Raw genomic sequence first — 57,671 nt, forward strand, 5'->3', positions numbered from 1 at the left:
TTATTTTTCCCAGTTAGGTAGAGTTAGAAGCGCGTATAAGCAAATATACATTGCCTGAAAAAAAGGGGGTAGCACATGTCCCGGACAATAAAAGGCTTGATAACGGCTATTATGGCAACAGCATCGTTGCTGACCAATACTGCGGCTGCAGCCCAGAATGATAACCATGTCTACGCCGGGTTGGGCTGGACGGTAAAGCATGGCTGGATACCCTCAGCCATTGTCGGGGTTCGCAGCATTGATGTAGATGGTATTAAGGATGTAACCGGTGTTGATCTTTCCCTCTCTTATCACTTCACCGATGGCTTTGATAAGTTCCTGCTGAAAGGTGTTCGGGGTGAGATTGACTGGCAGGCGGAGTTAGGCGCTGGCTATGATTTTCAGGGGCAGTCTCTGCTGGTTATCGGTGGTGTTCAGGGGCGTCTGGTTAATTATTCCATGGATGTCTCTCTGAATGGTGATATTGATGCTGGCCTGACAATCAATAGCATTGATAAATATGACTGGGAGCCATAGTTATTAAATTGACCATGAAATCCTCAATGGCAGTTGACGGCGTTGGGAAAATAGGGATAATACGCCTCCACTGGCTCAGCGCAACATCGGTTGCAGTAGCGGTGAGTTAACGGGGTATAGCGCAGTCTGGTAGCGCGCCTGCTTTGGGAGCAGGATGTCGGGAGTTCGAATCTCTCTACCCCGACCATATCAGGTAAAGCCCATGCTCTTGAGTATGGGCTTTTTTGTTGCCTGAAGTATATTCCGCAACCAATTTGCGGAAATCACCACTGTAAAAAGATTGGTGGTTTGCTAAAGTATCAACCGTTCCGGTATGGCGGTGTTTCAAGAAGTATCACTGTTCATGATGTCCGGAACACTGTTTTTATTCATAACCTGGTTATGAATTTCGGGGTATAGCGCAGTCTGGTAGCGCGCCTGCTTTGGGAGCAGGATGTCGGGAGTTCGAATCTCTCTACCCCGACCAGATTTGTTTTTTATTGGCCAGCATCATGCTGGCTTTTTTTTATTTTCAGAGATGTCGCCTGAGTTTTAAGTCATCAGTTGCTCTATCACATTCACTTCATCATCCGTCAGTGGCGTCTGCAAACAATTCAGATCCTGTTGCATGTGTTTTGCATCACTGGTGCCTGTTAAGACAATCATTCCCATTTTTAATGCAGCCTGAAAAATGACCTGTGGTCCGGTTAATCCTGTCCTCTTCATAATGGTCTGAAATTCAGGCATTTCCAACAGTTGGGTGTTGGCCGTCAGTAACGAAAACCCCTGGTAAAGAATATTATGTCGATGGCATAGCGCACGTATATTGGCGTCCCATCCGGTTCTGGCAAAGCAGCGGTTCTGCACCAGCATGGGCTTGATCGCTGCATGGTGGCTCAGGAGCTCCAGCTGTTGGTGATTTACATTGCTGACCCCCAGAAGTTTGATTTGGCCGGACCGGTGGAAGCCTTCCATTGCTTCCCAGACAGCAAAGTCCCGGTCACTGAGTCCATGCGACCGGGATGGACCATGCAGCAGATAAGCATCAAGGTAATCCGTGTTCAAGTGCTCCAATGATGAGAGGAGGGACTGCTCAACCTGAGTTTTGGTATCGGCTTCAGGATTGTAGGGCAGACGGTTGTCTTGCCCTTCAGCGTAGGTAAATTTTGTTTGCAGGAAGAGGTCTTCACGGCACTTGCCACTGGTTTGGTAGAAGTTTTGCAGTGCTTCACCAACCCCGTGTTCAAAATAATGTTTGCGCTGGTTGGCAGTGTCTATGGCTGTGAAACCGTTGTTCAGGGCTTTCAGTGTCAGCTCGGAGGTGGCCTGCTCTTTCCAGGCCGTGCCGTAGATAAAACGGGGAACACGGGTATCGTGCAGCGTAAACGGATTGGTTTCCGGTTGTTCGGTCATCTCCTTGTCTCCCCTGGAAATTATTGACGATATTATGACTTGTCTGGATTCGGTTGAGATTTACTTTAGCCCAGAGCGGGGCTCATGACATAATGTCGGCTTGGGCAGAAACTTTCCGAGGGTATTCCAGGGGGCTGCTTCAGGTTTTTTGCAGGTAACGTTGCTTTTCAGAGGTGGTGCTTTCAATCAATGAACATGTTTACGACAGAGCTTTTTAAAAGCAAACCCTATCGGTTAGGCCTCACCCTGTCCGGTGGCGGGGCAAAATGCATGGCTCAGATTGGGTTGCTGCAGTACCTGAACGAGCATGGAATCGAGCCGGATATTATTTCCGGTGCCAGCGGTGGTGCGGTGGTCGGTGCTCTGCACAGTGCCGGATATGCACCGGCAGAGATTCTGGACTTCTTTGTCTCGACCCGAATGTTCAGCTTTCGAAACCTGTCGTTTAATGCGCTCGGATTGATTGACTCAGAGAAGATCGCGAAAAATTTTCAGGCTTATTTCCCGGAAGATAGTTTTGAAGCATTGAAAAAACCTCTGTATGTGGTTGCTACTGATTTGAACAGAGCGCAGCAGACGGTATTTAACAGTGGTCCACTGATTAATGCTTTAACGGCATCGTCCGCTTATCCTGGCATGTTCACCCCGGTTAAATGGCAGGGGACCGTTTATGCGGATGGCGGGATTATCAATAATTATCCTTCAGACCTGATTCACGACCAGTGTCGCCATCATATCGGGATGTACCTTGCCCCAATGATGTCCAGGCCCTGTGAGCATTTCGCCAACACCTTTGATGTGCTGGACAGGGTATTTCAGATTTACAGTTCTGCCCGGCAGTTGTCCAATATCAACTTGCCAGAGGTGTCATTAGCACCGGAAGGTATCGAGGACTGCAGCGCTTTTATGGTGAAGCCGGATCAGCTACGGTCTATCTATGACATGGGCTACCATTCCAGCAGAAAATACTTCGAGAACGAAGGAGCCCAATGGCTTAAGACCATGAAAGGAGGTGCGCAAAAGCGTTCCTCATGGTTTAAATTGCCGATAGGCTCTGATACTCCGTAAGTACGAAGTGGTCAGTCATGCCGCCCACATAGTCCAGAATCAGTCTCGTCCGGAAATACCATTCAAGATCGTTCTGTTCAGCGGAAGAGTGCTGTTCCTGACGCATTTGGTGCACTGCTCGAAAATAGGCCGCTTTATACTTCCGGGACAGGCGGTGATTGAGTCGATGCTCGATAAAGTGCTCGCTATCATCCAGGTTATCGAGGTTTGAGAATGCGGTGCCGGGGAGTTCCAGAATTGGGCGATAGATATCCAGTAAGCCCATCAGGGCCGCATATCCCCGAAGTTCCGGTGTTTCTTTTTCCTGACTACTGAACACATGTCGTATGGCGACGGTTTTCAGTGTTTTCAGCGCCAGGTGCTGGTCTGAGCCGCCATCAATTAATGGTTCATCCAGCGTCCCGTGAAAAACTTCCGTATGCTTCTGCAGGTATCGGTTCGCAGCATAGCTGACCAGATCCCGGACCAGCTGTGAGCGTAGATGGCGAATAAAGTTCTGTGGGTTATCTTTGGCAACATTTTCTGCGGTTTTAATGATATCCGGCAGGTATTGGCTCTTTTCGCCGGTGAACTCCTGCCACACTTCCTTCAGCCAGAAGCTCAGGCCCCTGAATGACAGAATGCCCTTATCAACAGCATCTTCCAGATCGGCAATGCAGTATGAGATATCGTCTGCTGCCTCCATGATGTAGACCAGTGGAAAGCGACAGTTCTCCTGTATCTCAAGATGTTTCCAGATGTCCTGGATAAGGTGCTGTTCTGAGTAGTAGAAGCCAGGTTTTTTCTGGCGGTAAGCAAATCCGCTTGTCAGGTTCTGATAAGGTGCCCGGGTGTATTTGATGGTGGCGGCCAGCTGTGACCAGGTCAGGTTAAGTCTCTGCAGGCTGTGAATGATGCGCAGCCCCTGGGCGTTGCCTTCAAAGACTGACAAATCCGGTAACAGTACCTGGTAGAAAAGTTCTGAGTGACCGGTTTGGCCATTGACGGCGGATTGTCTGGCCATTGCCTTGTCATGGCAGGCTTTGCCATGATCCTGAACCCAGCGGCTGAACGCGGCTTCACCAAAATGGCCAAAAGGTGGGTTACCTACGTCGTGTAGCAGGCAGGACATTTCTACCAGATTGGTAAAGGCTGTTTCGATACCTTTCAGACCGAGCTTTGCCAGTTCCCCATGTTGTTTTAGTTGATCCAGAATGGTTTTGGCCAGATAGCGGCCCGTTTGCTGAACTTCCAGTGAGTGGGTAAGACGACTGCGGACGGCTGCATTGGTTTCCAGTGGGTAGACCTGGGTTTTCTGCTGAAGCCTTCGCAGGGCCGCTGACTGAATAATACGACCCCGGTTACTCTCGGTCTCGGTAATCAGGTCCTCTGGCCGGGCGCAGGTTACCGGCTCAGGGCGATCGCAGGTCAGTTTCTTGAGGTAATCCAGAGGAGCCATAGGCTTGGTAACCGGGAGTTTGGAAGTGTTCAGATTACCATATCTTTCGGCTGATCGGTGAGTAGCATGATTTGCCACGTTGATCAGTGACCGGGCATGAATATCCGGATGCAAACCTGCTAATTGGTTTTGAGTTTCATTATGGCCGGGTCAGTTATTCCAGGTGATTTCAAGCCACTACTGAAGCTACGTACTTTTTTGTTTTCAATTTTATCTTGGCGGCTAATTGCTTTGCTATAACTACAGCTCCCTGATAAGTCTTTATTTGAACCTGAAGTTAAATTGTGGAAGAGAAACTAATGATAATGTTCTTTGTGTTTCTTCTTTTCTTACTCTTTCCGGGTGAAAAAGCTGAAGCCTATGATTTCTATTCTTATATTCCTTTTCTCTACAAAGTTCCGGAGGGGAGTGTGGGTGTATTCAGGAATGGAAACCAATTTTATGATGATGTCTATCCTGCGGGTGTTTATCCAATCTGGCCTTCTGATGAAGGGTTTGTTACCAGCATTGTGCCGGAGAAGGCGGCTGTTACGGACATCCTCTGTATTACTGCCGATGGGATAATCATTACCTTTCCCCAAATTACCGTTCATTACCAGGTACATGAACAACATATATTGAGCCTGGTTAAAGGCTATGGACTTGATTTTGTTAACCCCGTTATAAAAGACCCTGTGAAACCGGGGGTTGCTCATTTGTGCAGGGCGCTGAACGCTGAAGCGGTTTACTTTGATGAATTTGCACCATTTAAGGCGATTCTGGGCCGTTATCTGGCAGAGGGGCAGAGGGATAAAGGCACCGGAATATCGATTTGTCATCTTGACATCGAATACCCCCGGGTGCCGGATGTCATTATTGAAAATCATGCTGGCCATAATCCAGATCACAAGCCCCAACCCCCGATAACTTGTGAACCGCCTTATGAGATTTTCTACACACTGGAAAATGAGCAAGAAGCCATCAATCGCCTCTGTGGCTCTGTCAGGCAACCTGATGATGAACCTTACCCGGAACCTGTTTCGGAAGAGGATTCAGTAATTTCAGACGGGCATTCAACCATGGTTCTGGAACCTGCTGTTTCAGTTGCTGAAGACGAGGTTGCCGGTGTACTCAGCCCGGCAGAGGAAGTAAACACGGATGATAACGGGCGGAGAGATTATGAGGTACCTCAGGAAGATCTGTCATTTTCGTGGGCTGAGGAGCCATTTATTAATGGTCAGGACTCTGATGGTGAAGATGCCGGGCCTTCAGAACACAGTCGGGATTCCAGTTCAGAACCTATGGCGGAGTTGAGTGTTAATACCGTGCCAGTGGACAGTTCTGATGTTGTGACAGAGGTGAACCGGAATCTACCATCAGGATTGGTTGATCAGGTGTCTGATCAGGAAAGGAGTAAGGAAAAGCTGTATCAGCAGATGCAAGACTCGAAACACCTTTGGAAAAATAACAATAGCCGACTCTACCTGGGCTGGTAAGAAAACGGATGAATGCTCGCCAAATGATGAATTATGCTGTATAAAAAAACAGTATTTTAGTCATTATCAGCCGGATTGTTTTTGAATGCGGTTATTTATTGCCGAAAAGCCCAGTCTTGGGCGAGCCATTGCCGATGTTTTGAAAAAGCCCCTGAAAAAACAGGAAGGCTATATCGAGTCTGCTTCAGGAGATGTGGTGACCTGGTGCATAGGCCACCTGCTTGAGCAGGAGGAGCCGGATGCCTATGATCCGGCCTACAAAACATGGAAGCTTGAGCACCTGCCTATTGTTCCCATGCAATGGAAGCTGAGGCCCCGAAAGGGCGGGCGTGGGCAGTTATCAGTGATCAATAAGCTGCTCAAACGGGCTGATATTATTGTCAATGCCGGTGACCCTGATCGTGAAGGCCAGTTGCTGGTGGATGAAGTGCTGGATTATCTGAAGCTCTCTGCCCAGCGTAAAAAAGATGTTCGTCGTTTATTAATCAGCGATCTGAACCCTTCTGCCGTTTCCCAGGCCCTTGGGCGGATGCGATCCAACCAGGAGTTTGTACCGCTGGCGGTTTCTGCCCTGGCTCGTTCCCGGGCAGACTGGCTTTACGGTATTAACCTGACCCGCGCCTGCACATTACTTGGCCGGAAGGTCGGCTTTAATGGGCTGCTCTCCATCGGCCGGGTGCAGACACCGATTCTGGGTCTTGTCGCCCGACGTGATGCAGAAATTGAACACTTTCAGCCTAAGCCTTACTTTGAGGTTTTTGCTACGTTGTTAACGGCAAAAGAGGAAACCTTCAAAGCCAAATGGCTACCCAGCGAAGCCTGCCAGAACTGGATGGATGAGGAAGGGCGAGTGCTGGATCGGCGTCTGGCGCAGAATGTGGTGGACCGTATTACCGGCAAGCAGGGGACAGTAAAACGCGTCGAAGATAAGCGTGGCAAAGAACCCCCGCCATTACCCTACTCGTTGTCGGCACTGCAGATAGATGCTGCCAGGCAGTTGCGTATGGATGCCAAGACGGTGCTTGATAGCTGTCAGCGTCTTTATGAGCAGAAACTGATTACTTACCCCCGTTCAGACTGTCGCTATCTGCCCGAAGAGCACTTATCCCAGGCACCGGAAGTGTTGGCAACTATACGCCACAATGTATCTTCACTGGGGAAGGCGGTAGACCAGGCATTGCCGGAAAGGAAAACCAGTGCCTGGAATGATAAAAAAGTTGGGGCACATCACGGGATTATTCCTACCTCCCTGAGAACGGACCTTGAACGATTGTCTGAACTGGATCGCAAGTTGTATGGATTAATTGCCAGACAATATGTTGCGCAGTTTTATCCTGATCATACCTTCAGAAAAAGAGTCGTCGATATCGACATAGAAAAAGGCCTTTTCCGAGCGGGGAGCCGCCAGACTGTGGAGGAAGGGTGGAAGGTTCTGATGAATTCGGGCAAAAGTCATCAGCGTTCCGCCGGTGATGAAAATGGTGAAAATAATGAAGAGAGCACTTTTTTACCCGAGCTGGCCAAAGGTGATGTGCTTGATTGTCCTGAAGCCGAGCTGAAGGAAAAAATGACACAGCCCCCCAAACCATTTAATGATGCAACACTCCTTTCGGCCATGACGGGCATAGCCCGATTTGTTCAGGATAAAGACATTCGCAAGATTCTCCGTGAGACCGATGGCCTGGGAACAGAGGCAACCCGGGCCAGTATCATTGAGCTCCTGTTCAAGCGGCAGTTCCTGGAGCGCAAAGGCCGTAGTATTCATGCAACAGCTACCGGCAGAGCCCTGGTCAACGCATTACCGGAAAGAGTAACCACGCCTGACATGACCGCACGCTGGGAAGCCTCGCTGAATGACATTGTTGAGCGTAAAGGCAGCTACGGGGCGTTTATGGGCGGGCTTGATCAGGAGCTGAGAGCGTTATTAATGCAGACCATGAACGATGGCTTGCCTTCTGTTGCCGGATTGCCTGCCCCTTCGAACCAGCCGTTTAAAAGAAAAGGCAAAGCAAAGAGTGCTGGAAGTCGTCGGAAGAAACGGAGTCCAGCCCGGAGTTAGTTCCGAATGTAATAATCAGAAAAAGAGTTTCACAAAAAACTGGGTGGTGTACTGGTCAGAATTGCCGCGATAATTCAGGCCAAATCCCCACTCATTATCCACTTGATATTCTGCTCCTGCAGTGAAGAAGCCGGTATGGTCATCTTCATCCCGGTCATAGTATTGCTGAATATAGCCGGAATTCAGCCAGAGGCCGCGTTCCAGGTGATAACGGGCACTGACCGACGCTGTGTAGGCTGTCACTTTATCCTTTACCTCATCCGCATCGACAGACAGGCCATTTCTGAGTCGGCCACTGGTGACCGATGGAATGACATGGAATCTGTCCGTTGGCTTCAATAACAGGCTGGCTCCGGCAAAGTATGAGCTGCCATCGATCTCGACATTACTGGCAACATCGTCTTTATCAATACGGCCGTAGGCGTATCCTGCGTTCAGGATGACGGGTATGGAAGGAACTTTATAGGCACCATTGACGAACCAGGTCGTTCCGTCGAAGTTTTGCGTGCCCTGATTCTGATTATTGTAACCAAAGCCGGTATTAATAAATGTATAGTTATAGTCATTACCTGCGAACGCCATAGCTGGAGTGGAAAACAGTAATGAAATTAATAATATGCGAAGAGTCATCGGTTTAATCCCTGGTTTGCCGGGAGAGTAGTCAGTTAATAGGAGAGAAGTGGTAACAGATATACCTGCCACTATGGTCTTTTTGAGTGTTATTTTTTCAAAAAGTTCATCGAGCTGAGTCGATTCGATCTTCTTCAGGATGCATCATCTCAAGCAGTGTCGTAATAAATGCCTTCCTTTTGATCTGGTAGCCATTAACCTGCGGAGCTGTTGATAGCCAGCCGTTAACCCTTTGCTCAAAATCATGACGGCAAACATGGCAGGTCAATTTTATTTGCAGATGCTCAGTCAGTGCATGCAGGCGTTGTTGTTCAAGCTCGGTGGTCGAACCGTCATTTTCCCCGGATTTGCCTTCAGAGTGCAGAGCGATAAACTGCCTGGCTTTATTCAGGGTAAGCAGGCAGCGTATAAGCAAGCCATAAATACGTTCATCGGTATTTTTGGGGCTATTAAAAAGAAGGGTGCGGGGGACGTCAAATACCGGCCCGTTTTGCAATTGCTCTGTCAGCGGATCAAGGTTCTCAGCGAGGTGTTCCAGCGTACCATTGAGCAATCTGGTTTCCTCGGCAAACGACAAACACCATACCGGCCTGGCAACGCCGGGAACCTCAATGGCCAATCCTGTTGCATTTTGGGCTACCCTGGCGTCAACACTGACCTGAAACCCCAATGCCCTGGTCGCCAGATCACCATCTTCAAGGTCAATTTTGTAGGCGCTTGGCAGTTGAATCGCCGGACATCCCGGGACTGGTGAGATGATGATGCTTTTGGGGATGTCTGAATCCCTGTCGGTGTTAAGCGTCTGCAGCTTGGCAAGGAGTGTTCTGGCTGATTTTTCTGTCGTGCAGATAATGTCAATATCATTAAATGCTGAGCAGAGGTTCTGTAAAAAACGGGCGTAAGAACCGGTAATCAAAATGGCTGGATCGCTATAAGAACCATTGATTTCCTGAATAATTTCCAGTGTTTTCAGCGTTAGCGGAGTTAACTGTTGGGTCCACTTGTCCGGAACATCCGATCCGCCTGTTGTTGACAATGGTTCCAGAGTTTGAGCTGCACTGGCAGTCACTGCCCGGGTGACGCAGGTTTTTTCTGTTTCATCCCGGTATTCCCTGACCTGATAAGGGCGTTGGCATTCCTTCCCGGGACTGGCAACGGATACCTCTACCGTGTTTGTTCGTTTAAACAATAAATTATCCATTATATTGGCTTCAGGACTGTATTGTTCAAACCAGCGTCCTAAAGCATGCTGCCAGTTGCTTCTTTCAGGAAAACTCCGGAGGCATTCCAGAACCTGATCCCTATGGATTTGTCGTCCATCAACAGGCTGGCTCCTGACATAGCAGTACGCCAGGAAGAAAAAATGCAGGCGTGAGTTTTGAAATGAGCGCTTCAGTGCTTTGATGGATTGCAATACCTGTTGTGCTGACACCCTCTGATGATCAATGGTCAATTCATTCTGCATCGCCATGAATTTCAATATGCATTGCAGTCGTTGTTGCTCATCTTTGACCGGTGCGCTGTTTAAGATTTGCCAGGCCTTTTGCATGATATCCTGGGCTTCACTGGTTTCATCGCACTTATGAGATTGTTTCAGCTTTTTAATCAGATATCTGGTTTGCCCTGAAGAATGGTCTCCGGGTACTGCATCAAACGCTGCTAATACCTGCTGGTTATCCAGATAGTTGCCATGTAATTCTCGGGCATTCAATGCCAGCAGAGAGTAGAAAATAGCTCTTTCGAGCAACCAATTGCCCCGTTCATAATCCCGGATCACCGCTTCCGGTGTCACCTGTCGGTCATTCAATAGCAGGCCTCTCAGACAACATTCGGCCTTGAAGCGTGCTATGGCAAGTTGGCCATCCGGATTATCCGGGAACTCCATAACCACTGCATCCGCTATAACCTGCCTGCCACCCAACGGCAGGCCCCTCAGGCAACATTGCTGCTTAAATCGTGCCAGCGCCAGTGGTGCCCTGGCGGCCTGAAAATCCTTAACCACCGTATCCGGTGTGACCCGCTGGCCATTCAACGGCAGGCTTTTCAGGCAACATTCTGCTTTGAAGCGCGCCAGCTCCAGCGTTGCCCTGGCTGCCTGATAAGCCTTAACCACTGCACCCGGTGTGACTTTGTGGCCATTCAGCGCCAGGCCTCTCAGGCAACATTCCGCTTTGAAGCGTGCCAGCGGCAGTGTTGCATTGATTTCCAGGTAAGCCTTAACCACCGTATCCGGCGTCACCTGCTGGCCATTTAACGGCAGCCCGCTCAGGCAACATTGTTCCTTAAAGCGCACTATCCCCAGTTTGCCTTCCGGGTCATCCGGGAAATTCTCAATCACCGTATCCGGTGTGATCTGCCAACCATTCAGTAGCAGGCCCTTCAGGCAACACTCCTCTTTGAACCGCGCCAGTTCCAGTGTTGCTTTGGCTGCCTGATAACTCTTCACCACCGCATCCGGTGTGAGTAGCTGACCATTCACTGCCAGGCCCTTCAGACAACATTCCGCCTTGAAGCGTGCCAGCCCCAGTTTGCCTTCCGGACTATCCGGGAAAGCCTCAATCACCGCAGCCGCTGTGACCTGTTGGCCATTCAGGGCCAGGCTTCTCAGGCAACATTGTTCCTTAAAGTGCGCCACCCCCAGTTTGCCTTCCGGACCATCCGGGAAAGCCCTGACTACCGTATCTGTCCTGACAGGTTGGCCATTCAAGGTCAGGTTCCTCAGGCAGCATTCCGCTTTGAAGCGCGCTATCGCCAGCTGGCACTTGTTATTTCGACCTGGTTTTCGATTGAATTCCTGAATGACCTGATCCGGCGTTACTTTTCTATTGTTATGCAGAATGTTTTGTAAGCAGAGTCTTTGCAGGAAGAAGCCACCTCTGAGCGAGGTAGTATCATTGCCATAGGCACTAAGCACACCAGCTGAGGTGATTTGACGTCCTTGTAGTGGTGTTTTTTTCCAAAAGGCACTCTCAATACGCCTGGCCTCATCCATGGTGGAAGCTGTGCTTCTATGGAAGCGATGGCTGGAGATTCTTTTACCGTTAAATGTACTTGTGGAGCAGTCAGGCATCCTGCCTGAACCGGTTTGTCGGTCAGCCCGGGCAGCAGACTTTGGGTAGAAGTCGGTTGACGTGGGTGCTTTCAGAATAAAACCCTGCGCACTTGGCATGTAAATACCGCTGTTTGACCTCAAAGTGATTATTAGGTTCCATTTACGGCGTGCCAGGCTATGGTCATCAGCTAATTTGCCTCAACTGCTGTTTAAAGAAAGCTTTAGCATTGTCGAAGGTTAGTGCAAAGGATTTTTGGCAAAGCAGTGTGCAACTGACTGTAACTTGAACTGAGAAGCAAACTCGCCGGGAAAATATGATTTCATTTGGTTAACTACTTACATAAAAGAGAGATAGCGGAGAATGTATTATGCCAATATCAGGCCCCTTAGGCTCCAGGCCAACAGCAAGTAAGCCAGCTGAAGATGAACAGTCTGAATTAATTGACAGGCAGGAAACAGCAAGTTGGGGCAACAGGGGCGTAAGTGCCGATACCAACTCAACTCAGACTGCGCAGTCAGAAACTGAAAATCCGGATATTGCCAATGTAAGTCTTGGCCAGCGTTTTATTGAGAAATTGCCCCATAAACTTTTCACTCTATATCAGGCTTTGCGATTGAAAAGCCATGGTTATGGTTTTCAAACTGTAAACCGCCTGATGTTTGACATTCAAGCAAAACATGGCTCTTCCAAAGAAGCACATAGAGAGTTTAATGGGTCTGTACAATTTTATCTGAAGTTAAATAAAGTGTTCCGGAGCGTGGACAAAAACTTCCCGGAAAAAAAAATCAATATTGTACAGATTAAAAATTTTATAAAAGAGCTGCAAAAATATTATGGCTTTTCTGAAGAGCAGGCTTTTAAGCATTTTGAAGAAGTTTTATTGAAGACCAGAAGGATTACTCCCACAAAAGATCAAGCTCACTCAGAGATTGAAGAAGTATTATTTGAACCCATAATCAAGGCTGGGGTTGACCTTATGATGTATACTGTAAAGCTAAAAAGTTGGCATCAACCACGGCAGCAAGAATTTATTGATGCGGTTAACCTTCTGGGGCTGGAAAAAAACAACACACTGACAGAAGAAATCGTCGATCAAGCCTTTCAAGAATCAGCACTTAAATATCACTCTGAAGGAACGACTGATTCAGAAGCCTTCAAGGAATTTCAGGCAGCTCACGAACTGTTAACAGACGATAGAACTGACTTATCCCTTGTCAGCAAGATTATCAACTAAAAATTTATAATTATTGATGAGGATTAGTATCGATAACAGATAAGGGGCAGTTTTGGTTTTTATGGTGGACATTAAGCCTACCCCTCCATTTTCAATGGCTTTCGGATGGAACCACGAAGGTCACGAAGAGCACAAAGAAGAGATTTTCTTTTCCTTCGTGCTCTTTGTGTCCTTCGTGGTTTCATCTTTAACTTCCCGAAGAGGGGAGTAGGCGCTTAATGTCTACCCTAAGAGTTTTGGTTAACTACTTCAGGATGCATCATCGCAAGCAGTGTTTTGGTAAAGTCCTTCTTCTTGAGCTGATGATCATTAACAGGCTGAGTTGTCGATAGCCAGTGGTTAACTCTGTGTTCAAAGCCATGACGACAAACATGGCTATGTAATTTCGCTTGTAGATTTGCAGCGAGTGTATGAAGGCGCTGTTGTTCTTTTGCCTGCGGGGTAGTCTGGTCGTCAGGTTTTCCGGGTTTTCCGGGTTTTCCGGGTTTTCCTTCAGAGTGCAGGGCGATAAACTGCCTGGCTTTATTCAGGGTAAGCAGGCAGCGCATAAGCAAACCATAAATACGTTCATCGGTGTTTTGGGGCGTGTTAAAAAGCAGGGTTCGAGCTAAGCCAAATATTGCTCCTTTTTGCAATTGCTCTGTCAGCCAGTCAAGGTTCCTGGCAAGGTATTCCAGCGTATCGTTCAGTAATCGGGTTTCTTCCGTAAACGACAAACACCATACCGGCCTCTCAACGCCGGGAACGTGAATAGCCAATTGTGTGGTATTTCCATAGGCTACTCTGGCGTCAACACTGACGTGAAGCTCCATTGCTTTCCTCCCCAGATCACCGTCTTTAAGTTGAATATTGTAGGCGTGTGGCAGTTTAATGGCCTGACATCCCTCGATTGGCCAGATGGTGACGCTTTTGGTGATTTCAGAGTCCCAGTCGGTGTTCAGTGCCTGCAGCCTGTCAAAGAGTGTTCTGGAGGACGCTTCTTCTGTGCAGACAATGTCAATATCATTAAATGATGAGCAGAGATTCTGTAAAAAACGTCCGTAAGAACCGTTAATCAGCAGAGGGGGGGGAGTATAAGAACCATTGATTTCCTGAATAATCTCCAGTGTTTTCAGTGTTAGCGCATTTAACCGTGAAACCGGCTTGTCCGGGATGCCTGTTGTTGACCATTGCTTCAGGGTTTCAGCCATATAGACGGCAAATGTCTGGTGGATGGAAGCGGTTTCTGTTGTATACCGATATTCCCCGGGCTGGCAGGGGGGTGGGTCTTCCTTGCCCGGATTGGCAACGAATACCTCTGCCGATGTTGTGCTGCGCTCAGAGCGCTCGATAACGGGAATCACGTCGGGCAGGTGTTCTCTAGGCTTATGTCCGGTGTTCTTGCTGCTAACGGCAACAGATGCCTCCTGTTGACTGGCAAAGGTTGCATATCGGTGAGGACTGTCACTGGCATCGAGTAACTCATCCATTACACAGGCTTCGGAGCTGCATTCTTCAAACCAGCAGGTTAAAGCATGGCGCAGCCTGCTTCCTTCAGGAAAAATTTTAAGATACCTGATTACCTGATCCTTATGAATGTGCTGTCTGCCAATAGACTGTCTCGTGATACAGCAGTGCGCCAGAAAGAAGAAATGCAGGCGTGAATTCTTAAATGAGCGCCTCAGTGTTTTGATGGCATGGAATACCTGTTTTGCAGACACTTCCTGTTGATCAATTGTCCATTTATTCTCCATGGCCATGAATTTCAATATACATTGCAGTCGAGATTGCTCCTCGTCTTTGACTGGCACTTTGTTTAAGATTTGCCAGGCCTGTTGAAGTATATCCTGACCTTCGCTGGTTTCATCGTACCGATGGGATTGCTGCAACCTTTGAACCAGATACCTGGTTTGCCTTGAGGTATGATCTCCGGGTATATCATTAAACGCTGCCAATACCTCCTCGTTATCCAGATATTTGCCATTCAGTTCTCTGGCATTCAATGCCAGTAGCGAATAAAAAATAGCTCTTTCGAGCAACCTGCCACCGCGCTCATAATCCTTAACCACGGCATCCGGTGTGACCTGCTGGCCATTCAACAGCAGCCCCTTCAGGCAACATTCCGATTTGAAGCGAGCCAGCTCCAGCGTTGCCCTGATTGCCTTATAATCCCTGGCCACGGAGTCCGGTGTGACCTGTTGGCCATTCAACGGCAGCCCTCTCAGGCAACAGTCCGCTGTGAAGCGCGCCATCCCCAGTTTGCCATCCGGACTGTCCGGGAAACTCTTAACCACCTCATCCGGTGTGACCCGTTCACCATTGAGCCACAGATCCTTCAGGCAGCACGCCGCTTTGAAGCGTGCCAGTTCAAGTCTTGCCCTGGCGGCCTGATAATCCCCGACTACTTCCTCCGTTGTGACCTGCAGGTTATTCAAACACAGCCCCCTCAGGCAACATTCTGCTTTAAAGCGCGCCAGCGCAAGTTTTGCCTTGGCAGCCTGATACATTTCGGCCACTGAATCCGGAGTGACCGGCTGGCGATTTAACGCCAGGCCTCTCAGACAACATTGTTCCTTAAAGCGCGCCAGCTCCAGTGTTGCCTTGATTGCCAGATAACCCTTAACCACGGCATCCGGTGTGATCGGTTGGTCATTCAATGTCAGGCCCCTCAGGCAACATTCCGCTTTGAAGCGCGCGATACCCAGTCTGCTTTCCCGACCACCCGGGAAACCCTTAATCACCGCATCCGGTGTGACCGGCTGGCCATTTAACGCCAAGCCCCTCAGGCAACATTCCGCTTTAAAGTGCGCGTTGCCCAGTTTGCCTCCCGGACTACCCGGGAAATCCTTAACCACCTCGTCCGGGGTGACCCGGTTGCCAGCCAGTGTCAGGCCTCTCATACAGCATTCCGCTTTGAAACGCGCCAGCTCCAGCGTTGCCCTGGTGGCCTTATAATCCTTAACCACCGCATCCGGTGTGACCAGCTGGCCATCCAGCGTCAGGCCACGCAGACAACATTCTGCTTTGAAGCGCGCGCTCCCCAGTTTGCCCAACGGATTATCCGGGTAACCCCTGATCACCTCATCCGGTGTGACTTGCTGGCCATTGAACGACAGGGATTGCAGGCAACATTGCTCCTTAAAGCGTGCCAGCTCCAGTGGTGCTTTGGCCGTCTGATAATCTTTAATTACCTCACTCTGCCTGACCGGTCGGCCATTCAATGGCAGTTCCCTCAGGCAACATTCTGCTTTGAAGCGCGCTCTCCCCAGTCTGCCTTCCGGGCTATCCGGGAAATCCATAAACACCTCATCCGGTGTAACCTGCAGGTCATGCAGCGACAGGCCTCTCAGATAATAGTCCGCTTTGAAACGTGCGATCCCCAGTTTGCCTTCCGGACTATTCGGGAAAGCTTTAACCACCAGCTCCAGTGTGACCTGCTGGTCATTCAGAAGCAGGCCCCGCAGGCAACATTCTGCTTTGAAGCGTGCCAATCCCAATATTTCCCTGGCTGCCTGAAATTCCTTCACCACCTCATCCGGTGTGACCTGCCGCCCATTCAGCGGCAGCTCCCTCAGGCAACATTGTTCCTTAAAGCGTGCCAGCTCCAGTGCTACTCTGGTGTCCTGAAAATCCTTAATCACTGAATCCGGTGTGATCCGATGGCCATTTATCGGCAGGTTCCTCAGGCAGCATTCCGCTTTGAAGCGCGCTCTTGCCAGTTTGCCTTCCGGGCTATCCGGGAAAGCATTAAACGCCGCATCCGTTGTCACCTGCTGGCCATTCAACGGCAGGTTCCTCAGACAACATTCCGCTTTAAAGTGCGCTATTTCCAGTCTTGCGTTGGCGGCCTGAAACCCCTTCAATACCGTATCCGGTGAGACTTGCTGGCCATTCAACGGCATGCCTTCCAGGCAACATTCTTCTTTAAAGCGTACTATGCCCAGCTTTCCTACCGGACTATCCGGAAAAGCGTTAGCCACCGTATCCGGTGAGACCTGCTGGCCATTCAATGGCAAGCCGCTCAGGCAACATTGTTCCTGAAAGCGTGCTACTCCCAGTTTGCCTTCCGGATTATCCGGGAAAGCCCTGACCACCGCATTCGGTGTGACCTGCTGGCCATCCAGGCCCAGGCCACTCAGGCAGCATCGTTCCATAAAGCGCGCTATTCCCAGTTTTCCTTCCGTAGTATCCGGGAAGTCTTTAACCACCGCATCCGCTGTGACCCGTTGACCATTCAAGAGCAGTCCTTTCAGGCAGCATTCCGCTTTGAAACGAGCTATCGCTAATTGGCACTTGCTATTCTGACCCGGCTCCCGCTTGAATTCCTGAATGACCTGATCCGGTGTGACTTTTCTATTGCCGTTTGGAACGTTCTGTAAGCAGAGCTTTTGCAGGAAGAAGCCGCTTCTGAGTGACGTTACATCGCTGCTATATGCTTTAAGCACCTCAGCCGGGGTTGTCTTACGTTCTTGTAACGGTTTATTTTCCCAGAAGACGTCTTCAATATTTTTGCCATCATGCCGGGGGGGACTTGTGCCTCTGCAGGACTGATGGTTTGAGACTTTTTTACCGTTAAATGTGCTTCCGGGGCGGTCAGGCATCCCGCTTGAACCGGTGTCATTCCGGCGGTCAGACTTTGGGCGGGAGTGGGTGGATGTGGTTGCTTTCAGAATACCTCCTGCACCCAGGAGGCTGACCGAGAATAGACTGCCCTACGCGGCAACTGCTCCTGCGTTGCTCTAGCTCCTGCATCCATGCAGTCGTGCGGTGGCAGCAAATTGGTCTAAAAAGTCGGAAATTTTTAGCAAATAGAACCACTATTTACTAAAAATTTTCGACGTTTTATCCTCAATTTTCTGCCATCCTCGCTACGGGGGTGCCTAGACGGGCGCTATTCTCGGTCAGCCTCCTGGATTATTAATGTCGCTGTTTGACCTCAAAATGATTGTCAGGTTCCATTGATGGTGTGTCAGGTGGAGGAGCAAAGATGCTCCATTGCAGGTTGATCAGAGTCAGTCTGCGGAACAGCTCTCCTGCGTCCAAAGTACAACCGCTTTCTTTTAACCGTTAAATGTTTATACTGTATAAATAAACAGTTAATGAGTTTGAGTGGCATGAAGCCGATCCAGATCTTTTCACGACCTTTGCCAGAGACATTGCCCTTTTACCAGAGCCCGGCTGCCTGTGGCTTCACCAGCCCGGCAGCTGACTACCTGCAAGATACGCTCTCCCTTGACCAGCTGTTAATCCGTCATCCGGCAGCAACCTTTTTTGCCCGGGCCCAGGGTCAATCCATGAAAGGAGCGGGCATCTTTGATGGTGACATTCTGATTATTGATCGTTCCCTCACTCCGGGAGACGGTGATGTGATACTGGCCTTGCTGGACGGTGAGCTGATTGTAAAACGCCTGGTCTATTGCCATGGCAAACCGGAATTGCACTCGGAAAACCCTGACTACCCTGCGATTAAACTGGATTCTGAAGAAGGGCTCAATGTGTGGGGTGTGGTCACTGAAGTTATTCACCACCTGCGATGAAGGACGTTATTGCCCTCTGTGATGCCAATGCTTTTTACTGTTCCTGCGAGCAGGTCTTTAATCCGTCCCTGCTGGGTAAAGCCCTGGGAGTACTCAGCAATAATGATGGCTGTATCGTTGCCAGAACAGCGCAACTCAAAGCCCTGGGCGTTGCTATGGGGACACCGGCGTTCAAGGTCAGGGATCAGGTGGCCCGTGGTGAAATCATACTGAAAAGCTCCAACTATGCGCTGTATGGCGATATGTCCTCCCGCTTTATGTCGGTGCTGGAACAGTTCAGCCCGAAGCTGGAAGTGTATTCGATCGATGAAGCCTTTGTTGAACTCTCCGGTTTCCCGCTGGCAAACCTGCATGCCATAGGGTTGGATATGAAACGGCGGGTATTCCAGTGGACGGGGCTGCCAATTGGTGTGGGCATCTCAACCACCAAAACACTGGCCAAACTCGCTAACTATGCGGCCAAGAAATTTCCGGCAACCGGTGGTGTTGTGGATTTAACCAGCCCGATACGCCAGCAGCGGTTAATGGCAATCACCCCGGTTGGTGAGGTATGGGGAGTGGGCCGACGCATAGGAAAACGGCTGGAGGCGGCAGGTATTCATACTGCTGCACAACTGGCGAACGCCAATCGTCGATGGATCAGGAAACAGTTTTCTGTGGTGTTGGAACGGACGGTCTGTGAACTTCAGGGGGAGTACTGTATTCCCTGGGAAGAGGGGAGTTCAGCCAATAAGCATCAGATTATGTGTTCCCGGAGCTTCGGCCAGCGGGTCACCACCAGGCAGGCACTTCATGCCGCATTGGCCAGCTTTATCTGTCGCGCCTGCGAGAAACTCAGAAAACAACAGCAGTATTCCCGTGAAGCCATCATCTTTATCAGGACCGATCCCTTTAAGGCCAATCTCCCGCAAACCGGACGGAGTCTGAAGCTGATGGTCCCATCGCCCACCAGTGATAGCTCGGTTTGGCTGCAACAGTTAAATCCGGCTTTGGACGTGCTGTTTCAGGAAGGTTACGAGTATAAAAAGGCGGGCTTTGCCCTGGTGGATCTTTGTTCCGGTGCAGGTTTTCAGGGAGACTTGCTGACGGCAGCGTCAATTCCGGAAAATACCCGGATGATGACAGTGCTGGATGCCATTAACCAGCGCTTTGGGAGCCAGACACTCCGGCCTGCATCAGTGGGCTTCCGGGCGCAGCCATGGCATATGAACCAGCAGGTGCTGAGTCCTTCTTATACGACGCAATGGCCGGAGATTATGAAAGTTCAGACGTGATCTGGCAAAGGTCAGAGAAGCCACTCTTAGCCTCCTAGGCATTGAGTTCACTTTGATGGATTAATGCATCAAGCCCGGCCATAAACTGGGACGGGCTCAGGTCCCGGGTGCTGAAAATATCCAGCCTCAATTGGGAGCGGCGATATTTAAACCGAAAATCCAGGATGAAGCGTGGGTCGTGAGCATAAAATTTCTCCCTCACTTTGATCAGTTTCCTTAGTTTGCCCTGAAGATCATGCCTGTGTTCATAAAAGTGTTCTTCAACGATTGGCTGGATAAGAAGACCCCACAACTCAGCCCGGTTATCTTTTGGACAGGCACCGATATTCCAGCAGTTAGACGTCAGATCAATAATGTTTTCGATCTCATGATTGTCGCTGTATTCACTGAGCAACGGCTCAGCCCAATCCGCAATAATGCCGGAGAGCCCCGGGCCTTCAAAGGAGGGTTTCTGACCAGCACAGAGAAACGCCAGTCGGGAAAATATACGCTTTAAACGGTTAATCATGGTATGCAAAGTACACTCACCGAAATGAATGGTATTCTGCCCTGTAATGCCCTGCAAAGGATTACTCAGGGAAGCAGTCATGCCCATAAATGTAGTCAGTGTTCACTGTGTCAGCATCACTTTTACTCTCCAGTCAGATTTGATTGAGTCAGTGCCAGAAGTGCAGGATCAGTGTGATCATAATCGCAATACCAACTAATAAAACGATTGATTTGATAATGTGCTCCTGATTTTTTTGTGGCTGCTCATTATCAGAAGGTGAGTCTGTGTTTTTCAGTAAAAAGGGAACAAGGTCGGCCATAACCAGAAAGCAGGTCAGGAGCAGGACGGATACAACAACAGTTTTTATCATTGTTTGAACACTCCGGTTATTTTTTGAACGAAAGAACTAAGCAGTGAATTTGATGTATGACATAGATAGATGACTCTATGCTTTTTATCCAGATTGTTTGCATCAAGGCCTGAAAACGATTCACGTTACTTTTAATGTCTGCGTTTCATGCGGGAATACACTTACCTTTCTTCGGGAATTGTCTTATGCTGGGCAGCTTCGGGCTTAAGAATGAATAAGGAGTTGCCCATGGCAGATGCATCGTATGTTCCTCCCAGGGTATGGACCTGGGAAAATGAGAATGGTGGCCAGTTTGGTGGCATTAACCGGCCAACCGCCGGTGCCCGTTTTGACAAGCCGCTGCCTGTTGGCAAGCATCCATTCCAACTTTATTCACTGGCAACCCCGAATGGTGTGAAAGTCACCATACTGTTTGAAGAGTTGCTGGCGCTGGGGATTAAAGAGGCCGGGTACGACGCTTTTCTGATTGACATTATGGCAGGTGATCAGTTTGGTTCGGGCTTTGTTGGCATAAATCCTAACTCGAAGATTCCTGCCCTGGTGGATCGAAGCGACGGTGTGGAGATACCGGTATTTGAGTCAGGAGCCATCCTCCTTTATCTGGCTGAAAAATTTAATGCGTTTATACCAGCACAACCCGCCAGGCGGGCACAGTGTCTCTCATGGCTGTTCTGGCAGGTAGGCAGTGGTCCATACCTGGGAGGCGGCTTTGGCCATTTCTATGCTTATGCGCCGGAAAAATACCAGTACCCTATTGATCGCTTTGCCATGGAGGTCAAGCGTCAGCTGGATATGTTAAACCAGCATCTGGCAAACAATACCTATATCTGTGGCGATGATTATACCATTGCGGATATGGCAATCTGGCCATGGTACGGGGCCTTGGTCGAAGGCAAAATTTACGATGCTGCAGAGTTTCTTCAGGTGGATAGCTATCAACATGTTGTTCGATGGTCCAGCCAGATTGGGCAGCGAGAGGCCGTTCAACGTGGGAAAATGGTCAACCGCACCTGGGGTGAACTGTCCGGGCAGCTGAGAAACCGGCATGATGCTTCTGATTTTGAACTCAGGACCCAGGATAAACTGGAAGCTTCAGAATAAATTCGCAATATTCCAGAACCACAAAATAACGGAATGGTGAAATTTTCACCGTTCCGTTATAACGGTGTGAAGCATAAGAAATAACGTTTCTATCCTATCTTTAACTCCACTTTTAATTCCACTTTGACCGAGATTCAGTTAGTAACTTCAAACGAAGGCGTAATAGGCTGCCTGTTAGCTAAATGATTATCTGTAGAAAAATGGAACAAAATTCATTAACTGTTATCTAATAAGAATTATCAAAAGGATCTATATAATGAATTTCCCAGTCTTAGTTGATTTAGCCAGCAATTATCGAAACAGGCAGCCAGACGTAACTCAGGAAAAACAACCGGCACATTCTCTAAAAGCAGATTCTCTAAAAACTGCGCCACAGCTCGATATTTCCATTGATAATCTGACTTGCGATCTGGTGTTGCCTGCTGACCATCTACAGCCTGCTGATGCCCGTGGGAATTACCCTGCACGGGTTAAAGCATTTTGCCGGGGTCTGATGACTACAGCCTGTTGTGCGAATCCCATCAAAACAGACTGCCTGAAGCCGGTGCATGTCAACCATCAGCAAATAGAAGAAAGGAAAGTCTGTCCATTATTCAAAGGCGGCCTGTCTGAGTTAGTAAAATTATGGGGTCTTGTCGTCGAAGCAAAGGAGGTGGCAAATCAGGAAAGACCGACCAATGCCCTGCCTTTTCAGGAACTGCAACGACAACTCATTATTACTCAGGATACAGGGCCAACGCTGACCAGCGAAGGGCAGAGAACACTGAATGAAGGCGTGATATTGTCATTGAAGTACGGATGGTATGATTTTTTAGAACGGATACAATTCATCGCTGAAAGCACTGGGGCAGAGTTCACAGAGGATGCCCGGACAGCACTGAGTAACGGTCTGGTACAGGCAGTAGATCACCTTCTTTACGATCAGGCAATGCTGTTACTGTCCTTCATTGTAAGCACTAGGACAGAGCTGACGAAGGATGCCCGGATAGCACTGAGTAACGGTCTGATAGTGGCAGTAGATAACCGTCTTTACGATAAGGCAAAGCTGATACTATCCATCATTGTAAGCACTGATACAGAGCTGACGAAGGATGACCGGATAGCACTGAGTAACGGTCTGATACTGGCAGTGGATAACCGTCATTACGATAAGGATAAGCCAGAGCTGTTACTATCCATCATTGTAAGCACTGAGACAGAGCTGACGGAGGATGCCCGTATAGCACTGAGTAACCGCCTGATACTGGCATTAGATCACCGTCTTTACGATGAGGCAGAGCTGTTAAAATCCGTCTTTGTAAGCACTGAGACAGAGCTGACGGAGGATGCCCGGATAGCACTGAGTAACCGCCTGATACTGGCAGTGGATAACTGTTATTACGATAAGGATAAGCCAGAGCTGTTACTATCCATCATTGTAAGCACCAAGACAAAGCTGACTGAGGATGACCAGAGAAAACTGAGGGGACGTATGGTATGGGCAGCAGCTTTCCAGAACTACGAGCTGGTAGAACAGTTAGTATCCATCATAAAGGGTACCGGGGTAAAGCTGACGGACGATGACATAAGCAAACTGAATGAATCTTTGGAGAAGGCCATAGCTGACAATCATTACGATGGCGCAGAGTGCTTAGCAGGCGTCATTCTGGCCCTGGGGGCAACGCTAACGGATGGGGTTCTGGATAAACTGAATGAAGCTCTGGAGCGGGCAATAGTGACTGACCGTTACGATGACGCAGAATGTTTATATGGCACGATTTTGAGCGCGGGGGCAAAGCCGACGGACAAAGTCCACAGGGCACTGGATAGCAAACTGAAATGGGCAAAAGATCACGGTCATAACGATATACAAGAGTTGTTACAACTGATGATTCAAGGCAGAGCAATCAGCGAAATTCAGAAACGCAACGGTATGTGGGAACTGCTCGATACTGTAATGAATCCATTTCAGTAGGCCCGCAGTGACTGCCCGGATGTATTCCGGGCATCTGAATCTGATTTTTAATTTCACCGCCATCCTGTAAATACGGGTAAATGACCTATTCTTCCTAGCCCGGAAGAATAATGTCTTATGGTTGTGATGTTATGAAACTTTATCAATTAATTATCCTTTTATTACCATCGATTGTCCTGGGTAAACCAATCGGCCTTGAACGGTTTACCCCTCCACCTTACCCCGAGGTGCCGGCCCATCCTCAGCCTGAAGGGCCGTTATACCCACCCCCGCAGGATTACTTATATCATGGTTATAGAACAGATCTCGCACCTGCCTATACGCCGCCGATGTCCCCAGATTTATCCTCCTTTACTGCCTGTCAAATACCAGCCGGAACCTATCGTTTTGATGCTTACAGTATTGCAAAAACTGAAAAACTATGGCTCTCTGAACTGGTACTTTATCTGCATATCAGCCACGCGGGCATAATGGTAATGCGTTGCAGACTTAAGCCAAGGGGTGGCCGTGAAGAGCAGTATGTAGTGATCCCCTATAGCAGTAATGCCGATCTGGTAAATGTTTGCAGTGGGGTCAATTTCAGCTTTTTCTTTAAGGGGATTAATGTCTATGGGAAGACCTTAAACGGAAATCTGTCCGGGCATCTGAGCAGGGATGGCAGCAAGAACAATTACCACATTACTGCTGATGGTTGGATGGAGCGTTACGATACCTCATACAATTCAAGAGTGACCATTAATCTGACAGGGCAGCAGTTTGACTTTGTCTACCCATACATTAAATAGCGAACTGTGCACCTCGTTTCCACACAGAGCGGGGAAACGAGGTGTGGTCAGTCTATCGAACCATGTGCAGGAAATGCATGTGCTTTTCATACTGATCGATAATATCACCAATCACCTGATCACTGGTCCAGCCCATGATGTCGTAACCCTGGCCGCCTTCTCTCAGGAAAACTTCGGCACGGAAGTATTTGCGTTGTTCTTCATCTTCTTCGTCCAGTATAAAACTGGGCTGAAGGTAAGAGCGGGGCGTCACTTTGTAAAAGAAGTCCACTTCATCGCCGTGGAGTACCACCAGGCTGGGTATCTGTTTTTCGGTATCCAGTTGAATCGTGCTTTCTACCCCCTGTTTGCCCAGTTCTGATGCGACGGACTCCATAGCCGGAAGCGCAACATCCTGAATAAAGCGATTGACATGGGCCCGTCGGGGAAAGCTGACCATCGTCGCCAGCCGGTTCTGCCAGGGGATCGGTTTATGACCCACTTTGGGGGTGAGTGTGGTTCTTTCCAGGCTGGCTCTCTTGGCAGCATCAACAGCCAGCGCTTTCAGCAAGCCATAAGCCGACACCAACAGCACAATGGAAAAAGGCAGTGCTGAGGCGATGGTCACCGTTTGCAGGGCCTGCAGGCCACCGGCCAATAACAGCACCATGGCTACAATACCAATCAGGCTGGACCAGAACACCCGCTGCCAGAGCGGCGTTTTACTGTTGCCCCCGGAGGCGAGCATATCGACAACCATGGCACTGGAGTCGGAGGAGGTGACAAAAAAGATCACGACCATGGCAATGGCCACCATCGAGAGTACATTTGAGAACGGGAAATATTCCAGGAACCTGAACAGCGCGATGGGTACATCGGTTTCTACGGCCTGACCCAAACCGGCCATTCCCCGGTTCATGATCATATCGATGGCGGTATTGCCAAAAGCAGTCATCCAGATCAGGGTCAGGCCTGTTGGTACGAACAGAACGCCGGTAACAAACTCGCGGATGGTTCTGCCCCTGGAAATACGGGCAATAAACATACCGACAAACGGTGACCAGGAGAGCCACCAGGCCCAATAGAACAGCGTCCAGCCGCCAAGCCAATCGGTGGGCTCATAGGCGTAGAGATTGAAGGTTTTACCGACGATGTCAGACAGATAACCACCGGTATTTTGCACGAACATCTGCAACAACAGGACGGTGGGTCCGAGCAGTACCACCATCACTAATAACATCAGTGCCAGTAGCAGGTTGGCTTCTGAGAGGCGTCGGATGCCTTTATCAAGGCCTGTCGCCACAGAAACAGTGGCCAGTGCTGTGATGACCACAATCAGAATAACCTGTGTCTGTGTGCTGATGTCGATACCGAAAAGGTAGTTCAGCCCCGAGTTAACCTGCAAAACCCCATAACCCAGCGCAGTTGCAACACCAAAAATGGTGCCCAGTATGGCAAACACATCAATGGTATGACCGGGAATGCCATAAATACGGTCACCGATGATGGGGTAAAGGGCGGAGCGGAGAGTGAGCGGCAAGTTATGCCGGTAACCGAAAAAGGCAAGAATCAGCGCCACGATAGCATAAATCGCCCAGGCATGAAGGCCCCAGTGAAAGAAGGTGAGCTTCATGGCTTCTCTGGCGGCTTCCACCGTACCTGGCTCACCCAGTGGTGGAGAAAGAAAGTGCATTACCGGCTCGGCGACACCGAAAAACATCAGGCCGATGCCCATGCCCGCAGAAAAGAGCATGGCGAACCAGGAGCCAAAGCTGAATGAGGGTTCGGCATGATCAGGGCCCAGTTTTATATCACCATATCGGGATAGCCCCAGAAAGGCGACGCACAGAAGGATCAGGGCCACCGCCATAACATAAAACCAGCTGGCGTTGGTCATGATGCTGGACTGGAGATGCGTAAAGCGGCTATTGGCATCTTCAGGGAAAAAAACCGTATAGCCCACCAGTAAAAGTATTAAAATGGCTGAGCCAAAAAATACGGGTGGGTTGATAGTTTGCCTGGAAGGCATAGAGATTTCCGGTTGGGACATGTTGCTGGCTCTTGCTGAATAGTCAAAATCAATTTGATCGTTTGGGTTTGGAGCTATGTGCAAGAAGTCCGTCAATGCTCTGAGGGGGTGAACATGAAGAGGATCCTGTATACAACTTTAAATAGGAGTCTAGGTGAAATATATTACAGTTCAAACTATTTGAGATCAAATTGTGTTTGTTTTGCGATTTATTTTGTGGCAAATAAACACGCCTGTTTTCTAAACCTCTTCGATGAGTGAATTGTATGACTGAACCGTGTTACTGGACTGACGTACTTATTTCTCTAAGGCGCATAATACGTGCAACGGATCTGCACTCGAAACGTATGATCAAAGCCTGTGGCCTGACCACCCCCCAGATCATGGTTTTGAAGGCAATCAGTGATCTTGGTGATGTGACGGTCAAGCGGATTTCCCAGGATGTTTCCCTGAGTCAGGCGACAGTAACCACTATTTTGAATCGTCTGGAAGAGCGGCAGTATCTTGAGAGAGTCCGAAGTGTCAGTGATAAACGAATTGTTAACGCACGGTTGACTGAGCTCGGACGCTCTGTATTGGCAACAGCACCGGCGCTACTGCATGAACAGTTTATTGAGCGTTTTGAGGCACTGGAGCCCTGGGAGAAAACCCAGGTTCTGTCGTCTTTGCAGCGGGTTGCAGCCATGATGGATGCCGAGTCCATTGATGCCGCGCCGCTTCTGGATATCGCCGGGACAGAACCTTAGCTGTTTGATTTTTGGCCTTTTTCCCTGGGGTGTTGGTAAAAGTAATTTGAAATCTAATCATTAGAAGTGTAAGTTATTGCCCCAGCTGATATACGGGAAAGTACAGTTAAGTGCTCGGCGCTGGAAAATGGGCTTAAAAATTTCTGCTGTTAATCTGTGTACGGAAAACCGCAGGAGCAGAAATTCTTAATCCCTTTACACCATATAGCCAGGAAGGCGCTGCCCGGTATCAGAAACGGATGAATAAAAACAGGATTGCACATGCTAAAAAGAAAATTGTCTGCCGCTGCCTTACTGGCTGCTTCCCTCCCTTTTGCCGCCTCTGTGTCAGCTGATGAATGCGGTGATGTCACTCTCGCCGATATGAACTGGAACTCGGCAACGCTGATAGCACACGTTGATCAATTTATCCTTGAGAATGTCTTTGGCTGTAATGTGGAGCTGGTGCCCGGCGACACCATGGCGACAGGTACCTCCATGGTTGAAAAAGGAGAGCCGGATATCGCGCCGGAAATGTGGAGTAACTCCATGAGGCAGGCTTTCGATAAAGGTGTCGAGGAAAAACGCCTTCGCTATGCTGGCAATTCGCTGTCAGAAGGCGGTGAGGAAGGGTTCTGGGTACCGAAATACATGGTGGAAAAAGACCCTGAGCTGAAAACCATCAAGGGTATTAAAGGGAAGGCAGCCATCTTCAAGCATCCGGAAGATTCAAGCCTGTCCGCTTTTTACGGTTGCCCGGCGGGCTGGAACTGCCAGATTAATTCTGGCAATTTGTTCAGGGCGCTGGAGCTGGAAGAGCATGGGTTTGACCTGGTTGACCCGGGTTCCGGTGCCGGTATGTCCGGGGCTATTGCCAAAGCCTATGAGCGGGAAGAGGCCTGGTTTGGCTATTACTGGGCACCTTCGGCGGTACTGGGCAAGTATGAAATGGTCAAGGTGGATTTCGGTTCCGGTGTTGATGTGGATGAATTCATCAACTGTACCACTAAAGAAGATTGTGAGTCTCCGAAAGTCACTATGTATCCGCCATCACCGGTCAATACCATTACCACCGAACGTTTCGCGGTTAAAGCACCGGCAGCTTATGAGTACCTGGCAGGGCGCTCGTTTACCAATCAGCAGATGAATGAGCTGTTGGCCTGGATGGAAGAAAATCAGGCGGATGGTGAAATCGCCATGGAGCATTTCCTGACCAACTATGAGTCCGTCTGGTCCCAGTGGTTGCCTGCTGATGTGGTGGCAAAAGTAAAGCAAGAGCTTGCGGCTCTCTAAAGTCATCACTAGTGCAATTGATGGGTTTATTTATTGACCTCCAAACTCCGTTCGTCTTGAGCGGAGTCGAAAGGCGTAAACTCCATACTCTGAATACTGTGCCAATCACCCATAATAAAGGCTGAAGTGTATGGCTAAGGAATCCTGGGTTACTGAGTTTCCGGATATGGATCGCAGTGACCTGATCGCTTTGCGAAAGACTCTGGATGGTGCCTACCGGGAGTTTTCCCGTGAGCATGGCGATTTGATTGAGTCGTTTTTTGACCCGTTACTCTCTTTTCTTGTCTGGTTTGAAAACCTGCTGATCAGCTCTCCCTGGTTACTGATACTGGCGGTTATCACCGGTTTGGCCTACGCCGCCAGCCGTTCCTGGAAGCTGTGCCTCGGTGTTGTCTGTTCCCTGCTGACCATTGGTTATTTTGGTATGTGGGAAAATACCATGAGAACCTTGAGTGTTATCACGGTATGCACCTTGCTCTCCCTGGTGCTGGGCATTCCAATCGGTATCGCTATGGCCCGTTCCGACCGGGTGCAGAAGCTGGTAACGCCGATGCTGGATATCATGCAGACCATGCCGGCATTTGTTTATCTGATTCCGGTGGTGATGTTGCTGGGGATTGGCAAGATTCCCGGTGTGATCGCGGTGGTTATTTATGCCATTCCGCCGGTTATTCGACTGACCAACCTGGGGATTCGTCTGGTGGATAAAGAGGTATTGGAAGCCGCTACCGCCTACGGTGCCAGCCCGTGGCAACGGTTGTGGGGGGTACAGCTGCCACTGGCAATGCCCACCATTATGGCCGGTATTAACCAGACCATAATGATGGCGCTGGCCATGGTGGTGATTGCTTCCATGATTGGCGTCAAAGGCCTGGGGCAGCCGGTACTGAAATCCATTACTAATCAGTATTTCACCCTGGGGCTGCTCAATGGTCTTGCCATTGTTGCGCTGGCGATCATCTTTGACCGGGTTTCTCAGGCTTATGCCCGCAGAACCCAGAAACATCTGGGAGGTGCTGAGCATGCATAACAAGGACCATAAAAAGCCTCTGATCCAGATTCGTGGCCTGTACAAATTATTCGGGAAACAGCCTGACAAGGTCATGTCCCGGGTTCATCAGGGGGAATCCAAAGATCAGATTCTGGCTGATACCGGACATACGCTTGGGCTCAGGGATATCAACCTGGACGTCAAGGCGGGCGAGATTTTTGTGATTATGGGGCTTTCCGGATCCGGTAAGTCCACCTTGATTCGCCATTTTAATCGTTTGATCGATCCCACTGAGGGGGAGATCCTGGTGGATGGCACCGATATTACCCGGTTTTCCGCCAAAGAGCTGGAAAGCTTTCGACGTCAGAAGATGTCCATGGTCTTTCAGCGTTTTGGTCTGATGCCTCACCGGACAGTCATAGATAATGTTGCCTATGGTCTGTCGGTTCAGGGTGTTGGCAAAGCCGAGCGACTGAAGAAAGCGGAACAATGGCTGGATACTGTGGGGCTGGCTGGCTACGAGCAGCAATACCCCTCCCAGTTGTCGGGAGGGCAGCAACAGAGGGTTGGTCTGGCCAGGGCGCTGTGCACCGATGCGGAAATTCTATTGATGGACGAAGCTTTCTCCGCCCTGGATCCACTGATTCGCAGTGAGATGCAGGATCAGTTGATCGGGCTGCAAAGTAAGCTCCAGAAAACCATTGTTTTTATTACCCATGACCTGGATGAAGCCCTGAGGCTGGGCGATCGCATTGCCATTCTGAAAGACGGTGAGCTGGTCCAGCAGGGGGCTCCGGAAGATATTCTGTTGAATCCGGCCACGGATTATGTGGAAGCGTTTGTTAAGGATGTTAACCGTGCCCGGGCATTGACCGTAGAAACGGTGATGAAACCTCCGGCCTGCCGCATTACCGCGGAAACCATTGATGAGGCCTTGAGTCAGATGAAAAAGACCTCTGAAGACTTTGGCTATTACGTTAATGATGAAGGCTATCAGGGTGTGATTCTTCAGCAGACCCTTGAGCAGGCCGTGCAGAAGGGGAGTCACAAGAAGGTCACCTCGATATTGATTGAGACGGTGCCGACTATTCAGGCAGACTCAATACTGGAGTCCGTTATTCCCGATACCCTGGACACCGACTTTCCCCTCCCCGTTGTTGATGACGATGGGCAGTTGCAGGGGCAGCTTTCCCGGTCCAGTCTTGCTGAAGTTCTGGGGGATGTTTCCATTGGAGTAAATCATTAATCAGGCAAAAGACATTAATGATAAACTCTTCTTCAGGCATGACTGTCACCGGCTATTAAGCAATCTGAAAAGTAGAACAGATTGTCGAATAAGGTTTTCCCCGTTAAGTAGCTGGCCATATGGAATCGAATATTTCTGGCTACTTGGGCTGGTACTATGCGAGGCACAACGCAGGGAGCATAGCCGTAGCTATGTGACCGGAGTTGTAACGAAGCAGAGTGCCGGCACAAGGAGTCAGAAATATATGATTTCATATGGTTAGCTACTTACTGGTAAGGGGAAAACTGCGCTCGGGCATGGGTGTCTTGCAGAAGGAATCCCCCACTATAATCGCAAGCGGTGAGGCGTCCATCCGCTTAGTGGTGGGAGGATGTCAAACTTTATACAGGTGCTGAATCATGGTTGTATATCGGTAATGGATAATTTTTCAGGGTTGTCATCGACATTAGCTAACTTCATCCCTGGTCCTGGCAACCAGCAAGATGCTTCACTTAATACGGCTCCTGCCAAAAGTGCAGCGTTTGGGGAAAGATCCGCATCTGTACTTGACCCCGGCGATCTGCAGCAGGACAACCTGAAAATTGATCCCCGCTCAGATGGCGTAGCTGATGTGCTTTTCAAGGATCTGGCAAAGCGTCTTATCAAGCCTTCTGAACTAGACGACATGTATAGTAAGGATAGCGTTAACAAGCTGGAAGAATTCAGTGAAATGGTGTTGCTATCCAGCATGGATAAAACAAAAATATCGGCTTTGTTGACGAAACATCAGATTAATCGATTAAAAAATCCTAATGTTTTAGCAATGGAAGCAATTTATTATAAAAATTTGAAAAAATACACGAGTGCATTTATTCAGGAAATTTATAATATTGCCAACAATAGCAAGCTTGACCAATCATACAGAAACCATATTTGCCTGATGGCGATAGCCATTTATAACTTTTTGGATGAAAACGGCCATAAAACCATAGCGCAGACTATGCAGTTTTCTGTTACTGATATTTATAGCGTTCCTCTTTCAGCTCTTTATTTTCTGAGACTTGGCCAATCGCTGCTATATTCATCCGTTAATGATCCAATAGGTACACTGAAAGGTTATGAATGCCCGGTTAAACAAGGTGAACTGAGCTTTCAGGATTTGAAACTCCTTGGTAATTTACGGCTTTGTGTTATTGCAGACCAGGTATATACCAATATGCAGGAGGACAAGACAACTTCAGAACCGGTGATGACTATAACCAGAGCTTGTCATCCCGGGGATATTGTCAGCATTTATCATCAGATCAATACTTTCCGTCAGCGTTCAGAGTTGAAAGATTTATTAGCGAACCCATTCTCGGAATCGATCGTCATTCATCATGCACTGTCACAACTGGAAACTGCCTTATCTGAAGAAGATTACGCTTGTGTATCTGACACGCTATGGCAACATCATTGCCACAGCATACAAAATAAAATTGGCAAAAAAACTGTTAATACTGAGCTATAAAGGTGTATAACCGGCAGTAACGCCGCCATCGATAGTGAAGATGTTGCCAGTAATGAACGATGCCTCATCTGAGCATAACCACACCACCGCATTCGCGACCTCATCAGGCATTCCAAGTCTCTTTAGCGGATGAAAGTCGGCCAGGGCCTGACGACATTCATCTGACAACGAGGCCGTAACATTGGTCAAGATCCCACCCGGGGCCAGTGCATTGACCCGAATTCCCTTTGTGGCATATTCCAGTGCCGCCACTTTTGTTAAACCAATTACTCCATGTTTGGCAGCGGTATAAGCGGACAACCCCGACGTCCCCACCAAGCCTGCCACTGATGACATATTGATAATCACACCCCGACTACAGGCGCTCATCATGACCAATTCATGTTTCATGCAAAGCCAGGTTCCGGTCAGATGCGTAGCAATAGTTGCATTCCAGCTTGCCGTGGAGGTATCTGTCAGCGACTTGGGAATACAATAGTTGCCAGCATTATTGAATGCACAGTCGAGGGTTCCGTACTGGTCACGGATAACTGCAAACATCGACCGAACCTCATCCGGATTGGAAACATCCGCCCGAATAAACATTCCGTTACCGCCCAGACGACGAATGGCATCAACAGTTTGTTCCCCGGCATCCTCATGCCTGCCACAAACCAGCACCGTTGACTTGTTTCTGGCAAAAGCAAGGGCTGTTGCCCTTCCTATTCCTGAAGTACCGCCAGTGATAAGAACGACGCTTCCACGTTTATCTGGAACACTCATAACGCCTGTAGCCTCCAGAATTAATTAACACAGGTAAACCCCAGGCTATGCCGGGGCGACTCGCATAGGTTCTAACGTTAGGATACTTCTTGATTATCTAGCCTGGATATTTCATAAACATGCTCCCGTTCTCGCTTGTCCTTTGCCGCTCTAAGGGAGTTTTGTTCAGTCGACCGTACTCCCCGGTACGGCGCTCCCTCACAAAATCCCTTAGAGCAACAAAGTCCTCGGCTTTGGCATCCTGCGTCGCCCTACCTCCCACATCCATGTGGTCGTGCGCGAGATTCGGGGCAGTTTATGAAATATCAGGGCTAGCATATCTATCTTCGAGAATTTTCTTTAAATTATTAATCTCAATATTATGGGCGCTATACATTAAGCCAAACGCTTTTGCATACAAAGGATCATTTAAATACCGGGCATGGCCATAAGTTATCCATAACAAGACAGAACCAGGCCTGCCAAGCAACGGTTGAGCATCCAACAACTGGCACTGGTAATCCATCCAGAGATCATCAGGATTGTCATGCCCTACCAGCCAATTGATTCGATACTCTTCCCTGCAAACAAGGCAACGTAAAAAGACCCTGCCAGCAGGTGCCAATGACTCGTCTCCCTCATAGATATCATCTTTGGCAATCCGCAGATTTTGTATGGACATCGTCCACTCTTCCAGGTTCCTGATATCGCTGACATATTCAAATGCATCAACAGTGGAAACCTGTTCAAAAACCGCCATATTAGCAACATACTGAGTGAAAAACTCACCGGGCTTTCGGGCAACTTCCGAGTCAGGCAATATAAATCTTTCCCGCAATTCATTAGTCGTATAATTTCTTGAGTTAATTAACTGCCCTGCAAACGTCACGGGCTGTTCGTTAAGTAAATAATTTTCAGGCTTTTTATCATTACTCCATGTCCAGATACTGCAACCCGCACTATTTTCCCCCACAGAAGCCATCACTATGGTATCACCTGAATGTATCTTATTTAGCTGATAAGCCATCGTCAGGTTGATCAATACCGAAGCGGAGGATACATTTCCATATTCTTCTAAAGTATCTACCGTCTTATTCTGCTGAATACCCAGTGCTTCCTTCCAGGATTCAAGAAATGCTCTATTTGGTTGATGTAGAATAAAAAAATCAATCTCATTATCACTCAAACCTGATTTTGCCAACGCCTTATTTATTGCATCCGATATCATTTCAGTCGATAAAATCTTTAGCTTATCAAAAACTCCTTCAGGCATAAGGGGTTCAGGCTTCGACATCAATTCTCTGAACCTGAAACTGATTTTATTACTGGCCCTGTTGTCTTTAATGTTTTCATTAACCTGCATGACCAGGCCACTTTGAAACCTGGAATCACTGATTATATGTGCTGCAATCCGGCCATTTTGTTGACTATCTACGCCTAAAATAATCGCTCCTGCGCCATCCCCCATACTCATAGTAATTTTCATGGATGCTTCAGATGTATCGTCCTGTAGTTTGGAAAATGTCTCACTGGAGACAATCAATACATTGTCAGTCTGTCCGGATTCGATTGCATAAGTCCCAAACTCCATTGCCTGGATGACACCATTACAAGATTCCAGCATATGCAGATATAGGCAATTTCCGAGTTTCAGCCTATCTTTTAATTCAGCGATACCTGTCGGGATAATACATTCGCCATTAATAGTGCTGGAAACCAAAATCAGTAAGCCAATATTATCAACAGATAGGCCCGCCTGTGTAATGGCCCTGCGCGATGCATGGTAAGCCAGTTCAATATAATCAGTATGACTACTGGCAAATCGCCTGTTTTTGATTCCCGCGCTTAGCAGCCACTCATCAGTCACCCCCCTGGATTTGTAATCGAACTCATTATTACTGACAGTATTCTCTGGTAAATAGGCACCAACACCAAGGATATTAACAGCCATAAATATCTCCGCTTTCATCCAACATCAAGTTGATCAACAAAGCGATGCTCACAAACCATTGACTTGCAAAAGACGGGGTGAGATTTTTTGCAATAAAGCGCTATGGTTTTCACCGACACCTGACGACACCATCACAACATTATCACCGCAATTCACTTTACCTTTTTCCAGCGCATCCAGGAGATTAACAGCTACCGACGCAACGGCGATATTCCCGTAGTGCCGGAATGTTTCATGGTATTTACCGGCAGGAACACCGAGCGCCTTTCGCCAGGCATTGCCCGCCCAGTGAACAGGTTGATGGGCAACAAGAAAATCAATATCCTCACGGCTGTAGTCGGCCTTGCCTAAGGCTCCATCAACAACATTCACTATGTCATCCCGGCTATTTTCGGCAATTTCCTTGCAGAGTGACGGGTCGTTGAAGGTAACAAATTCCTGTTCAAAATCGGGCCCCTGCGAGGTAATAGCAGACAGCCTGGGCCTACGACGCTGAAAGACAATGGCAGCATGGCGAACTCCCTGGCTGATTGAGTGTGAGCTAATATACCCGTATCCATCGTCCACCCTGGATACAATACCGGCGACAGCCGCATCACCGGTATTCGGACTGTAGTAATTGGATTTATCGCTAATATGTGAATCAATAGAACTGCCAATAATCATCACATTGCGCTTCAAACCACAACGCACGTAGAGTACTGCCATTTCCAGCATGGTAATAAACGAGGAACAACAGGTATCAATGTTATAGGCACCAGCGTTGGGCAGTTTGAGTTTATGTTGAACCAGTGAAGCATTCAGGGGAACATGCCGGTCCGGCACAAGGGAACTGACCATCAGCAAGTCAACCATGCTCTGATCCATTCCTGCATTATAGAGAGCAAGCGCACCGGCTAGAGTCTCGGCATCAGAAGATAGCATCGGATGGGGCCGGATAGCGTTAGCTCTGGATTCCGGGTCTACCGGTACGCGGCAACGAGTTTCAATCCCTTCAAACGGATTACTCCTCTTTTTATCCGGCAGACGATCAAACCACGCCTTGTACCATGGCTGACTTTGCCACCCGTCATAATTCGTTTCTACGGTTCCCGGCAGCAAGCCATTTGCCGAGATGGGTTTTAAATAATCATGGTGCAGGCGAGTCTGCTCCGCAAGATAGGCGGGCAACTGGGAAGCGTCCCTTTCCCTGATGTTTTTACCAGGCAGATAACCCCCCATGGCGACCAAACCGGCAGAAAACTGACCATTGAAAAACTCGCGCATTAAACATATCCCCCATGCCCGTTATTAACCAAGGGAAATGGAAGGCAAATTCACACCACGGTTGGCACAAGCATCAGTGGTATCTTCCAGTTTGCCTTTTCCCTGAACAACGACACTCCAATATAAGTCACCTATTAATTACTGTCAGATAATCAATTAAAAATATATTATTTTCCTATGAAATATCCGGGCTAGTATCCCCAGTGTCGTGTCGGTATTCTTTCTCGACTGACAAAGCCAAAACGTTCCGCTCTCTTCAGGAATGCGGTGATGGTGTTTATTTTTACCTGGCCGTACCCCCGAATCTGTTCAGGTAATTGGGCGAATTCGACCATAACCTTATAGTTGTCGTGGGTGATAAAGTCTAAATGTTGGTTAATAATCGACTGATACTGCGCCAGTGCCTCTTTTTCCAGTTTGCGAATGTTGCTATAGGCAAAAATATCAAACCGCGAACCTCGCAAAAAACGACAATATCTTAGTAATTTAAGGAACCATTTACCCCATGATGGCAGTTGGAATTTCTTTTGGCTAAAGGGCAGGGCAAAGTGGTAGGAAAGTTCTGCATTGTGGCCAAACATTCGCTTCACCCCAGTCTGAAAGTCTGGTTTAAGGTAAAGACGGGCCACTTCATATTCGTCCTTGCTGGCCATCAATTGGTATAAATTCAGAATCACCGCCGTACTGAGTTCCGTGTGCCCCATTGATTCATCAACAGCCAACACCCGGTGCACAAAATCCTGATATTTTCTGGCGTAGTGAGTATCCTGATAATCTTCCAACTCCCTGATACGCAACAAGAAGCGGTCATAAATATTGCTGGCTGTACCCTTCACAGATGCAACCGATTTGAATAGTGCATCCGGGTCAAGACACAGCTTTCGCCCCAGCCAAAATGCCTGTCGGACAGCAATACCATCACCGAGGGCCTCAACAATAGCCGATTCCAGGGATGATCTGGCTAATGGGATAATTCCCCGCTGGTATGCAGTCCCAAGAATAATAACATTTGCCAACTCTCTCTGGTTAAATGCCAGCTCAGCCAGTTCACAAAAATCGAAACAGACATTACGCTCTCGATCAGTGTTTTCCTGTATGACATCCACAGCATCAGCAATCGTCATTTTATCTATCAATACATTGTTGTGTAAATTAAGCGATGAAAACCTGGCCGTAGATATCACGGCAACGGTCTTGTCAACGCAGGTCAACTTTAATGAGTCAGCCTCTAAAGCAGACCATACATCCAGCACAATATAAGCGTCCGCACTGCCCGGAACAATGATTGGACTGCTGATATCGGGAGCCTCGGAAATCTTCAAATGTGAGCCAACCACTCCTGCCCTCTGGCTTAGCCCCTTTTTATTGACCAGAGAGACGAATTTACCATCGGCCGATGCGGCGCTGGCCAGAATTTGCCCCATGGTGGTCACCCCGGTGCCTCCCATGCCGGTAATATACAGGTTGGTGGTACCGCTTTTTGCTATGGGATCGGGCAGAGCAATCTGGATATCACGGGTCAGGGGCGAAGATGTAAACGTCGTTCGACGACCATTTTTAATGGTCACCAATGCAGGGCAAAGCGCTTTTATGCAGCCCAGGTCGTGGTTACAGCTGGCCTGATCCACTTTCAGTTTCTGGCCAAATTCAGTATCCTCCGGCAGCAGGCTAAGACAACCTGACTCAAGAACACACTGGTCGCAGCCTTCACACAACTGCTGGTTGATATATACATAGTCCAGCGGCGTGTTATTGTTTTGCTGATCTCTTCTTCTGGCCAGGGCACAGGTACGATCATAAATAAGCACCGTAACCCCCTTGATACGACTTAACCGAGTCTGGAAAGTATCCAGATCGTCAGCCATTCCAACCATTGTTCGTTGATCCAGCTTGTCCTGATAGCGCCGGATATCATCACTGACCACTGCTACTTGCCTGACTCCCTCAGCATAGAGCATCATGACCAGCACAGGGGGCGAGATATTTTCTTTCGGCAACGGACTGTCTGTCATGGCGATAGTGCTGTTATAAAGCAGCTTGAAGGTAATATTGCTATTGGCCACAACGGCCTGTCTTATCGCCAGGGAACCAGAGTGAAAAAACGTACCATCGCCTATATTCTGGAACTGGTGCGGGATATTCAGAAATGGAGACATACCAACCAGCTGGACACCCTCTCCTCCCATCTGGGTCATACTTCCAATGTCGTTTGAATACAAGGCCTGGATACCATGACAACCAACACCGAGGCCAGTCAGGGCATCTGCAGGCAACCGGGTAGAACGGCTGTGGGGGCAACCGGGACAAAAATGGGGTAACCTCTGTGGCCCCTGCCCGACATAATCCGGCCTTGCGACAGGCGATAGCCAGGTACTGGCGGTACTCCATAACTGCAGGTAGGGTTCAAGGGCAACGGCAATAGTTTCTGCATCCAGCCCTCCCCAGGGGGGAAATAGATAGGCTCCGTATTCATCCTGCTTACCACAAACGACAGGGCTATTTGACTGGGAATAAAGAATGGACTTAACCCCTGACTCAATAAACCCCCGTTTCTCTTCAATCACTACAAGTCGTTCCAGGCCATTGGAAAAGCGAATAATGATGTCCGGATCCAATGGATAGACCATACCCAACTTTAGCAGCCGAATGTTGTACTGTTGGAGATCCTGTTGCTTCAGGCCAAGTAGTGCAAACGCGGCCATCAGGTGATAGTAGGTTTCCCCGGCAGCCAGGATGCCCAACCTGGCCTTTTCTTCATCACAGCAAGTGATAGGGTTCAGCCCGTTGACCGCTGCCATAGCGATGGCATTCGCTTCGCGATGAGTATGAATGTCACGTTCCACACGCATGGTCCCGGGAGGCAACAATTTGGATGTGACTCTCGGTACCAATAGCTGTTCAGGGTTTCCGGGCTCTGGTTTGCTGATAACCGGAAAAGGTATGGAAAAATCCAGGGTTTCGCTTAAACCACCGATAACAGACGACACTTTTATCCCAACCCAGAGACCGGAATAACGGGACAGCTCGAAGCCGAAAAGTCCAAATTCAATCAGTTCCCGGAGATTTCCCGGACACAATACCGGCATACAATTGTCATATAAGGTAATAATTGAACATGAAGGCAGTGCCGATGATGAGCAGGTGGCATCATCTCCCACCAGAACCAGAACGCCTCCGTATTCGCTGACACCGGCGTAGTTTCCGTGCCTGAAGGCATCACCGGAGCGATCGGCACCCGGAGACTTCCCAAACCACAGCCCCAGGATCCCATCATAATCATTTCCCGGGTACAGGGCCGCCATCTGGGAACCCATCAAAGCGGTAGCACTCAGTTCCTCGTTAACACCTGGCAGATAATGAATCCGGTGACGTTGAAGTCTTTCATGGTTTTTTCTCAGCGCCGAATCCACTTCGCCCAGTGGTGACCCCGGGTACCCTGATACCAGGATTGCCGTTTTCAGGCCCTTTGCAATATCCCGTTCAGATTGCAGAACTAACATTTCCATGATGGCTTCATGTGCGGAAAAAACGCCTGACATTGCTTTATCCTCTTTGCATGCCGCTGACTCTATAGCGGACTCCACTGTCAAGCCCGCTTTCACCACCCCGATTGATATTTTCCTGAAACCTGATGTCAAAAGACTGATCAGATAAGTAGTTCGCCAAATGGAATCGTATATTTCTGGCTACGTGGGCAGTTACTATGCAAGGCACAACGTAGGGAGCATAGCCTTAACTATGTGACCGGAGTTATAACGCCGCACGACTGCATGGATGCAGGAGCTAGTGTAGTGTGTTGAAATTTTTAGTGCATAATAATTTTCAAACCAGTCAGGTGGCATCATCTTTTGAATGATGGGCTCTTTGAACTCTTCTGAATAGCGGGCCATTGATCACTCACTGGCCGCCCTCTGTTCAGGTTTTTAAATTCAGGAGAGGCGACAGCTATGTTGGCGCGAGGGGATTGTGCTTAAGTAGCTAACCATATGGAATCGAATATTTCTGACTCCTTGTGCCGGCACTCCCGGCAACTGCTCCTGCGTTGCTCTAGCTCCTGCATCCGGGCAGTCGTGCTTCGTTACAACTCCGGTCACATAGCTACGGCTATGCTCCCTCCGTTGTGCCTCGCATAGTACCAGCCCAGGTAGCCAGAAATTTCGATTTCATATGGCCAGCTACTTAGCATTAAAAAGCCCGCAAGAGCGGGCATGTTCATCAATGCTGACTTTTAGCCGGAACGACGGGTAAAGAGCCGCTTATTGTTGCTGGCTTTCACCATATCGGTCAGGATGACACCCGCTTCCTTCAGGAAGGCATCAGGCTCTTTATCTTTTTTCTTCTGTTCCTGTTCCTGGTTGTTAATTTCCTCCAGCTCATCCAGATTGTTCAGCAATGCCAGGCCTCTGGATTTCCGCAGGCGATTTTCAATGGCCAGTCGCTGGCTGCGCATGGTTTGCAGTTCCAGTTGTCGTCTTTCCTGGTTCAGGGAAACCTTTTTCTGATTTTCATAGTGTTCGAAATAGTCCTTCATCTCATGGAGGTAAACAAAATCAGCATTTTTACGGGTGCGGAATTCATGCTTTTTCTGTAGCTCCGGAAGGTAAGGGCTTAAATTGGCGTAAGGTCTGTAGGATACCGGTGAGATATTGTCCCATGGCAGTGCATCCGGCAGCGTGTCTTCACCAATATCCCGGCCATCGTAGAGGGAAGGGAAGATGATATCGGGAATAACGCCACGATTCTGGGTGCTCTGGCCGGAAATCCGGTAGAACTTGGCCAGCGTCAGTTTCAGCTGCCCATGGTTCAGTGGCTGGATGCTTTGTACGGTACCTTTGCCGTAACTCTGGCTGCCAACGATCAGTGCCCGCCCGTAATCCTGCATGGCCCCGGCAAAAATTTCTGAAGCGGAAGCGCTGAGGCGGTCAATCATCACCACCATGGGGCCCTCGTAGAGCTGCTCTGAGTCCGGGTCTTCCTGTCGCTCAGAGCGACCCCGGTTATTACGGACGACAACGGTAGGCCCTTTATCGATAAATAGACCGGTCAATTCATTGGCTTCCTGCAGTGAACCGCCCCCATTACCGCGAAGATCGATAATCAGGCCATCCACTTTCTCTTTCTTTAATTTTTCCAGGAGCCTGCGGACGTCACGGGTGGTGCTTTTATAGTCAGGGTCACCGGCCTGGGCAGCCTTGAAGTCGATATAAAAGGTGGGTAACTCGATCACCCCGATACGGCTGGTCTTGCCATTCATGGGCACTTCAATGATTTTACTGGCTGCATCCTGCTCTTCCAGTTTGACCCGGTCCCGGGCAATTTCATAAACCCGGGTGCTGCTGTCCTTGCTACTGCCGGGAATAATCTCCAGGCGTACCAGGGTGTGTTTGGCACCGCGAATTAATTTGACCACATCATCCAGACGCATGCCCACCACATCTTCCAGGATGCCTTTCTTGCCCTGGCCAACGCTGACGATCTTATCGCCGGGTTTCAGCTGCCCGGCTTTTTCTGCAGGCCCGCCGGGTACAACACTGACTACCCTGGTGTATTCATCCTCTGCAGAGAGTACGGCACCGATACCCTCAAGAGAGAGGCTCATGTTGATATCAAAGTTTTCCGCCGTCTGGGGGGAGAAGTACTGGGTATGAGGGTCGTAAATACCAGCGAAGGCGTTGATGTAGGTCTGAAAGGCATCTTCGCTTTTGCTCTGGTGCAGCCTGCGCAGCAGGTTGGTGTTTCTTCTGCGCAGCTGATTGATAATTTCTTCGTCGGTTTTATTGTTCAGCTTCTGGCTTAATACGCTGTCTTTAAACTGCTTGATCCAAAGCCGTTGCTGGGCTTGCTTGCTGGTAAGCCAGGGTTCATCCTTGCGCTCAATCACCAGCTCTTCATTTTTCCTGAGGTTCAGGTTGTTAATGCCCAGCTCTAACTGTTTAAGCATGAAGCGTGCGCGTTCTTCCGCCCGCTCACGGTAGCGGTTGAAGATGGCGAAGGCGGGGTTGAGGTCACCGCTTTTCAGAGAGTCTCCCAGTTTTTTCCGATAGGGCTCAAATTCCTGGATATCTGCCTGCAGGAAGAAGCTGCGGTTTGGGTCCAGTCGATCAAGATAGCGATCAAACACCTTTTCCATATTGCTCTGGTCAAGGGGGATTTTTCGGTAGTGGCTTCTTGAAAGCAGTTGTACCACATGAACGCTGGCAATGGCCTGTTGCAGGTTGGGCGTCAGGGTGGGTACTGGCTGGCTGATGTCCTTATCGACGGCCTGAGCGAGATTGCCTGAGAGAAGTGCTGTGAAAAGCAGCGCTGAAAAGAACAGCTTTATTCTTTTGGCTGGCTGCAGTTTCGATATCATAGAGGCGTTAGCTCCGTGTCATTCTGTCTGTTGAAGTGTGCCTTCCTGGCTAACCTAACGGATAAGACTCTTTCCATTACTCAAGTCATCGCTCAGGATCTTGAACTCTTGAATATCCTGTAAGGATGAATACAGCATAATACAGTCACATGGCGGATGACAGCCGTTGAGCTTTCATATTCTGAACAGCTTAGGTAAATCAGGCCATTACCTGGCCGGTAAAATGTTTGGGTAAGTGCTATTCCACCAAGGCTATTGAAAAAAATCAATGATTCATTTGGCAGGAGAGCCGGTGTGGGGAGTTTGCAGTATAGAGATGATTGGACACAGGTGAAGATCTGCTGTGTCCATAATATGCAGCTGCTTCAAGGTGGTGTAAAGGTCAATTATAACCTTTGATATAGCCGCCAGTTTCATCAAATGACTTTGTCACAGGCAGTGTTGCAGAAGCCTTTAGCAACGGCTTGACCGAATTAATCGTACTGCGATGAAGTGAAAAGGCGTTACTGGAATTTGAGGTTGAGCGCAGTGTTGGCCGGTTGTTGGCTTCGGGTTTCATGGGGTTGCCTGCAATGTTGGCTGGTCTGATGACATGATCGAGGTTAGCAATATCGGCCGGATAATTGGAGTCTGAAATTGTACGTATGACGGGGCTTCGCGTTGTGTTTTGCCAATAAAACGAGATGTCCGGAGAAGTTTGCTGGCTCTCGTTCAAGAGCCAGCTGATGATCAATTATTCAGTGAATGGCAGTTCGGCCAGGGTCATAAAATGGGCCAGGGTTTTGCTGAGTTCAAAGGCATCCTCACTCCCGGCCAGCTCTCTGATTGAGTGCATGGCGAAGGTTGGCAGCCCGAGATCCAGTGTGCGTACGCCCAGCACGCCGGCGGTCAGTGGGCCAATGGTACTACCACAGGCCATATCGGTACGGGTAACAAAGTGCTGAACTTTGCTGCCACTGGCCTGGCAAAGGGTGCGGTAAAGGGCTGAAGTTTCATCATTGGTGGCATAACGCTGGTTGGCGTTGACTTTGATGACCGCCCCGTGATTCAGTTTCGGTGCGTGATGCTCGTCATGCTTGCTGGCATAGTTGGGGTGGATGCCGTGGGCATTATCCGTTGAAATCAGCATGGAGCGGTTCATGGCCCGGGTCAGTGCCTCACCGGTGCCATACATTCTTTCCAGTACGCTCTTCAGGAAAGGTCCCTGGGCTCCGGTGGTTGAGAGACTGCCCACCTCTTCATGGTCATTGCATACCAACAGGGCTGTGGTGTCTGATGGCTGATGATTGAGCAGAGACTCCAGGCCAACATAGCAGCTGAGCAGATTATCCAGGCGGGCACTGGCGATAAAGTCACCTTTCAGGCCAATAACGGCAGCACTTTGGGTGTCATAGAAAGAGAGGTCGTATTCCATCACTTGCTGGCAGTCGCTGTGCCCTTGACGTATCAGCTCTTGTTTCAGCAGTTCACGGAAATCGACGGTTTCGCCATCGGCCAGTTGAAAAAGGATCGGTGGGATATCGGTTTGTGGATTGACGGCACGGCCACTATTGACCTCGCGGTCCAGGTGAATAGCCAGGCTGGGGATAATGGCGACTGCACGCTCAAAGTTGATCAGTTGCTGGCAAAGCTGTTGCTGATCGTTGAGGTATTGGACACGGCCAGCGAGGGAAAGGTCACGGTCAAACCATGGGTTTAACAGGACGCCACCATAAACCTCAACACCCAGCTGAAAATAGCTGTGCTTATTTAACTCTGGCTGTGGTTTTACTTTCAGGCAGGGCGAGTCGGTGTGCGCTCCTACCATTCTGGCACCCAGCCCAGGTTTGCCCATGGTAAAGGCAATGAGGGACGATCCATTACGGGTTACGTAATATTTACCGCCTTCTTTGAGAGACCAGGATTCGGACTCACTCAATGGCTGAAAGCCCGCTTCCTGTAGTTTGGCCACCATGGTGGCTACTGCATGATAAGGGGTCGGAGAAGCGTTGAGGAACTGGATAAGCTCCTGATTAAAGTGTTCTTTGCTCATGGCACTACCTTGCAATGTAAGTGGTGATCTTACTACAAAGATAGGTTTTATTTCATTGTTGAAACTGACCTGTCTCAGAATTGGATAATGCTGCCTGAGCCCACTAAAGTAAGTGGCTGTATGAACTTGTTGTTGATTGCTCTGTCTAAAAAGAATAATACGAATGAATTTACCCAAATGAATGAAATAAGCATGATTCCTCAAACATCTGCTGAAAACCCTTGCCTCATTTGCTTTGAGGATTTTTCCCAAGAGCCTGACCATGCATTATCTACCCTGAAGTGTGGGCACGCCTTCGGTCGTTCATGCATTATCGAATGGCGAGAAAGGAACACACGTTGCCCCATGTGCAGGGAAAATTTTTTTCTACCAAAAGAGAGTTCAGACGGCAGTTTTACCAGTGCATTAAAGGATCAATTCCACAAAACCCTGTTCAACCGAACGGTGTTTGCGTGCACACTTGTTTATTGTGGATTTTTTTTTGCAACCAATCTTGAGGAGCTGGCTCGCTTTAATGCCTGTGCTGTAGCTGCTGATCTTGCTTGTACCCTCGCCATACGATATGCCTCAGAAGTCAGTGATGATGTAATGTCTGTATTTTTCGGCAGGCTTGGCACTCAAAACTATCATTATCATAATCTGCCCCAAAAAATAGTGACTGAAGGTATTGTCAACTGTTCGCTCATTACTGCCGGTTGGCTGGGTCGGAAATGGCTTTTGGGTTTTTGACCGGGTTGAAGCGATAGGTAGTGATTTTACAAAAAATATGTTTGACTTCATTTTACGAGGGATCAAGAGGTTGTCCAAGAATAAACTGCCCTACTGCGGTGGCAGCAAATTGGTCTAGAAAGTCGGAATTTTTTAGCAAATGGAACCACTATTCGCTAAAAATTTCCGACTTTTTATCCTCAATTCTCTGCCATCTTCGCTACGGGGTCGCCTGGACGGGCGCTATTCTCGATCAGCTTCCTAGTTCGGCAGCTGTACATTGACCTCGAGGATAGAACAACCATCCTGAGAGTCCAGCTTGATGTCAATACACTCCTGCTGGACCTCTATGTATTTTTGAATAACCTGAAGAATATCCCGCTCCATGGCTGGCAGAAAATCACGCCCACTTCGGCTGCTTCGTTCATGGGCTACTATGATCTGCAGCCTTTCCTTGGCAATCGCGGCGGTGTTATCTTCTTTGCGTGAGCGGAATAGCTGCATAAGATTCATCCTATTCCTCCAAACATGCGCTGTAAGAACCCTTTTTTGACGGGTTCGAGAAAGCGGTGTGGTATGTCTTCACCAAGGAAGCGCGCTACCACATCGTTGTATGCCTGACCGGCATCACTGTCGGTATTGCATACGACGGGTACCCCCTGGTTGGAGGCTTTCAAGACTGAGGTGGACTCAGGAATCACACCAATCAGTGGTATCGCCAGAATTTCCTCGACATCCTGAATATTGAGCATTTCTCCCCGTGTCACCCGCTCAGGATTGTAGCGGGTTACCAGTAAATGCTCTTTGACGGGTTCGAGGTTTTCGACTGCACGGCGGGACTTGCTTTGCAAAATACCCAGTATGCGATCAGAGTCCCGGACAGACGACACTTCAGGGTTTGTGGTAATAATGGCTTCATCGGCAAAGTAGAGAGCCATCAGGGCACCGTGTTCGATGCCTGCCGGAGAGTCACAGATGATGTATTCAAAGTCTTTTGCCAGCTGGTTCAGGACTTTTTCAACCCCTGCATGGGTAAGGGCTTCTTTGTCCCGGGTTTGGGATGCTGGCAGAATGGACAGGTTTTCTGTACGCTTGTCTCTGATCAGCGCCTGATGCAGCTCGGCCTCGCCGTTAATTACATTGACAAAGTCGTACACGACACGACGCTCGCAGCCCATCAGGAGATCCAGGTTTCTGAGGCCTACGTCAAAGTCAATGACAACTGTCCGATGACCTTTAAGAGCCAATCCTGTTGCAATGGAAGCACTGGTGGTGGTTTTTCCAACACCACCTTTTCCAGAAGTCACAACAATAATACGAGCCAAGGTGAAATCCTGTCATAAATCAAGAACTGAACTATTGTCCAGTATTTCTTAAAGTTTCTTTATGTGCAAGCTTTGTGCCTCGAGGGATACAATAACACTGCCGCCCCATAGAGGATCACTGTTATTGGTTGCTGAGGGCATTTTATACTGACCGTTGATGGAAATGAGTTCGGCTTCAAACTGCAGACAGAAAATACGGGCGTCAGTATTGCCATTGACACCTGCCAGGGCCCGGCCGCGTAATGGACCATAGACGTGTATATTACCGGCGGCCAGAAGTTCTGCACCGGAACTGACCGGACTGGTAATGACCAGATCGCCCTCGGCATAGACCTGCTGACCAGAGCGGATCGGATGTTCTATAAGCGTGGTCTTATGAATGACTGGTGATGTTTGCGCCTGGTTGGCACTCTCTGCTGCAGTGGGACTGGTGGTGTGGGATTTCTGCATGATGACCACGTTGGTTTCCACATGGCTTTCCACATGAGCAGCAGAATTTTCTTCTGACCGGTTCCGTTGCCTTGGTGACGGGAGCCAGGGAATGCCTGCCATCATGGCGTCCTGTTTAAGGCTTTCCTGGCCGCCACGAACAGCAATCAGGATCAGGCCAAACTGTTGCAGGCTATGGCGCAGTTGGTAAAGATCAATGGGTGGTTGTTCCGGGCTGAGCTGGTCGAAGGCGATGATGACCGGTGTCTGCTGGAAAAACTTGGGAGCCTTGCGCGTCATGTTCTCCAGCTGATTGGTAATATCCGCGGGATTGGTAGAATGCAATTCAAGAGTAGTCAGTGTATAAATACCACCGGTCATCTTGAAAGCTGCAGCGGCAGTACCGGTTTGCAGTTGAAGGGTCATAAAGTACAACTCTGATTGTGTATAACGACTTTGTATGACGAGAGTCAGCAGATTAAATGGTCAGCTTTTTATACAACAGAGTCTAGCGTAGAGAACTCAACGTTCAGATACAAGTATTGAATTAACCTATATGTCGCAAAACCCTGATGTTAACAAGCAGGCTGATGCCCGTGCAGACGACGTCTTTCGTCGGGCCTATCTGCACCCGAAGTACTGGCTTACCTGGCTGGTGATCGGGCTTACCGTTATCCCTTCGCTATTGCCTTATCGCTGGCTTCTCCAACTGGGACGATGGCTTGGACGTACCATTTATCATGTAGCGGGTGACCGTGTTCATGTTGCCCGGGTGAATCTGGAGAAGTGTTTTCCCGAGTTGAGCCAGGATGAAAGAGAGGTACTGCTGAAGAAAAACTTTGAGTCAGTCGGCATTGGTATTATGGAGGTCACCATCGCCTGGTGGTGGCCTTCCGGCAGGCTGGGCAACATCGTTTCTTATCAAGGGCTGGAAAATCTGGAGTCTGATGATGGTGCGCTCCTGATGGTTATGCATTTCACCACCATAGAACTGGCAGGTCGCCTGATTACCCAGCGCCACAGTGTGGATGCTACCTATCGAGAGCATGGGAACCCGGTTTTTGAATACGTTCAGCGTCGTTTAAGGCATCGTTTTGATCCTGGCAGCCAGTTGCTGAGAAGGAAGGATGTTCGTGGCATGCTGCGCTCATTAAAGTCGGGCAGGACCGTCTGGTACTCTCCTGACCAGGACTATGGTATCAAAAATGGGCTCTATGTGCCTTTCTTCGATATTCCCGCAGCGACCATTACCAGTACCTCACGCCTTGCCAAAGCGGGCAGGGCGAAAGTGATTCCCATGACGGTGACTCGCCTGGCTGACGCCAAAGGCTACCGGGTTCAACTGCATTGTGCCCTGGAAGGGATTCCTTCCGGTGATGACTATCAGGATGCGCTGCAGGTTAACCAGTTTGTCGAGCAGCAAATTCGTAAGCATCCTGAGCAGTATATGTGGCTTCATCGGCGGTTTAAAAATCGCCCTGAGGGTGAGGCTGACTTTTACCGTGGTTGATGACTGTCTGGATGCTCAGTGGTTGAGTGTCCAGAAATATCCTTGTCAGAAATAGCGTTTTCCGCGTTCCCACCGAAGTTAACAGCTGGATGGACGCTGCTAAGTAGTTGGCCAGATAGTACGATTCCATTTGGTTAACTACTTATTATATTGAATAAAGCCATCAGCACTTCCCTGATGTCTGAAAATACCTATAGAACCCGTCGTTCAATGGCCATTTCTTTTTGTCACAATTTATTTATGGCTTAAGGCCATAAATAATGGCTCGCTGTTGAGCTTGCTGGAAAGTATTGCGAAAAAGTAAATCCATATTCTCACGTAATTGATCAACACTGACATCTTCCCCTCTTTGGTCGACTGGAGGAAAAAGCTTCTGTAAGTTCACAACTTTATCATCATTACTCATATTTTGATCAAACAAAAATTCCCTCAGTTGAGCAAAAAATTGTTTGTTTTTTTTCATAAGCTGATACTGATCACTATGAACCTTAACCCATTGTGTTCCTTCATAATCTTCCTCAACACTGTAAAAGCCACCTTGGTATTCACCATAAAGCATTTTCTCGGCGCACCAACAGGGCTGGCCAATCCTGGCGTTCAAAATGGTTTTAAGATCACTGAATCGAGTGTCATGAATTAACTTTGCCAATGGTTGATATTTAATGGGGTCAGCTTTGAATAAATCATCTGGATCTTCAAGACCATTGAATATTCCCGGATGATCTTTGTTTAATCGTTCAATTGTCTCTCGCTTTAAAGTTCCCGGAGAAGAATAAGAGCCAACATATAAGAGATAAAAATCATCATCAGAAGACAACTTTAGCTCAACAGAATCACCAGAGATAGATTCCGGCTGATTCGGCTCTGTTGGCGACTGGCCAGCACCGGCAATGTACGAAGATGTTAGAGAAGAAGAGGGAGGAATCATAAGTCATACCGTTACTTGTTTATCTGGTAGGACAAAATAAAAACAGGAGGGTTCCCTGAACATAATAAAATAATTACATAATTCCAGATCACTGTCGGTAAGGCAGACTACCAGGCTGAATAGTTGTACTCTTGTTGGGATAGACCGATTCTTTTCCCGCTCCAATGGTTGTTCCTGCCGTGGGTTTGTCAATAAAAATCTGACGTCGTCTATCTGTAAATGTGATTATCCTGAGTGCAACACTCATCACGACAGTGACATAAACGTAGCAAAGAATATCGAAGCCGAGGTTAGTCGGGGAGCACCTGCCCTGTAGCGATCCGGGAACCCTCCCCCGACGTGAGGCGAGTGTCAGAAACTATTCAATATGCACAATAATGGATATTTCCGTAGATTTTGTAGGTCTTTATGCTTATTATCTCTTCGAAAACTCCGGTGCATAAATGACCGGTTCGAATGGCATATCAGGCAGGATGTTTACCATGAACATGTAGCCGAAAAAAATTGACGTCCCTTTTTGTTAAAAACTGATAACTATTGTTTTCACAGCTGCAACGGCTGTTTATTATTGAAGACCAAAAATTATGGAAGAGCATTTTAAGCTTGTTGATAAGCCGACCTTTTTTGGTGCGGTTATTTTGTTGATCTCGGTGGTTATACCGTTGGCACTGTTTCCGGATGAGGGCGCTCACTGGATTGCCATCGCAAAAACTTTTATGACGGACACAATGGGGGTGCTTTATCTGGGCCTGGGGCTGGCTGCCGTGGTGTTTATGGCCTACGTGGTATTTTCCGATATTGGCCAGATCAAGCTGGGTGATGCCAATGAGAAGCCGGAGTATTCGACCACTTCATGGGCGGCCATGCTGTTCTGTGGTGGCATCGGTGCCAGCATTCTCTACTGGGGTTGTATTGAGTGGGCCTACTATTATCAGTCACCGCCTTTTCAGCTGGCCTCGGGCAGTGAAGAGGCGGTTCGCTGGGCGGCCACTTACGGTATCTTCCACTGGGGACCTGTTGCCTGGTGCATTTATATGATTCCGGCCATTCCCATTGCCTACTTTTTTCATGTGCGCAAAAATCCGGTGCTGAAGGTATCTGCAGCCCTGATGCCGGTACTGGGAGAAGCCCGCAGTAAAGGGCCTCTGGGCAAGGTGATTGACGTGCTGTTTATTTTTGGCCTGCTCGGTGGTGCTGCCACCACGCTGGGTCTGGCGGCACCGTTGATCAATGAGGGCATTACCTACCTGACCGGTATTCCAGCCACCAATGGCACCCAGATTGGTGTATTAATGGTGTGTACGGCACTGTTCGCCTATTCCTCGTACAAGGGAATGGATGGTGGTATCAAACTGTTGAGTAACATCAACTTCTGGGGAGCCCTGGGTCTGCTGGCTTTTGTCCTGGTGGTGGGGCCTACGCTGTTTATGGTGGAGACGGGTCTGGACTCCATTGGGCGGATGCTGTCCAACTTCTTTGTGATGGCCACCTGGGCAGAACCTTTCGGTGGTTATGGTACCTTTGAAGATACCCACTTCCCTCAGGACTGGACCATCTTCTACTGGGCCTGGTGGCTGGTATATGCACCCAGTATGGGATTGTTCGTAGCCCGTATTTCCAAAGGGCGAACCATTAAACAGATGGTTGGCGGTGCGATTTTCTGTGGCTCCCTGGGGTGTGCCGTGTACTTTATCGTGCTGGGTAACTTCGGTCTGTCTCTTCAGCTTTCCGGTCAACTGGATGTTGTGGGTATTCTCAATACTGAAGGCGCAACAACCGCTATATTCAGTGTGCTTGAGCAGCTGCCCTTCAGTTACCTGGTGATCGTACTGTTCACCTTGCTCTGTATTATCTTTACTGCGACCACCTTTGACTCCATCTCCTTTATTCTCGCGTCAGTTGTCCAGACTAATGTGACCGAAGATCCCATGCGCTGGAACCGTCTGTTCTGGGCATTCACTCTGTCGCTGATGCCTTCTGTGCTGATGTTTATGGGTGGTCTGGTCACCTTGCAGACGGCAGCGATTGTAGGCGGTCTGCCGCTGCTGGTGATTGCGGTGATGTTGATGGTTTCAGCGGTGAAAGCCACCATGCTGGATATCTCCCGCCAGGAAGGCTACGAAGAACCCACCATCAATATTGAAGAGCTGCCGGAAGTGGACCCGTGGAGCCTGGAAGGTTCTGCCCTGGCCCGCTTTGAACAGTTGAAAGATCAGGCGACAGAAGCCGTAATTGCAGAACGTCAGGCCCATGAAGCGCTGGCTGCACTGAAAAAGCAGATTCGTCGGGAGGCTATGGCTCGTGGTGCAACGGGTTCTGATCTGGGAGATGCGCCAGCGCATATGCTTGAGGAGGTTGAGCGATTAACCCAGGTTGCCATCGAGGCCAATGAGAAGAGGCAGGCTGCTTCTGAATTGGCCCAGCAGGCTCGAATGGAATTCAATGAGCTTATGCGTCAGAAACAAGAGGGGCTTCGTGAATTGGAGCGCCTTCAGGCTAAGGAAGAAATTCTGATGCGTATGGGCAGAGCTTGATTCTCTGAAGTTGGAACTTTGCCCGACCCTTTTGTTGGGGGTTGGGCATTGTGCTGTGTTGCAGTTGGCCAAATGGAATCGAATATTTCTGACTAAACGTCAATTCCGGGCTGTCTTTTGCCTGATCTGAACAGCATGCGTCTGAGGGGGGTGCCTGATGGACGTTGCAACCGTCTGCCACCAGAAAGAATTGTGTCATCATCTGTTGTTATCACACCCGAAGTGCCTGCTGTGTTACTGCTTGCCTGTTTTGCTGGTGTTGTTTTTATCTTTCTGGGCTTATAGGCTATTTTTTGCCGCCTGAATTCTCTCGGGTAACAAGCAATTAAAATAATCGCCACAATCAAGAATCCATTGAACACGATCATTAAAAGATCTTTTTTCCACTGAAACTCACTGCCTGATTGATTACCGGATTCTTCAAGCGTCTGTCCTGCGGCAAAAGCCACCGCTTTGCCAATATCAAGATGCCCACTACCACAGTAGTCTTTAGTGCATCGTTTAAATGAGTTCCCGGTAGAAAAAGCGGTCTCTATCATGTTGATGGTAATCGTTATGGGCGAATCAAGGATATAACACCAGACAGGTCTTTGAAACGGACGGCTGGTATTAATCAGTATTGCCCGGATGTCATCGGGCGTCAGACTGCTGTTCACCGAGTGCATCAGGGCAGCAGCCTGAGAGACAAGGGCTGCAGTAGCGCTGGTGCCAACCGCCCCGGTGAATGACTCGGCCAATGGGGTTGTCTTTCCGGTATTGCTGGTGGTGATAACTCCGTTACCCACAATGGCAGAAATGGTAATGGGTGGGCCGTAGTTGGAATCAGGGGCTAACCAGGATGCTGTGGCCTGTGCACCAACGGCGATGACATGAGGGCAGTTTGCATGACGATGACTGCTGGCGGGCATTGCCTTATTTGCAGCAGATGCAATAACCGTAATATTTTTTCGGTATAATACCTCGAACACCGTCTCAAGCACGGTGCAGTTATCCGTTTTGCCTATAGAGAGATTAATGACTTTTGCGGGATGAGTATTAAGGGGAGTACCGGCAATTGGTATTCCGGCAGCCCACTTTAACGCATTGATCAAGTCTTTATCTGTCCCTGAGCAGCTGCTTTGACCCAAAAACCGTATGGGTTGAATTTTGATGATATTTGGCAATGGCAAAACATCGTCTTTATTGACCGACGTCCCGGCAATGATTCCGGCCATTTCTGTACCATGCCACCAACAGCACAATAAATCCGTGGAGCTTCCCTCTTGGGTGGGGGTGTTGTCATAACCGTTCCCATCCCCGGCACACTTCGGGTCGCTGATAAAGTCATAACCCGGCACCAACCGGTCATTGAGTGCACTGTGAGGAATAATGCCACTATCAATAACCGCAACAACGACCGGCGATGGCTGGAGGCTGGTGAGCAGGTTCAGTGCAGGCGTTGATAAGGTATCCTGACTGGTTTCATGGGAGATTGCATAAATGCATTGGGGTAGTCGAGGTAATAGTTGGTCGAGCCCTCCAGTCCGGGTGTTATGCTCCTTTGGGTTTTTGTGCTGATGCGGTTTTACGTGAGGACCATTATCGCGAGTCGCACTGGACCTTTTTTGGCTGGAGGTTTGGTCAAAGGTTTGATCGAACAGGTGCTTGAGGTCGGGTAATATATCATCAATACCAGCCTGCCCTGATTTATCACTGTCAAGGTATGGTGGGATAGAGTGATAGCCATTGTGTTGCAGGAAAATGTTGCGGACCGGGCTGGCATTAACCACGTTTACCGGGGGGCTGGTAAGCCAGGGTCTGATATCACATTCCGGTGGGCGTGAGATATTACGGCTTTGCAGGCCGCTTTGCAGGGAAAATTGTCTTCTTTCGCTGGCGTGTGCGGGTCGCTGTGTCGAGAAAAGCAGCCCCAGGGCAGTTAGTGTCACTTTCGCTACCCGGTATATCGACCATCTGCGGGGGCTTATTCTGACATGGCTCTGGCAAGTTGGTGAGGGGGATAAGTTGTTATCAAAGCGAATATATGACAGATCAATATGATGGTTATTCATTAGGTTGATCGCTTGCTTAAATGTCAGTTCCAGGCAGTCTTTTACCTGACCTGAGCAGCATGCCTTTGGGAATATTGACTGATGGACGCTGCAATTGTTTGCCGCTGCGAAGCATCATGCCATCATCTACCATTATCACAACAGAAGTACTCACAGTGTTACGGGTTGCCTCTTCTGCTTCGATTTCTGCTTCGATTTCTGCTTCTACTTCTGATGGTGTTATCTGCCTTGGCCTATAAGTTATTTTTTGCAGTTTTTCCTCCGGGCCATTAGCAAGTAAAAGAATTAATGGTAGAGCTGACAGGATGATTATTAATGATCCATGAAAAATGATCGTTGGAAGATCATCTGCCCACTGGAACTCACTACCTAATTGATCACCTGATTGTTCAAGCGCTTTTTCTGCGGCAAAGGCCACCGCTTTGCCAATATCAAGATGCCCACTGCCACAGAGGGTTTTTGTACACTGTTTGGGTAAGTATTTGGTGGAAAAAACGATGTTTTTAGTGCCGAGGAGAGTTGCTATCGAATCAGCGTTGTAACACCCGTCAGGTGCTTGAAAAGGACGGCTGGTGTTCATCAGTATTGCCCGGATGTCATCGGGCGTCAGCCTGCTGTTCACCGAGTGCATCAAGGCAGCAGCCTGAGAAACAAGGGCAGCAGCAGCACTGGTACCGTCCGACTTGGTGAATGTATCTGCCAGTGGGATTGTCCTTCCGGTATTGAAGGTGGTTATCACTCCCTTACCCACAATGGCAGAAATGGTGATGGGGGGGCCGAAGTTGGAATAACTGGCTAACAAGGATTCTGTTAACTGCGCACCAACGGCGATGACATGAGGGCAGTTTGAATAACAATTATTGCTATTGCTGGCTGGTATTGCCTCATTGCCAGCACCTGCAATAACGGTAATATTTCTCTGGTATAACGCTTTGAACAGTGTCTCATACGGCGTACAGTCACACATTCCGCTAATTGAGAGATTAATGACTTTGGCGGGATTAGTATTAAGGGGAGCGTCGGCAACCTGCATTCCCGCAGCCCATTTTAACGCATTGATGAAGTCTTCACGTGTTCCGCCGCAACGGCTATGGCGGCCCAAATACCGGATGGGTTGAATCTTGATAATATTTTGCAATGGCGAAACGTCATCTTTATTGATGGACGCTCCTGCAATAACTCCAGCCATTCTTGTACCGTGCCAGGGGCGCGATAAGCCCGTGAAGATGCCCTCGTCGGTGGGGGTGTCGTCATAACCGTTCCCATCCCCGGCACACTCCGGATCGCTGATAAAGTCATAACCTGGTACGATCCGGTCATTAAGCGCTCTGTGCGGAATAATGCCACTATCAATAACCGCAACGACGGTGGGCGATGTCTGGTGGGTGGTGAGCAGATTCAGTGTGGACGTTGTTAAGGTGTTCTGGCTGGTATATTCATACGAGGTGTTAAAAGGGCATTGGGGCCGTTGGGGTGGTTCAGGTGATAGCTGGTAGAGCCAGCCCATCCCGGCGTTATGTTCCTTTGAATTTTTGTGGTGATGCTGTTTGATGTGAGGGGATTTATCGTCAGTGTACATTGTCTGGTCGAAGGTTTGATCAAACAGATGCTTGAGGTCGGGTAAGATTTCATCAATATCTGTCTGTCCTGATTCATCACTATCAAGGCATGTTGGAATAGAGTGATGGTTATTGTGCTGCAGAAAAATGTCTGTGACAGGGCTGGTTTTATCCACGTTGACCAGGGAGCGGCTCAGCCAGGATTTGATATCAGATTCCAACAGGTGGGAGATATTACGGCTTTGCAGCCCTCTTTGCAGGGTTTGCTGGGTTTGCAGAGAAAGTTGCCTTCTTTCACTGCTGTGTGTGAGTTGCTGTGTTGAGAAAAGTAGCCCCAGGGCCGTTAGTGTCACTTTTGCCACCCGGTATAATGACCACCTGCCGGGGCTTTCTCTGTAATGGCTCTGAAAAGTTGGCGGGGAGGATAAGTTGTTGTCAAACCGGATATATGAACGGTCAACAGGGTAATTATTTATCATTAATCTCCAGAGGTCATTAATAAAACAGTGAGTTTGACAACGGCTTAATTCACAGGTTTCCACTGTGACAGGATAGTTGTCTGGCAGGGTGAACGCTTAAAATTTCTTTGCAATCAGAAAAGATTGCATTTGGTGATACTGGAAACAGACACGGGCTAACGACATTGTGGTGGTATACATCTGGCTAGAAAGTCCTCGAAAAGTTTGTAGAGGAAATTTGCAACCTGATTAGAAGGGAATTGGTTGAGTCACATAGGTATTTTGACTGATCGTATGAAAAGTTGGAACTTATCACAAGGCTAATGGTCAATAAAGTCGTAATGAAATAATTGCTAATCTCCGTTTGGAATGAGTCTGACCAATTCAGGCACTGCCACTTATTCGAAGCAGATAGGGTGGAAAAATAAAGGGAATTATTGGCAGGCTTTTCCTGAGAGAAAAATCCGGCATTGACTGCAACTTGTGGTCAGTCCTGAAGATCTTTTAACTCATAAAAGTATGAGAATACTAACATGTTTCCTGCAACTACTTGCACAACAGATCAATCTGCCTCCAGCACAGCCCAGCCGACGTCTGACAGCTCAGCATTATTAAGTGCTGCCTTTTCCAAAGCCTTTCAAAGATATGTCATGACGTTGTCTGGCATGAACGAATGCAGTCTGACTATTCAAGAAATGTTGAAGTTCATAAATGATCATTTCCCTCGTGAAATGTTAAATTTTCAAAAATCCCTGGAGGATCGAGAGTTGACCGTTGCTGAAAATTCCTGTGAGACCAAGGCTGTAACGATACATCCAATGGGGAAACTGTTGGATAAATACGAGTGCTTTGAATTGCCTGAAAATTTGAATAGTTTGGTGAAGGATTTTAACTTTAAACTAAATCATTTTAAAAACAATTTGCAAGATAGTGAAAATCCTTCAGAACTGAGAAAAATGAATTTGCTAATGTTTTCAACACGATTGTACGATTTTGGAAAGGATATTCTCAAAAAGACTAACTGCTTAATATCCCGTGCGGATAAAAAAAATGCAGAGGAGATACAATGGAATCTTAATACATGGCACAATTCAGTTAAAATTCTTAGTGAGGGAGTGCTTGATCCGTTACTTGATGAAACAGAAGGACTCAATCAAAATTCCATCGAGAAGGATAACGCAATTTCCCTTCTGGATGAAATACAAAAACTTCTGCAAAAGCATGGAAAAAAAGATTATTACAAGATTGATATTTTATTAAGATCTTTGGCTAATGGTATGTTTCGCGAAACTGCTCGTTCCCGCTTGAGTGGTTATATTCTTACTGATTTTATTGGCAGTGGGGACTTGGTAGTTTTCCAGAAAACCATGCAGCTGTTATTTGATTATTATCAATTCACCCCATACGATGGGCCTCTTGGGGAAATTGGGACAGACCTCTGCGACACTATTAAAATGTATGCAGCAATGAAGAAGCCGACTGGGTTCTTTTTTTAATTCTGTGACTGGTGGAGGAAGTGGACTCGTGGAGCCTGTAAGGTTCTGCACTGGCCCGCTTTGAATAGCTGAAGGATCAGGCAGCAGAAGCCGTAATTGCAGAACGTCAGGCCCTTGAAGCCCTGGCTGCATTAAAAAAGCAGATTCGCCGGGAGGCTATGGCTCGTGGTGCAACGGGGTCTGATCTGGGCGATGCGTCTGCAGGCTTAAGAAGAAATTCTGAT

At 48.6% G+C, this 57,671-nt stretch carries 40 protein-coding genes and 2 tRNA genes; 22 read left to right on the forward strand and 20 right to left on the reverse strand.

The window, feature by feature from the left end:
- Positions 1 to 75: 75 nt before the first annotated feature.
- The 3 genes from J7438_RS02570 (at position 76) to J7438_RS02580 (ending at position 982) form a co-directional block, all read left to right on the forward strand.
- On the forward strand, positions 76 to 516 hold the full coding sequence (locus J7438_RS02570) for a hypothetical protein (RefSeq protein ID WP_209275332.1): 441 nt from the start codon (positions 76 to 78) through the stop codon (positions 514 to 516).
- Between the two features lie 110 nt (positions 517 to 626).
- Positions 627 to 703: transfer RNA gene (locus J7438_RS02575), tRNA-Pro, on the forward strand.
- Positions 704 to 905: 202 nt separating this feature from the next.
- Positions 906 to 982, forward strand: a tRNA-Pro gene (locus J7438_RS02580).
- Positions 983 to 1,047: 65 nt separating this feature from the next.
- On the opposite strand, the gene J7438_RS02585 is transcribed toward J7438_RS02580, so the two are convergent.
- Positions 1,048 to 1,908 carry an aldo/keto reductase family protein gene (locus J7438_RS02585; RefSeq protein WP_209275333.1) on the reverse strand — a complete coding sequence of 287 codons (861 nt, stop codon included), beginning with the start codon at positions 1,906 to 1,908 and terminating at the stop codon, positions 1,048 to 1,050.
- A 189-nt stretch (positions 1,909 to 2,097) separates the two neighbouring features.
- On the opposite strand from J7438_RS02585, the gene J7438_RS02590 reads away from it, so the two are divergent.
- Positions 2,098 to 2,976, forward strand: coding sequence for a patatin-like phospholipase family protein (locus J7438_RS02590; RefSeq protein ID WP_209275334.1), 879 nt, complete (start codon positions 2,098 to 2,100; stop codon positions 2,974 to 2,976).
- Here the strand turns inward: J7438_RS02590 and dgt are convergent.
- The gene (gene dgt / locus J7438_RS02595; RefSeq protein WP_209275335.1) at positions 2,945 to 4,414 is read right to left on the reverse strand and encodes a dGTPase; all 1,470 of its coding nucleotides are present in this window, start codon (positions 4,412 to 4,414) and stop codon (positions 2,945 to 2,947) included. The two genes, J7438_RS02590 and dgt, sit on opposite strands and share 32 nt — an antisense overlap.
- Before the next feature lie 284 nt (positions 4,415 to 4,698).
- Between dgt and J7438_RS02600 the strand changes: the two genes are divergently transcribed.
- Both J7438_RS02600 and J7438_RS02605 read left to right on the forward strand, forming a co-directional pair.
- Positions 4,699 to 5,889, forward strand: coding sequence for an SPFH domain-containing protein (locus tag J7438_RS02600; RefSeq protein ID WP_209275336.1), 1,191 nt, complete (start codon positions 4,699 to 4,701; stop codon positions 5,887 to 5,889).
- An 85-nt stretch (positions 5,890 to 5,974) separates the two neighbouring features.
- A complete protein-coding gene (locus J7438_RS02605; protein WP_209275337.1) occupies positions 5,975 to 7,948 on the forward strand; it encodes a DNA topoisomerase III in 1,974 nt (657 codons plus the stop codon).
- Positions 7,949 to 7,963: 15 nt separating this feature from the next.
- Here J7438_RS02605 and J7438_RS02610 read toward each other — a convergent pair whose 3' ends face one another.
- Entirely contained in the window at positions 7,964 to 8,650 is a 687-nt protein-coding gene (locus tag J7438_RS02610; RefSeq protein WP_209275338.1) for a putative outer membrane beta-barrel protein, read from the reverse strand.
- Between the two features lie 34 nt (positions 8,651 to 8,684).
- The gene (locus J7438_RS02615; RefSeq protein WP_209275339.1) at positions 8,685 to 11,747 is read right to left on the reverse strand and encodes a type 1 glutamine amidotransferase family protein; all 3,063 of its coding nucleotides are present in this window, start codon (positions 11,745 to 11,747) and stop codon (positions 8,685 to 8,687) included.
- 251 nt (positions 11,748 to 11,998) lie between these two features.
- Between J7438_RS02615 and J7438_RS02620 the strand changes: the two genes are divergently transcribed.
- Positions 11,999 to 12,865 (forward strand): hypothetical protein, encoded by an 867-nt coding sequence (locus J7438_RS02620; protein WP_209203906.1) that lies wholly within the window; start codon positions 11,999 to 12,001, stop codon positions 12,863 to 12,865.
- A gap of 227 nt (positions 12,866 to 13,092) precedes the next feature.
- Here J7438_RS02620 and J7438_RS02625 read toward each other — a convergent pair whose 3' ends face one another.
- Complete coding sequence (locus J7438_RS02625; protein ID WP_209275340.1) at positions 13,093 to 17,445, reverse strand: hypothetical protein; 4,353 nt, start codon at positions 17,443 to 17,445, stop codon at positions 13,093 to 13,095.
- 513 nt (positions 17,446 to 17,958) lie between these two features.
- On the opposite strand from J7438_RS02625, the gene J7438_RS02630 reads away from it, so the two are divergent.
- Positions 17,959 to 18,381, forward strand: a complete 423-nt coding sequence (locus J7438_RS02630; RefSeq protein WP_209203904.1) for a LexA family protein — start codon at positions 17,959 to 17,961, stop codon at positions 18,379 to 18,381.
- Entirely contained in the window at positions 18,378 to 19,655 is a 1,278-nt protein-coding gene (locus J7438_RS02635; protein WP_209203903.1) for a Y-family DNA polymerase, read from the forward strand. The genes J7438_RS02630 and J7438_RS02635 overlap by 4 nt, the downstream gene beginning before the upstream one ends.
- A 34-nt stretch (positions 19,656 to 19,689) precedes the next feature.
- Here the strand turns inward: J7438_RS02635 and J7438_RS02640 are convergent, their stop codons facing one another.
- On the reverse strand, positions 19,690 to 20,250 hold the full coding sequence (locus J7438_RS02640; RefSeq protein WP_209275341.1) for a hypothetical protein: 561 nt from the start codon (positions 20,248 to 20,250) through the stop codon (positions 19,690 to 19,692).
- Between the two features lie 493 nt (positions 20,251 to 20,743).
- Between J7438_RS02640 and yghU the strand changes: the two genes are divergently transcribed.
- From yghU to J7438_RS02655, 3 genes are all read left to right on the forward strand, one after another.
- Positions 20,744 to 21,616 carry a glutathione-dependent disulfide-bond oxidoreductase gene (yghU, locus tag J7438_RS02645; RefSeq protein ID WP_209275342.1) on the forward strand — a complete coding sequence of 291 codons (873 nt, stop codon included), beginning with the start codon at positions 20,744 to 20,746 and terminating at the stop codon, positions 21,614 to 21,616.
- 256 nt (positions 21,617 to 21,872) lie between these two features.
- Positions 21,873 to 23,570, forward strand: a complete 1,698-nt coding sequence (locus J7438_RS02650; protein WP_209275343.1) for a hypothetical protein — start codon at positions 21,873 to 21,875, stop codon at positions 23,568 to 23,570.
- 131 nt (positions 23,571 to 23,701) lie between these two features.
- Positions 23,702 to 24,355, forward strand: a complete 654-nt coding sequence (locus J7438_RS02655; protein ID WP_209275344.1) for a hypothetical protein — start codon at positions 23,702 to 23,704, stop codon at positions 24,353 to 24,355.
- A 52-nt stretch (positions 24,356 to 24,407) separates the two neighbouring features.
- Here J7438_RS02655 and J7438_RS02660 read toward each other — a convergent pair whose 3' ends face one another.
- Positions 24,408 to 26,384, reverse strand: a complete 1,977-nt coding sequence (locus J7438_RS02660; protein ID WP_209275345.1) for a BCCT family transporter — start codon at positions 26,382 to 26,384, stop codon at positions 24,408 to 24,410.
- A gap of 245 nt (positions 26,385 to 26,629) precedes the next feature.
- Here J7438_RS02660 and J7438_RS02665 point away from each other — a divergent pair, with 245 nt between their 5' ends.
- The 5 genes from J7438_RS02665 to J7438_RS02685 all read left to right on the forward strand — a co-directional run bounded on the left by J7438_RS02665 (position 26,630) and on the right by J7438_RS02685 (position 32,107).
- Positions 26,630 to 27,109 (forward strand): MarR family winged helix-turn-helix transcriptional regulator, encoded by a 480-nt coding sequence (locus J7438_RS02665; RefSeq protein ID WP_209202472.1) that lies wholly within the window; start codon positions 26,630 to 26,632, stop codon positions 27,107 to 27,109.
- A gap of 261 nt (positions 27,110 to 27,370) precedes the next feature.
- Positions 27,371 to 28,381 carry an ABC transporter substrate-binding protein gene (locus J7438_RS02670; RefSeq protein WP_209202470.1) on the forward strand — a complete coding sequence of 337 codons (1,011 nt, stop codon included), beginning with the start codon at positions 27,371 to 27,373 and terminating at the stop codon, positions 28,379 to 28,381.
- A gap of 130 nt (positions 28,382 to 28,511) precedes the next feature.
- Positions 28,512 to 29,411: an ABC transporter permease gene (locus J7438_RS02675; protein WP_209202468.1), complete on the forward strand. Its 900-nt coding sequence runs from the start codon at positions 28,512 to 28,514 to the stop codon at positions 29,409 to 29,411.
- Positions 29,404 to 30,618, forward strand: a complete 1,215-nt coding sequence (locus tag J7438_RS02680) for a quaternary amine ABC transporter ATP-binding protein (protein WP_209275346.1) — start codon at positions 29,404 to 29,406, stop codon at positions 30,616 to 30,618. Before J7438_RS02675 ends, J7438_RS02680 begins: the two co-directional genes overlap by 8 nt.
- Before the next feature lie 415 nt (positions 30,619 to 31,033).
- The gene (locus J7438_RS02685; protein ID WP_209275347.1) at positions 31,034 to 32,107 is read left to right on the forward strand and encodes a hypothetical protein; all 1,074 of its coding nucleotides are present in this window, start codon (positions 31,034 to 31,036) and stop codon (positions 32,105 to 32,107) included.
- Here J7438_RS02685 and J7438_RS02690 read toward each other — a convergent pair.
- From J7438_RS02690 to J7438_RS02705, 4 genes are all read right to left on the reverse strand, one after another.
- The gene (locus tag J7438_RS02690; protein WP_209275348.1) at positions 32,102 to 32,869 is read right to left on the reverse strand and encodes an SDR family NAD(P)-dependent oxidoreductase; all 768 of its coding nucleotides are present in this window, start codon (positions 32,867 to 32,869) and stop codon (positions 32,102 to 32,104) included. The genes J7438_RS02685 and J7438_RS02690 overlap by 6 nt on opposite strands.
- Before the next feature lie 295 nt (positions 32,870 to 33,164).
- A complete protein-coding gene (locus J7438_RS02695) occupies positions 33,165 to 34,799 on the reverse strand; it encodes a 3-oxoacyl-ACP synthase III family protein (protein ID WP_209275349.1) in 1,635 nt (544 codons plus the stop codon).
- A gap of 48 nt (positions 34,800 to 34,847) precedes the next feature.
- Positions 34,848 to 36,065, reverse strand: a complete 1,218-nt coding sequence (locus J7438_RS02700; RefSeq protein ID WP_209275350.1) for a 3-oxoacyl-ACP synthase III family protein — start codon at positions 36,063 to 36,065, stop codon at positions 34,848 to 34,850.
- A 191-nt stretch (positions 36,066 to 36,256) separates the two neighbouring features.
- Positions 36,257 to 39,571 carry an indolepyruvate ferredoxin oxidoreductase family protein gene (locus J7438_RS02705; RefSeq protein ID WP_209275351.1) on the reverse strand — a complete coding sequence of 1,105 codons (3,315 nt, stop codon included), beginning with the start codon at positions 39,569 to 39,571 and terminating at the stop codon, positions 36,257 to 36,259.
- On the opposite strand from J7438_RS02705, the gene J7438_RS02710 reads away from it, so the two are divergent.
- On the forward strand, positions 39,570 to 39,719 hold the full coding sequence (locus tag J7438_RS02710) for a hypothetical protein (RefSeq protein WP_209275352.1): 150 nt from the start codon (positions 39,570 to 39,572) through the stop codon (positions 39,717 to 39,719). The genes J7438_RS02705 and J7438_RS02710 overlap by 2 nt on opposite strands.
- Positions 39,720 to 40,293: 574 nt before the next feature.
- On the opposite strand, the gene J7438_RS02715 is transcribed toward J7438_RS02710, so the two are convergent.
- The 3 genes from J7438_RS02715 to J7438_RS02725 form a co-directional block, all read right to left on the reverse strand.
- Entirely contained in the window at positions 40,294 to 42,417 is a 2,124-nt protein-coding gene (locus tag J7438_RS02715) for a carboxy terminal-processing peptidase (protein WP_209275353.1), read from the reverse strand.
- A gap of 382 nt (positions 42,418 to 42,799) precedes the next feature.
- On the reverse strand, positions 42,800 to 43,150 hold the full coding sequence (locus J7438_RS02720) for a hypothetical protein (RefSeq protein WP_209275354.1): 351 nt from the start codon (positions 43,148 to 43,150) through the stop codon (positions 42,800 to 42,802).
- Positions 43,151 to 44,449, reverse strand: a complete 1,299-nt coding sequence (locus J7438_RS02725) for a M18 family aminopeptidase (protein ID WP_209275355.1) — start codon at positions 44,447 to 44,449, stop codon at positions 43,151 to 43,153. It lies immediately after the preceding gene.
- A gap of 87 nt (positions 44,450 to 44,536) precedes the next feature.
- Here J7438_RS02725 and J7438_RS02730 point away from each other — a divergent pair, with 87 nt between their 5' ends.
- The gene (locus J7438_RS02730) at positions 44,537 to 45,178 is read left to right on the forward strand and encodes an RING finger domain-containing protein (protein WP_209275356.1); all 642 of its coding nucleotides are present in this window, start codon (positions 44,537 to 44,539) and stop codon (positions 45,176 to 45,178) included.
- Positions 45,179 to 45,418: 240 nt separating this feature from the next.
- Here J7438_RS02730 and minE read toward each other — a convergent pair whose 3' ends face one another.
- From minE to minC, 3 genes are read right to left on the reverse strand one after another with little or no spacing between them, the layout of a single operon-like run.
- Complete coding sequence (minE, locus tag J7438_RS02735; protein ID WP_209275357.1) at positions 45,419 to 45,670, reverse strand: cell division topological specificity factor MinE; 252 nt, start codon at positions 45,668 to 45,670, stop codon at positions 45,419 to 45,421.
- Positions 45,667 to 46,482, reverse strand: a complete 816-nt coding sequence (gene minD / locus J7438_RS02740; protein WP_209202445.1) for a septum site-determining protein MinD — start codon at positions 46,480 to 46,482, stop codon at positions 45,667 to 45,669. The genes minE and minD overlap by 4 nt, the downstream gene beginning before the upstream one ends.
- Before the next feature lie 48 nt (positions 46,483 to 46,530).
- The gene (gene minC, locus J7438_RS02745) at positions 46,531 to 47,337 is read right to left on the reverse strand and encodes a septum site-determining protein MinC (RefSeq protein WP_209275358.1); all 807 of its coding nucleotides are present in this window, start codon (positions 47,335 to 47,337) and stop codon (positions 46,531 to 46,533) included.
- Positions 47,338 to 47,467: 130 nt separating this feature from the next.
- Here minC and lpxL point away from each other — a divergent pair, with 130 nt between their 5' ends.
- Entirely contained in the window at positions 47,468 to 48,421 is a 954-nt protein-coding gene (gene lpxL / locus J7438_RS02750; RefSeq protein WP_209275359.1) for an LpxL/LpxP family Kdo(2)-lipid IV(A) lauroyl/palmitoleoyl acyltransferase, read from the forward strand.
- Between the two features lie 238 nt (positions 48,422 to 48,659).
- Here the strand turns inward: lpxL and J7438_RS02755 are convergent, their stop codons facing one another.
- The gene (locus J7438_RS02755) at positions 48,660 to 49,349 is read right to left on the reverse strand and encodes a hypothetical protein (RefSeq protein WP_209275360.1); all 690 of its coding nucleotides are present in this window, start codon (positions 49,347 to 49,349) and stop codon (positions 48,660 to 48,662) included.
- Positions 49,350 to 49,933: 584 nt separating this feature from the next.
- Between J7438_RS02755 and J7438_RS02760 the strand changes: the two genes are divergently transcribed.
- A complete protein-coding gene (locus tag J7438_RS02760) occupies positions 49,934 to 51,883 on the forward strand; it encodes a BCCT family transporter (RefSeq protein WP_209275361.1) in 1,950 nt (649 codons plus the stop codon).
- Between the two features lie 92 nt (positions 51,884 to 51,975).
- On the opposite strand, the gene J7438_RS02765 is transcribed toward J7438_RS02760, so the two are convergent.
- Together J7438_RS02765 and J7438_RS02770 are read right to left on the reverse strand one after the other, a co-directional pair.
- Complete coding sequence (locus tag J7438_RS02765; protein WP_209275362.1) at positions 51,976 to 53,811, reverse strand: S8 family serine peptidase; 1,836 nt, start codon at positions 53,809 to 53,811, stop codon at positions 51,976 to 51,978.
- Positions 53,812 to 53,950: 139 nt separating this feature from the next.
- Positions 53,951 to 55,855 (reverse strand): S8 family serine peptidase, encoded by a 1,905-nt coding sequence (locus tag J7438_RS02770; protein WP_209275363.1) that lies wholly within the window; start codon positions 55,853 to 55,855, stop codon positions 53,951 to 53,953.
- Between the two features lie 629 nt (positions 55,856 to 56,484).
- Between J7438_RS02770 and J7438_RS02775 the strand changes: the two genes are divergently transcribed.
- Positions 56,485 to 57,447 carry a hypothetical protein gene (locus J7438_RS02775; protein WP_209275364.1) on the forward strand — a complete coding sequence of 321 codons (963 nt, stop codon included), beginning with the start codon at positions 56,485 to 56,487 and terminating at the stop codon, positions 57,445 to 57,447.
- Positions 57,448 to 57,671: the final 224 nt, after the last annotated feature.

It is taken from the genome of Thalassotalea sp. G20_0 (assembly GCF_017744175.1).
Taxonomy (GTDB): Bacteria; Pseudomonadota; Gammaproteobacteria; order Pseudomonadales; family Endozoicomonadaceae; genus Endozoicomonas.

Coding starts and splice junctions, on each gene's coding strand:
- J7438_RS02570 (WP_209275332.1), top strand. CDS start 76: ATGTCCCGGACAATAAAAGGCTTGATAACGGCTATTATGGCAACAGCA.
- J7438_RS02585 (WP_209275333.1), bottom strand. CDS start 1,908: ATGACCGAACAACCGGAAACCAATCCGTTTACGCTGCACGATACCCGT.
- J7438_RS02590 (WP_209275334.1), top strand. CDS start 2,098: ATGAACATGTTTACGACAGAGCTTTTTAAAAGCAAACCCTATCGGTTA.
- dgt (WP_209275335.1), bottom strand. CDS start 4,414: ATGGCTCCTCTGGATTACCTCAAGAAACTGACCTGCGATCGCCCTGAG.
- J7438_RS02605 (WP_209275337.1), top strand. CDS start 5,975: ATGCGGTTATTTATTGCCGAAAAGCCCAGTCTTGGGCGAGCCATTGCC.
- J7438_RS02615 (WP_209275339.1), bottom strand. CDS start 11,747: ATGCCAAGTGCGCAGGGTTTTATTCTGAAAGCACCCACGTCAACCGAC.
- J7438_RS02620 (WP_209203906.1), top strand. CDS start 11,999: ATGCCAATATCAGGCCCCTTAGGCTCCAGGCCAACAGCAAGTAAGCCA.
- J7438_RS02625 (WP_209275340.1), bottom strand. CDS start 17,445: ATGCCTGACCGCCCCGGAAGCACATTTAACGGTAAAAAAGTCTCAAAC.
- J7438_RS02630 (WP_209203904.1), top strand. CDS start 17,959: ATGAAGCCGATCCAGATCTTTTCACGACCTTTGCCAGAGACATTGCCC.
- J7438_RS02635 (WP_209203903.1), top strand. CDS start 18,378: ATGAAGGACGTTATTGCCCTCTGTGATGCCAATGCTTTTTACTGTTCC.
- J7438_RS02640 (WP_209275341.1), bottom strand. CDS start 20,250: ATGGGCATGACTGCTTCCCTGAGTAATCCTTTGCAGGGCATTACAGGG.
- yghU (WP_209275342.1), top strand. CDS start 20,744: ATGGCAGATGCATCGTATGTTCCTCCCAGGGTATGGACCTGGGAAAAT.
- J7438_RS02650 (WP_209275343.1), top strand. CDS start 21,873: ATGAATTTCCCAGTCTTAGTTGATTTAGCCAGCAATTATCGAAACAGG.
- J7438_RS02655 (WP_209275344.1), top strand. CDS start 23,702: ATGAAACTTTATCAATTAATTATCCTTTTATTACCATCGATTGTCCTG.
- J7438_RS02660 (WP_209275345.1), bottom strand. CDS start 26,384: ATGTCCCAACCGGAAATCTCTATGCCTTCCAGGCAAACTATCAACCCA.
- J7438_RS02665 (WP_209202472.1), top strand. CDS start 26,630: ATGACTGAACCGTGTTACTGGACTGACGTACTTATTTCTCTAAGGCGC.
- J7438_RS02670 (WP_209202470.1), top strand. CDS start 27,371: ATGCTAAAAAGAAAATTGTCTGCCGCTGCCTTACTGGCTGCTTCCCTC.
- J7438_RS02675 (WP_209202468.1), top strand. CDS start 28,512: ATGGCTAAGGAATCCTGGGTTACTGAGTTTCCGGATATGGATCGCAGT.
- J7438_RS02680 (WP_209275346.1), top strand. CDS start 29,404: ATGCATAACAAGGACCATAAAAAGCCTCTGATCCAGATTCGTGGCCTG.
- J7438_RS02685 (WP_209275347.1), top strand. CDS start 31,034: ATGGATAATTTTTCAGGGTTGTCATCGACATTAGCTAACTTCATCCCT.
- J7438_RS02690 (WP_209275348.1), bottom strand. CDS start 32,869: ATGAGTGTTCCAGATAAACGTGGAAGCGTCGTTCTTATCACTGGCGGT.
- J7438_RS02695 (WP_209275349.1), bottom strand. CDS start 34,799: ATGGCTGTTAATATCCTTGGTGTTGGTGCCTATTTACCAGAGAATACT.
- J7438_RS02700 (WP_209275350.1), bottom strand. CDS start 36,065: ATGCGCGAGTTTTTCAATGGTCAGTTTTCTGCCGGTTTGGTCGCCATG.
- J7438_RS02710 (WP_209275352.1), top strand. CDS start 39,570: ATGATGGCTTCATGTGCGGAAAAAACGCCTGACATTGCTTTATCCTCT.
- J7438_RS02705 (WP_209275351.1), bottom strand. CDS start 39,571: ATGGAAATGTTAGTTCTGCAATCTGAACGGGATATTGCAAAGGGCCTG.
- J7438_RS02715 (WP_209275353.1), bottom strand. CDS start 42,417: ATGATATCGAAACTGCAGCCAGCCAAAAGAATAAAGCTGTTCTTTTCA.
- J7438_RS02725 (WP_209275355.1), bottom strand. CDS start 44,449: ATGAGCAAAGAACACTTTAATCAGGAGCTTATCCAGTTCCTCAACGCT.
- J7438_RS02730 (WP_209275356.1), top strand. CDS start 44,537: ATGCTGCCTGAGCCCACTAAAGTAAGTGGCTGTATGAACTTGTTGTTG.
- minE (WP_209275357.1), bottom strand. CDS start 45,670: ATGAATCTTATGCAGCTATTCCGCTCACGCAAAGAAGATAACACCGCC.
- minC (WP_209275358.1), bottom strand. CDS start 47,337: ATGACCCTTCAACTGCAAACCGGTACTGCCGCTGCAGCTTTCAAGATG.
- lpxL (WP_209275359.1), top strand. CDS start 47,468: ATGTCGCAAAACCCTGATGTTAACAAGCAGGCTGATGCCCGTGCAGAC.
- J7438_RS02755 (WP_209275360.1), bottom strand. CDS start 49,349: ATGATTCCTCCCTCTTCTTCTCTAACATCTTCGTACATTGCCGGTGCT.
- J7438_RS02760 (WP_209275361.1), top strand. CDS start 49,934: ATGGAAGAGCATTTTAAGCTTGTTGATAAGCCGACCTTTTTTGGTGCG.
- J7438_RS02775 (WP_209275364.1), top strand. CDS start 56,485: ATGTTTCCTGCAACTACTTGCACAACAGATCAATCTGCCTCCAGCACA.